Origin of the sequence: Pseudoalteromonas citrea (assembly GCF_000238375.3) — a bacterium.
Taxonomy (GTDB): Bacteria; Pseudomonadota; Gammaproteobacteria; order Enterobacterales; family Alteromonadaceae; genus Pseudoalteromonas; species Pseudoalteromonas citrea.
In genome coordinates this window covers 692,058-732,536 of sequence record NZ_AHBZ03000012.1, presented here as the reverse complement: position 1 = coordinate 732,536, position 40,479 = coordinate 692,058, and the positions used below count along the sequence as shown (strand labels likewise).

The window sequence follows — 40,479 nt, the reverse complement described above, 5'->3', positions numbered from 1 at the left end:
TGCATTTGGGGTTTAGGAAAGTGCAGTGAAAACCCTATGGACCCTGAAACCAGTTCAGGGAGACGAACACGAAGACAAAAGGGTCATACAGAAGGATGTATTGAACTTACACCGTTGTCTTCCTGACGAAGGTCAGGATCCAAAACAATCTTTAATAATTGTACCAACCTGTTTAATACCAATTGCATTAATTAAAAACTACACTATTGCTCAGTTTCTAGCACATAGACCTTTTGGATGTATCGATGTCTTGGATTAATGTGTACCAAGCTTTACTACAACTATCAATAAACTCGTAATAGGCTTTAAAACAAGGCTTTGCTAAAGGGGCTTCTTTATTTAGCCTGTAAGAATGACAATGATTTTTCGTAATATAGTGTAGATAAGGAAGAGTTGTTATTTTTGATATGCTGTTATTTATAATATCGTGCCGCCAATTTTAGTGAGAATTGGCCTTTTATAAGCTATTTTTAGGATGTGATTTGATATGACGGAGTTATTTCATTGGTTTGATTTGCTTGGTGTAATGGTATTTGCTATTTCAGGTACTTTAATTGCGCACAGTAAACACATGGATGGCTTTGGTGTGGTGGTTCTGGCTACAGTTACGGGTATAGGCGGTGGCACCTTACGCGATATTATTTTAGATGTTCCGGTATTTTGGCTACATGACACCAGCTATTTCGTTGCGATTGCTGTTGCTATCATTATTAGTGTCATTTTTTTAAATCGACATAAACAGATCCCCCGCCAAATGTTGCAAATAGCGGATGCGTTTGGACTGGCATTTTTTGCCGTAATGGGGGTGCAAAAAGCGCTTTCTATTGGGATGCCGGATACAACAGCCATCATAATGGGGGTGATGACCGGGTGCTTTGGTGGAGTTATTCGAGATGTGCTAGCGGGTGATATGCCACTTTTATTAAAGGGTGAGCTGTATGCGATCACGTGTATATTCGGTGGGATAGTATATACTCAGTTATCACACTGGGCGTTACCTGTTGAAGTCATTATGGTTTGTGCTATGTCAGCAACCCTTGGACTGCGCTTGTTGGCAATGTATTACAAGTGGGTGATCCATATATTTAAATACCCAGAATAGTTCAGTAATCAAAGGGACAAGGATATGTCACTTGCTAAAGTTTATACGCGAGCCCAAGTTGGGATCTCTGCTCCGGAAGTAACCGTTGAAGTCCATTTAAGCAATGGGTTACCAGCGTTTCATATTGTCGGACTACCTGAAACCTCGGTAAAAGAAGCCCGAGAGCGGGTACGCTCTGCGTTAACCAATTCAAAGTTTTTATTCCCTGAGCAACGGATCACCGTTAACTTAGCCCCTGCTGATTTACCGAAAGAGGGTGGGCGCTATGATCTGGCGATTGCGGTGGGTATTTTAGTGGCTTCCAAGCAACTACAGGCATTTCAGTCACACCATTACGAATTTTATGGCGAGTTGACATTAAGTGGTGAGGTGCATTCGGTCCATGCTATTTTGCCAGCAGTACTCGCCGCGGAGAAAGCGCAGAGGTGTTGCTACATTCCAAAAGGCAATGATCAGGTTGCCAGTTTAGCGCAACACTGTAATAGAAAGGCGGTAAACTCGCTACAAGCATTGTGGTTAGATTTACAAGGTCAAGACGCTCTACCATTAAATATGAAGTACCCTTCGGTAAACACACATTCAGTTGGCTCGCCTTTAGACATGAGCGAAGTGAAAGGCCAAAGTGGAGCAAAGCGTGTATTAGAAATTGCTGCAGCAGGAGGCCACAACACACTATTTTTAGGGCCGCCAGGCACAGGTAAGTCGATGCTGGCACAGCGTATGCCGTCGATTATGCCCACATTACTAAATAATGAAGCACTTGAGACTGCCGCAATATATTCATTAATTGGTAAAGCCATTGATATAGAGAATTGGCGGAATCGCCCATTTAGAAGCCCGCATCATACTTGCTCGGCGGTGGCTTTAGTGGGGGGGTCATCCAATCCTAAGCCGGGAGAGATTTCTCTGGCCCATAATGGTGTGTTATTTCTCGATGAATTGCCCGAGTTTGAGCGTAAGGTTCTCGACTCCCTACGTGAACCGATGGAAACCGGTTTGGTGACAATTTCTAGAGCCGCTCGCCAAGTTGATTTTCCTGCTCGGTTTCAGCTGATCGCAGCATTAAATCCTAGCCCGACTGGGTCTCTTTCAGATAAGCGAGCCACACCAGATCAAGTACTTCGGTATTTATCAAAAATATCAGGGCCATTTTTAGACCGAATTGATTTACAAATTGAACTACCAAGGTTAACCACACAAGAGCTACAAACTGAAACTTGTGCAGAATCAAGTGAAACCATCAGAAATAGAGTGAACACTGCGCACCGTATTGCCATTGAGCGGCAAGGGATGTGCAATGCATTGTTAGGCAACAAAGCGCTTAGTCAGTTTTGTAAATTAGGCCATGCAGAATCACAGTTTTTAGGTGCTGCGACCGAGAAGCTTAACTTATCACCGCGTTCATATCATCGTATATTAAAAGTTGCACGTACCATTGCAGACATGGCCGGAAGAGCGCAAATAGACCTAATAGATATTAAAGAGGCGTTAAGTTACCGAGCGTTTGAGCGGCTATTGTCTCAACTCACTCGGTATTAAGAATGGTTGTGTTAAGCAGAAAGCATATAGCCTTTACCGCGCACTGTGACAATTCTTTTTTGTTCTTTTTCGTCACCCAGCTTTTTTCTTAACCGACCAATCAACACATCAACGGTTCTGTCGCTGGGGCTCCAATCAGGTTGGCCGATATCTTCTGATATTTTCTCTCTTGAAGTGGCTTTACCGGCGTTGGCGATTAAGCAAATGAGTACTTTATGCTCAGCCTCTGTGAGTCGCGACTCTTCAGCTTGGCCGTTGATCAATGTGCGGTTGTCTGGATGAAGCTTAAAGTCGGCGTATTCAATAAATTCTTCAGATTCATCTTGATCATCGGCGATGGTCAAGCGTTTACATAACGCCCGCATTCTTAACTCAAGCTCTAATAAATCAACAGGTTTACAGATGTAGTCATCAGCACCTTGTGCTAAGCCTGCTATACGGTCTGCTTGAGAGTCTCTGCTTGAGAGCATGATCACCCCAATATCAGTCAATGTATTAAGCTCTTTGGCAAGCTCTAGTCCATCAGTTGCAGGTAATACAATATCGACAATGGCGAGGGTAATTTTATTCGGTTCTTGCTGGCTACTTTGTACCTTTTCTAACGCACTTGCGCCGGTATTATCGACGTCGATCGAAAACTCAGTATTAGCAAAGTGATTTAAAATACGCTTGGCTAAAAGTTCGTCGTCTTCTACTAATAATACGTGGATGCTCATAGTATCGCTATCTGATCAATAATTACCTCTATATTAGCACTGACAAAAGTCAGCTGAGAAGTACAATAAGACTATTTTGTGAGAAAAAATGCGTAATAAGTACAATACTGTCAGTACATCAGGTTTTTATTGTTAATAGAGGGCTCGTAAATAAAAAGTATGAGCGTCATATGCTTAAATATTGCTGCATATTTTATCCATACAAAAAATAGGGTGAAAGGGCATAGCCCTCTCACCCAATCAAGTTATTTGCTGTAAATATGGTTCCACCACTGAGGTTGATCTTTTAGGTGCATATCAAAATACGCAAGCATTGTGTCCCACCAGTGGAAACGGCGGTCGCGTACAATAATTTGATGATCAGCGCCTTTGTATTCAATCAGTTCAACATCTTGACCAAGTAGCTTGAGTGCGGTGTACATATTATGGCTCTCACCAGGAGGCACATTGGTATCAGCATCACCATGCACTAATAATAAAGGTGTTGTTACTTTATCGGCATGAAATACTGGACTATGTTGCGAGTAAAGAGATGGGTTATTCCATGGGAAGCTGTTTTTAGATGCTTCGCCTGAGTATAAGTAGCCCCACCAACCTTGGCCCCAGTATGAGGTAATATTAGAAATACCAGCATGTGCAATAGATGCACTAAATAAGTCGGTTTTGGTCGCCAGCAGCATCGTCATAAAACCACCATAAGATGCACCTAAGTTACCTAAACGGTTCTTATCGACAAATGGGTAGGCTTTTAAAAACTCGTTAGTACCTTGGATAATATCATCTGCAGTATGTTCGCCCCACGCATTGACATGTTTGGCTGAAAATTCTTGTCCAAACCCTGTCGCGCCTGTTGGTTGCACTACATAAACTACATAGCCTTGTGCTGCCCATAGATTAAATGGATAGCGGCCAGTAAAGCCTCTTGAAACTGGTGATGTACCGCCATAGTAGTAGATTAATGCCGGGTGCTTTTTCGAAGTATCTAGGTTATGTGGTAAGTAAACGCGGCCACTGATCTGCGTGCCAGACTCATTGGTAAAGTTAAACTCCTCCAAAGCGGCGATTTCGCTATTATCATAAGCAACAGGTTTCGAGTCCCATAGCACTTTTGTTTTGTTACGTTTTACGGTAACCAAGCTCAGTGCTTGTGGTGATGAAGCTTGACTGCCTGTGACAAGAACTTGCCCTTTCTGACTATCCGATACGCTATACCGTTCTACAACATCAAAGCCTGTGTTCAGCTTTTTGAAGCGACGCTTACTTTCGTCATATAAATAAAGCTGTTTTGTATCTTTGTCCGTAACATTCAGCACTGCATCGCCATTGCTGAGTACCTGTAGGCCTCCAATTGCAGGGTCGAATTTTTTACTGAGAGCTTGCGGTTTTTCGCCATCATTATTCAACAGGTAGAGCTGACCATCGTAATTGTTGGCTAGCATGTCTTTTGGCAGGTTTCTACCAAGGCCTTGGCTAAAGTCAGGGCCCGCTATAACGTAAATGCCTTTGTCTGTGTATTTAGCTCGGTTAAATGTTCTATATTCACCAAGCGTTTTTTCTGTGTGGTTCGATAAGTCAATTTCCACTAACTGAGTGAGCATATGTGGAGGCGCGGCGTAATCAACTGGGTTACGAGTGACAAGTACTGTATTACGTTCATTATCAAAATCAGCTATGCGAGTGCTCAGTTTACTCTCAGAAATGGTACTGACTAATCCAGACTTTACATCGAGTAAAAAAGGCTGGCTTATTGAGCGCGCATATGACCAGCGATCTTCAAGGCCTGAGTAATGCTTTACCAGTGTATGCTTGTCATCAGGTGTATTTGACCACGAGAAAATGAGCGTATCTTCGTCGAAAAATTGATAACCAGATGCGCCTTTAAAGTGTTCTGCAACGGTTTTTATACTGAAATCTTTAATATTGAGTATAGAGACACGTTTATCTTGCGTAAACACAATGGCCTTTGAGTCTGGTGACCATGATACTTGTGACGCTGACACACCAGAAAGGCGATATAGTACGTCTCCCTTGATGTTTTTCAGGCTGGTATTGCTAATTGCTGCATTTTTACGGTTTGCTTGGTAATGGCGCTCTGTCGCTACGTAAAATTTTCCATTTGGTGAAAGTGAGATAGCACTGATTGTTGGCGCATCATAAAGTTGCTTTGCCGATAGTGCAGTCGTCGTTTTTTGTGTCAAAACGATCTCATCATGCTCAGCTTTTGGTGTGTAATCAACGACTACTTTTTTCCAGTCATCTACTTGCTCAGTGATAATAATCACCTGATGGTCGCCTGTGACCGCATGAATGGAAAATTCATTTTTCCCTTTTAATGGCTCGCCATTGAGAAATACATGGGCTTTTTCGATACCCGTTAGGGCAAGAGTGCCTTCAACAAAACGTGTCGTGCTAAAATTGAAACGCAGAGCTTGCATACCATTAACGGTGAGCGCATTCACTTGTTCAAGACTTTGCCACGAACGATTTTGACCAAATACTTCAAGCTCTTGGTCTTGTTTTTGCAGGTGAGGTAGCAAATTATTAATTATGCTTTTTTGATGCGGTGTATTGTGTGGTTTTATGGTACTTTGGGTACCCAATGGACCGATAAACTGGATTTTACTCTCATCTAGCGGGGCTGCAGCCAGTTGTGTTGCTGCGGCAGAGAGCAATAATGTAACCGCGGTACGGAAAATCATAGTTGAGCCTATTGTAGGTAAAAATATTGCCCCAATATACCATATAAATAGTTATTAATAAGCGGTCCTGCGATTAACTGTTGCAGGCCATATTGTAAGGAGTTACCTGTTGTTTCTATTAGTTAGTTATATGCTAATTGCCATCACTATTTCGTTTTTATGCTCAGTGATGGAGGCGGTACTTTTAAGTATTACGCCAAGCCATATTGCTATTTTAAAAAAAACGCGTTTGACGTTAGCACTGCGGGTGCAGGCTTTAAAAAACAACATAGATAAACCGTTAGCAGCTATTTTAACACTCAATACCGTCGCGCATACTGCGGGTGCTGCAGGCGTAGGTGCACAGGCTGCTGTGGTATTTTCAGACGCTGCAGTGGGTATTGCCTCAGCCGTAATGACGTTGTTGGTATTAGTATTATCTGAAATTATTCCAAAGACATTAGGTGCTACATACTGGCGGACACTAACACCCGTCGTGTCCTTGTGTTTAGTGTGGCTTATCAGAATTTTAAAACCGTTTGTTTGGTTATCTGATCAGTTAACAAAACTGATGGGCAGTAAAGAAAGTGAAGCGCAGTATATTCGTCAAGAAATTGAAGCAATGGCTGAAATGGGATCTGAGGCCGGAGCATTAGATGAAGACGAAACCCAAACGATCCGCAGTTTATTAAGGTTTAAGCACGCGAAGTTAGAAAAGGTTATGACACCTCGAACGGTACTGTTTAAAGTTCATAAAGACATGACAGTACATGAGTATTTATCTGAACACGGTGCTATTTCATTTTCACGAGTCCTAATTTACGACAAAAATACTGACGACATTATTGGCTTTGTGCATAAAAACGATATTATGCTGGCGTATCATCGTTTGGGTGAGAATTATAAAATTGGTAAATTGGCGATTGATCTGTATACCGTTCCCGAAACGTTGGCTGCGCCTGAACTGTTTCAAACGTTATTGGAAAAACGCATTCATATTGCATTGGTCATTGACGAGTATGGTGATATTCAAGGCATTGTGACCTTAGAAGACATGTTAGAGTCTTTGATGGGCATGGACATTGTTGATGAACGAGACCAGTCTTCAAATATGCAACTTGCAGCAAAGCAAAAGTGGCGCGATAGGGTTGATAATCACTCGCACCTTATTGAAGCCGATGAAGAGCAGCTAGACAGTAAACCTAAGAATTAGAGTTCATCATTCTGAGCCAAGAGTGGATCCAACGAATAAACTCTTGTTTTGGTTTTGGTCGACAAATTAAGTAGCCTTGCATAAGTAAGTTATGTTTGTATCTATCAAGGTACTGCAGCTCTTCAATACGCTCGACGCCTTCAGCAACAATGCTTAGGCGTTCGTTTTGCGCAATGTCTACGAGGCTATCAATGATCACTTGTGAAAATCGGTCAGATTCTACATGGGTGATCAACGACCTATCTATTTTGATCTCAGTAAACGGTAACGATTTTAGCTGATGTAAATTGGTAAAACCGGTGCCAAAGTCATCTAGCGAAATCTCAAAGCCACGGATCCGTAGGCGATTCATGGTTTCTAATTGTATGTTACTTTCTAGCGGTAAATGTTCTGTTATTTCTAAAATAATATCCTGCGGCGTTAAACGATTAAGCTCTAAGATTAGCGCTAATTTATCAGGGCAACCAGGATCATTGAGTTGCGTTGGCGACAAGTTAAATGCCAACCTCGCGGGGTGACATAACTCAGTGCGTATGGCTTTAAACTCTTCTGTAGCCTTTTCAAATAACTGAAAGGTGATCAGGTTGATCAAATCAAGATCTTCGGCTGGGCCAATAAAGCGATGTGGCAAGAGTGTGGTACCTTCATCTTCAGAAACAATCCGTGCTAATACTTCAATACTGGTTACTTGTTTTGTCGCACGATTAACTTTCGGTTGGTAGAAAGGGGTAATTTGGTTATGGCTAATTGCATGCAGCAACTCACTTTCATTTAAGGGAGCCTCGGTATGATGTAACGGAGAAATAAACGATTCCAGTTTATGTAGTAGCCTATCTACTTCTGTTAATTGTACAGGCTTTGTAATGTTACCAATTAAATGCGCATTGCATTGCCTTGCTAAATTCGCAGCTAGATCAATGACTTTATTATCCATTTCGGAAATTATCGCAACGCCACCAGCATATTTAATTTCACCAAGTTGGCGGATCAGTTCCATGCCATCCATTTCAGGCATATTTAAATCTGTAAACACGGCATCGTATTGATTTGGCGCTTGTCGTATTTTTTTCAGAGCTTGCTTGGCATCATTACAGCAAGTAATTTGCGTAATACCTAGCTCTGTTAAAATGGCTGTCATAACCATTAAAATCGCCTGGGAATCGTCGACAACCATTATTTTATTGACTTTGACCGTCATGGCATTTCCTTTGTAAATATTGCTTCAATGAGTTTAGTACAGCATGAGAAAATTAAAATTAATTTAGGTGAAAAGTAGGTTTGTATGCATCTGGATTTGTTGGGATAATAGTGAAAAATCAGACTGTAATATTGATATGAGAAAAGTTGAATTTACCCTTGCTGACTTGCACTTTGCAATTCATGCCTCAGCAGAACAAATAGTCCAAGTATTTTGTGATCGACAAGCTTTGTCACTTGAAGATGGCGGTGACAATATTTACCACGCAGATGCTCACGGGCACCAGCTTCGGTTCAGCATTGAAAAGTTGTCAGAGGGTCAAGTCGCTATTTCTATTAATGATCAAGAGTGGCAGTGGGTTGAACTTCCTGCTCATGAAAACAAAAGTAGTTTTAGCTTCATGGGGCTAGCGGCACTTGCTTTTAAATTATTCAAAAGTGCCAAAGTAGTTAAAGCGGCTTTGGCAGGCGCATCAGTAGCTGGGTATGCATGGTTGTTTTCATGGCAGTTCGCCATTATGTTGATTGTGTGTTTGGTTATTCATGAATATGGTCATGTTCGAGCCATGCAATACTTTAAAATAAAAACCAAGGGCATTTATTTGATCCCATTTGTGGGTGGCTTAGCGGTGAGTGATGATAAAATTACCACCAGATGGCAAGACGTGGTGATTTCACTAATGGGCCCCGCGTTTGGCTTGATCACATCGGTATTAGGTGTGGTGCTATATTATGCCACTGAGATGGAGATCTTTGCTGGGGTCGCGGTACTCAGTGCTTTACTTAATTTATTTAACTTATTGCCGATGCTGCCGCTCGATGGTGGGCATGTTTTAAAAAGTATCAGTTTCTCAATGCGTTCGTGGGTTGGGTTATTAGTCTGTTTAGGTGGCGTACTGTTTGGCTTGTGGGTCAGTTATACCTTTGGGCTGATGTTACTGGTATTCTTTTTATTCATTGGCACACTTGAAATTATGTTTGAATGGCGCAGTCGTCATCAGTCTCATTTAGTGCCGCTAGATCGCTACGGTCAGGTATTTTCAGCGGTGATGTATGTGGTCGTGGTGGCTGGTCACGTTGCTGTTATGATGCATTTTGCAGACTCAGAAAGTGCCATTCTGAGCCTCCCAATGAAGATTTTATCAAGCTAATTAGGCTTCTTTGGTATACAAATATGTAGCCGTCATACCCATGTCAGTATGGCGGCAATGATCACACCAGAAACAAGCAGTTGTAGTAAGCAAAAGCCCATAATATCTCTCGCCTTTAATCCTGCGATTGCCAACACTGGCAATGCCCAAAATGGTTGAATCAAATTAGTCCATGCATCCCCCCAAGCGACGGCCATCGCAACGCGAGGGATCTCAGCTCCTAACATTTCTGCAGCAGGCAATACAATCGGAGCTTGAATAGCCCATTGACCGCCGCCTGATGGGATAAAAATATTTACCAGACCAGCACTAATAAAGCTCCAAAAAGGGAGTGTATCAGCTGTACTTATAGCGACGAAAGCGTTTGAAATTTGTTGAGCTAAACCAGATTCTACCATTACAGCCATAATCCCCGCATAAAACGGAAATTGAATGACGATCCCTGCTCCACCAGGAATTGCGCTATGCAGGCTATTGAGCAAATTAGCGGGGGTTTTGTGCAATAAAATAGCCAAGAATAAAAATAAACCAATCACGCTATTTAAGTTGAGGCCATGGCCCGCGATTAAAAAGTAATATGCTAAATAAAAGCAACCTAGTAATCCAACGGTGATACCGAGCCAAGGACTATGCTCTAGTTTTTGTGCTGGTGTTGCATTCTCTATAACGGTATTTACCTGATGAGCGGGTGTTAGTTTTTGTTTATCAACGATGACTTGTTGTTTAGATGGGGGGAGTAAGCAGGCATTTAAAACTGGCATAATAATTAGCATCGCCATTAGTAATACGATATTAAATGGCGCAAATAGTGTATAAGCGGTGTCAATCACTCCGATGTCAGCGGCAGAAAAGTGCCCAGCTGTTGCAATTGTCAATGGAACTGAGCCAGATAGCCCACCGTGCCACACAATAAAACCAGAATAGGCGCTGGCAACCAGTACTCTGTAATCAACATCAATGCGCCTTGCCAGTGCTTTGGCAAATAATGCGCCAATTACCAGACCAAATCCCCAGTTTATCCAACTTGCTAACATGGATATAACGGTGATCAAGACGATTGCTACCGCTGGCGTTTTGGCTTGTTGAGCAAGTTTATCGAGCGCTTTAATACATACAGGTGTACTGGCTAACATGTATCCAGAGACTAAAATTAACAACATTTGCATTGAGAATGTTAGGAGCTTCCAAAACCCTTGCCCCCACGTATTGATTGCATCTAATGGGGTAAAAGGCGTGACGGTGCTGGCTAAAGCCAGTACGATAAGCGTGAGGAGTAACACAAATACATACGGATCTGGTAAATAGCGCTCAACCAAACTGGTTAAGGGGCGAGTGAGTCGGTAAAACATGGCAGAACATCCTAGTTTTTTGTTTTATCTTAACTAACTTTTTAACCAAAAGTTAGTGTAATACACTAATTTACAAGATTGAATTAAGTGTTTTACTTTTTAAGCTTATGATTATTATATAAAATTATATTGGCACGAAAGCTGTATTATCAGAGATAGTTAATTATTTTTTATTTATAAGAGGTTGCCATGGCAGGACAAGGTTCAGGCGGCAATGTGATCGCCGCAATATGTAATATTTTCTTCCCAGGTTTAGGCCAATTAGTACAAGGGCGTATTTTATCAGCGTTAATTTTTGCCATTATTGTTGTTGGCGGGTACGCGTTATGGTTTTTGATTATACCTGGGGTGATTGCCGCAATTGCACATTTATGGTCAATCATTGATGCTGCTAAATACCGCAGTGATTCAAGGTATGAGCGCAGTTAACCATAGACTGAGTGTTAACACACTAAGCAGTGTTGAAAGCGCAACACTGCTTGCCATCACTGCTTGCTGTATGCCCAGTTGGCGAGCAACTAAATAAGCATTAACCCCCAAAGGTGATGCACTCATCAGCGTGACAACCGCTACCGTTTTTATATCTAATTCAAACCCCCACCTCGCTAATGCATATACACCAAAAGGTAAAACGACTAGCTTCGCCACACTCAGTATCAGAGCTTGTTGCCAAGCTTGTTTTATGGCGTAGTTAACTAGACTGCCACCTAGTACAAATAATGCCCCGGCTATAGCGGGTTGTGCAAGTAATGACAGTGCTGACTGTAATGGATCTGGTATTGGAATACTGAGCGAATTAGCCAATAAACCGCCACTGATACTGAGTACAATTGGATTCACAAATAACGGTTTAATTAAATCAATAAAGCCACGCTCTTGTTTAGCGGAACAGGCAAAGGTGAGTGCGAACAACAATGCGCTATGAAATGTGATAATGATAAACACTAACGCACCATACTGAGCGCCTAAACTTGTAATAATAATGGGTAAACCGACTAACACGGTGTTGGAGTATGTGCAGCCAAGTGCCAATACTGCTGAATCTGAGAGGGTCATATTTTTTAGTACTTTAAAGAACGCAGCACATAGAACATAAATGAGAAATACAGGGCCATAAAAACTGAGCATGACGTTAGCAGAAAGCACTTGGCTTAAATCAGCTTGATACATACTGATAAATAAATAAGTTGGAATAGCGATATTGAAAAAAAAGTGACGAAGCCCGTTAAAATGTTCAGTTGATAGCAGTTTTAACTTTGCACATATAAACCCGACAAAGGCAACAAAGACCAATGGAAACAAAATACTTAACGGTTGCATAAACAATCTAGGTGAAAATGAAAACACTATTATCCGCGCTCTAGTTGTACAGAACAAGCACTTGCACAGTATAATAATGGGGTTAATAGGTAAATAAGGTTGAATTTTGGAGTATCAATTTATCCGCGACCCCATTACGGGGTTTAAAGTCAAGATTAGCGATGAGCAAGCACTTATCGCGCGTTGGTTAAATGAAGAGCTTGATAAAAGTGAAGTCGCTGACTTAATAGTACGATGCAATGCGATGACTAGAGGACAGAAAGCTTGGGTTAGGTTAGGTAACGAAATACGCTTTACTTTGAGTACAGATGAAGCGCTATTCGAAGCGCATGCTTTGTTTCAAGAAGGTGATGATATAAGTCAGTACGCAGATGATGCGTTAGAGCTTGATGAACATGGTTTAGTCGCCGGTTGTGGTTTTGAAGATTTTGTTGAGTTATTGACTGCATGGCAGCAATTTATTACAGGCCGTTAGCCTGTAATAAATGAACCATTCATTACGATGTGGGTTGTCCGTAAATTTGTTCTGCGCGATTAAATAGCACCCAAGAGGTCAAAATATATTTATCGTTTGAAATAGGCTTATTGCCACGGTGTGTATGCGTGAAGTACCCAGGAGCGATAACCATGCTGCCCTTTTTTGGTGCGATTTTTTTGTTTTGATAGACAAACTCAGTTTCGCCACCTTCCTGCACATCATTTAAGTAAAACATAAACAATAACACTCTGTGCAGCGCTTCGTTATGGCCTAGTTGAGGATAAACCTCGCTATGCCAATACGGGTAACCGCCTTTGTTTATTTCATACTTTTGAGCTTGAATAGACCCGAGTCGAAAAATTTGTTGGGTAAGTAGGTGTATTTGAGGCTTACCCACTTCTTCAAAGTTATCAATGGTTAAGTCAACAGGTTGGCCGGTACTCGGATGGTACACTTTTAATCCAAACGCCCCAATTAGCATAAAGAAGTGCTCTTCAACATATTGGAACACGCGTTGCGCTGTGACTTGTTGAATATGTTGCAAAGGGTCTGCATATTCAGAGTGTGAATTTAAGTACAGATCTTGGCTTACTTTTTTGCTAAGGTCGACACCACCTGATGTGGTCCCTTGTTGTAAGTGTGGGCTTTGCTCAAACGTAGTAATAAATTGATCACAAAACTCAGTACTTAGCGCGTTTTCATAAACGCGAATAAAATCAGTCATGATTGTACCTACATGTTATTGGAATTATTATGTTGTCAGAAGTATTAATGCCTCGGTTTAGTGAAACCGACGTCTTAGGACATATCAACAATACCGTACTCCCCGTATGGTTTGAAGCCGCACGAGTACCAATTTTTAAAATATTTACCCCAGACTTGAACCCCCACGATTGGAAATTGATTGTTGCCAAGGTCGAAGTTACTTTTACTGGTGAGTTATTTTATGGCCAACCGGTTGAAATTAAAACGCATATTGAAAAGATTGGGAATAGCTCCTTTGTCATTTTACAACAAGCTTGGCAGCATGATGAATGCTGTGCGCAAGGTAAAACGGTTATGGTACGATATGACTTTGCAAGTAAGTCGACTCAGGCATTAAGTACAAATGAGCGTAATGCCTTAACCGCGCTTTTATAAACACCCTATTTAATGGGTCATCACTTTATAGAAGACATATTAAACTGATGGCCAATGGCTGCAGAAATACAAGCTTTGACAGTGAATGTATAACTCACTTTGTCTTTTTCATCGGTGTGTTTCATAATTTCGAGTATTTCATAGTCATTAAGCTCAACAACTCGACTGTTAGGTGTCAGCTGGCATCGAGATTTGCTGTCAGCTTCTTGATCATAAATAAAGTTAGCAAGTACTTGCTGTCGCCACTGAAAAAAGCGCTCTGAACGTGCGGTGTTATCTTTAATGGTTGAAAGGACTTCATCGACGGTTTCTTGTGAATTTAAGTCGTCTATATCGCTTGATATAGAACTGCTATTAGATGACACTTGTTCTTTTTTGACTGCGATGAACGTCTTTTCCGTTGGTTCATCAATATTAATTGAAATGTGCTTATCTGATACTGTATTGACCACATCGCTTATCACTAGATTTACACCGTGTGCGAGCCCTGAGCTACTCAAAAATAATGCCATATTGAGTGTTAGCATAAAGCTTAAAGCGAAGCGAGCAACCCCGGTAATGATAGGAAACCGATAGCATGGAGATTGCCATAACTTAGCTAAACCAAATGGTTTTATGAGCAGCAAGAACAGAATGTAAAAAGGCATGAGTAATTGCAGTAGTAATAACCCTCCAACGCTGGTGGTGATAAACCAAGTAGGTAATGAAAGCAGTACACTTAAATTATGTGTATACGGAAAATGGTCAGAACTCACACCGGTAATATCATTGACGTGTCCAGCCGCTTGCACAAGCGCAAAGTTGGCAATAAACGCATAAAATAAAAATATCAGTGACTTGCCAGGTAAGCTGTCCCAAAAGTATATAAATTTAGGCCAAAACTCATGGATCAAACCCGCTAACACTAATATTGATATAATAAATAATGCAAACCCATTGGTTGAGTCTATGTCGATTAAGGCAAAACTCAAGTAAGCCGCACAGGCTAAAAAGTAGCTACGTTGTGCAATAGTTAGGCTTTGCCAAAATGCTTGAAAGCGTTCTTTATGGGCGCTGAGAAAAGACGATACCGAGAATGTATTAAGAGAGGATATTTGGCGCATAACGACCTTGTTATTGTTATTATGCGCCAATAATAGGTGCTTATAGCAAAGGCTTCAAGTATTTACCTGTATGTGACTCTTCACATTGTGCGACTTCCTCAGGCGTACCTGCAATCAATATTTGACCGCCTCCAGCACCGCCTTCTGGACCAAGATCAACAATCCAATCCGCGGTTTTAATCACATCTAGGTTGTGCTCAATCACGACTACCGTGTTACCGTGGTCACGCAATCGATGTAATACAACCAAGAGCTGCTGAATATCATGGAAGTGTAAGCCGGTTGTTGGCTCATCTAAGATGTAAAGTGTCTTACCTGTATCTCGTTTTGATAATTCCCGCGCCAACTTCACTCGTTGTGCTTCACCACCAGAGAGGGTCGTTGCAGCTTGCCCTAATCGAATGTAAGACAAGCCGACATCCATTAATGTTTGTAGCTTACGGTTTATGGCTGGAATTTTCTCAAAAAAGCTATGTGCATCTTCAACCGTCATTTCTAACACTTCATGAATGTTTTTGTCTTTATAGAGCACTTCGAGCGTTTCACGGTTATAACGTTTGCCTGTACACACATCACACGGTACGTATACATCAGGTAAAAAGTGCATTTCTACTTTAATAACGCCATCGCCTTGACATGCTTCACAGCGTCCGCCCTTCACGTTAAAACTAAAGCGGCCAACTTTATAGCCACGAGCGCGGGCTTCTTGCGTACCAGCAAAAAGCTCTCGAATAGCGGTAAATATACCTGTGTAAGTTGCTGGGTTTGATCGTGGGGTACGGCCAATCGGACTTTGATCAATGTCGATAACTTTATCAAAATGATCAAGACCTTTAATGGCTTTGTGTGCTGCCGGTTCTGCGGTTGTTGCACCGTTTAGCTCAGTATGTGCCAGTTTAAACAAGGTGTCATTGATGAGGGTGGATTTGCCAGATCCCGAGACCCCTGTGATACACGTCATTAGGCCAAATGGGATCTGTAGATCGACGTCTTTTAGGTTGTTTCCTGATGCACCGAATAACTCCAGCCACTTCTCATTGGTTGGATGTCGGGTTTCTGGTACAGCTATGCACTTTTCGCCACTGAGATATTGGCCGGTAATAGAGTCGGGGTTGTTTAATATATCATCACGATTACCCTGGGCAATGACATAACCGCCGTGCACGCCAGCACCGGGGCCAATGTCAATAATATGGTCTGCAGCTCTTATCGCATCTTCGTCATGTTCTACCACGATGACCGTATTACCTAAATCACGTAAATGCGTGAGTGTGCTGAGTAGGCGGTCATTATCACGCTGGTGCAGTCCAATAGAAGGCTCGTCTAATACATACATAACACCGACTAAACCTGCACCGATTTGGCTCGCTAGACGGATCCGCTGTGCCTCGCCGCCCGACAAGGTATCGGCACTGCGATCAAGTGAGAGATAATTTAGACCAACATTAATTAAGAACGATAGGCGATCGCGGATCTCTTTTAAGATCTTTTCAGCAATTTTTGCGCGTTGACCTGTGAGCTCTACCGATTGAAAAAAGTCCATAGATTCACCAATACTCATATTAGTGATCATAGGTAGCGTTGTTTGGCCAATAAATACATTGCGAGCTTCTTCGCGAAGACGAGAGCCATTACAACTTGGACATGCTTGATTCGTTTGATATTTCGCTAGCTCTTCTCGTACTGAACTAGACTCAGTTTCACGGTAACGGCGGTTCATATTATTAAGAACGCCTTCAAACTCGTGATTCCTGGTTATGAGGTCACCACGGTCATTTCTGTAGTTGAACGCGATTTTGGTTTGCCCTGATCCCTCAAGCACAATTGTTTGCGCTTCTTGGCTGAGCTCGCCAAAGGGGACGTCTAAATCAAAATCATAATGCTCTGCAACAGACTGTAGCATTTGAAAGTAGTAAAAGCTGCGTTTGTCCCAACCTTTAATTGCGCCACCGCTCAAGCTTAGTTCTTTATTTTGTACCACACGTTGTGGATCGAAATATTGACGGACACCTAACCCATCACAGGTTTGACAAGCGCCAGCGGGGTTATTAAATGAGAATAGACGTGGCTCAAGTTCCATCATCGCATAACCACAAGTTGGACATGCGAAATTCGCGGAGAAAATAACCTCTTTAAAATCTGCATCATCCATACTGGCAATAACAGCAATTCCGCCAGACAGCTCAAGTGCTGTTTCGAAGGATTCTGCTAGACGCTGCTGGAGGCCCTCTTTAATCTTGAAGCGATCAACAACGACTTCTATGGTGTGCTTTTTTTGGAGTTCAAGAGTGGGAGGATCGGATAAATCACATACTTCACCGTCAATTCGTGCCCTGATATACCCTTGGCTTGCTAATTGTTCTAATAGTTTTACATGCTCGCCCTTTCTGTCTTTAACGACTGGAGCGAGTAACATCATTTTACTGCCTTCAGGGTATTCAAGCGCAGTATCAACCATTTGGCTTACCGTTTGTGCAGCGAGGGGTAAGTCATGTGTTGGGCATCGAGGCTCGCCCACTCGAGCAAATAGAAGTCTCAGATAATCATAAATCTCGGTAATGGTTCCTACCGTAGAGCGGGGGTTATGAGAAGTCGATTTTTGCTCAATAGAAATAGCTGGAGACAGCCCCTCTATATGGTCAACATCGGGTTTTTCCATCAATGATAAAAATTGTCTAGCATATGCTGATAGTGATTCAACGTAGCGACGTTGCCCTTCGGCATATAAAGTATCGAATGCTAATGAAGATTTACCTGAGCCCGATAGGCCTGTGATCACGATAAGTTTATCGCGAGGGATGGTAAGAGATATATCTTTTAAATTGTGCGTGCGAGCGCCTCTGACTTCTATTTTATCCATGCTGACCTAACTACAAAGTTTAATGGCGATGATGATAGCGAAACAGTATCGCATAATTTGCGTAAAATTAACGTATCTTTGCTAAACGAACTAAACTATTCAATAGGATCAATTTTCGAGTTGCTGTTTTGAATATTGCCCAGAGGTGTTGTGTTAGCGCGTTAGCGTTAGTTACGCTTTATGCAGATAGTAGCGAGACTAACTGTGAGTATGTCGTACGTTTTGAAGATTATGGTGCACAATCCAAATTAGACAAGGCGCTTAATTGGCATGGGTTAGATGTCGACTTTGCTAAAGCATTACTAGATGAGGTGGGATGTAACTACCGTTTTGTCAGTGTACCGTGGGGGCGGGCACTTAAAATGCTAGAAATTGGCGAAATTGACATGATGCTGAGTGTCTCGAAAACAGCACAGCGGATGCGTTATGCTTATTTCATTGGTCCACAACGTATGGAAACTATCGTATTTGCCATGAATGCAAAGCACATTTACGAAGTACCGAGCGTTGAAGCCCTGTTTACGTTATCTTCCCCTGTCGCTATTCAACGTGATGCTTACTACGGAGATACTTTTGAGAAACGCATGGTGCAAGAGCAAGATGTTGATAACCATTTTATTTATGTGCCTGATAACCAGCTCAAACTAAATTTGTTGCGGCATGGCCGTATTTCAGGTTTTTTAGAGGAAAAGTATAATATTTTATATCAAACTCAAAACAATCCAGACTTCATGGCGATAATACTCAGCCCCCTAATCGTGAATGAAGAGCCTGTTTACTACGCATTCAGTAAGCAAACAATTAGTAAGGTGCAGTACCATAAATTGAAAGATGCCTTTACGGTAATCAAAAACTCCGGAAAATTAAGCCAAATCCTAAAAAAGTATAAGTTAGACTGAATTTTTTTGTTAGACTGTCGCGCGTTAAAGCAGGCTAACAAAAACGAGAAATATACGAGAAATATGTCTAATCACTCTTTAAATCCTTTAGAAAAACGTGCAGCGATTTCACTAGCAAGCGTATTTGCATTTCGCATGTTAGGTTTGTTTATGCTCATGCCAGTATTGGCAATATATGGGCAATCATTGGCGCATGTGTCACCTATGTGGATTGGCTTAGCGATCGGGGCATATGGATTAACGCAAGCTTTGTTACAAATTCCAATGGGTTGGTTATCAGATAAATTTGGTCGAAAGCCGATTATTATTGGTGGACTCATTGTTTTTGCATTGGGCTCAGTGGTTGCAGCCACGGCAGAATCCATTTATTGGGTAACGGTTGGTCGAGCTCTACAAGGCATGGGGGCAATAGCCAGTGCTTTACTTGCACTGGCGTCAGATTTAAGCCGTGATGAACAGCGCCCTAAAGTGATGGCTGTGATTGGTATGTGCATAGGCCTGAGTTTTGCGATTGCGATGCTATTAGGGCCAATGGTTGCCGCTGCATTTGGTATTTCAGGTGTGTTTTGGTTAACAGCGCTTTTAGCCGTGTTTGGTATATTGATCATTTTGTTTGTGGTGCCAAATGCCGTACAACGTGCACCAAAAGGAGATACAGTAGCCACGTTCAGTGATATTCGTCGCTTGATTAAGCATCCGCAACTCGTTCGTTTGGATGTTGGTGTGATGTTGCTGCATCTCACATTAACGACATTATTTGTGGTGTTACCAGGGCAACTTATAAAAGGGGGGCTTGTTGCTGCTGAGCACTGGCAATTATATATTCCCGTGTTGTTACTGGCGTTTGTTTTGATGGCTCCATTGATGATGGTTGCGATAAAAAAGGGTAAAGAGAAGGCAGTATTTTTAGCAAGTATTATAGTATTAACCCTGAGCGCTTTAAGCTTAGTGTTCGCAGTAGACTCTGTTCTTGCCATTGCAATTTGTATGCTATTGTATTTCGTTGCGTTTAACTTTTTAGAAGCGACGATGCCTGCTTTGGTCACAAGGCTTGCACCTGCGAGCCAAAAAGGCTCTGCGATGGGGGTGTTTTCATCTGGTCAATTTTTTGGGGCATTTTTGGGCGGAGTGTTAGGCGGTTATATTGCAGAGTTTGGAGAACCGCAGGGAGTATTTGCCGCGGTTGCCTGTATTGGGTTAATATGGTTGATAGTTGCATGGAATATGCAGATCCCACCCAAGAGTAAAATAATTAGTTTATCGGTGCGTTCATCTGATGTTGGAAAAGCGTCAGAAATAGCGGACAAGTTAGTGATGTTACCGGGTGTTATTGAGGCTACGGTTGTGTGTGAAGAAAATCGCAGCTACCTCAAAATCGATGATAAGAATTTTGATTTAAATCAGGCTAAGCAAGTGCTTGGTTTGCAATAGAGTGAGGAGAAGGTGCCATGGCACGTGGTGTAAATAAAGTTATTTTGGTTGGTAATTTAGGCCAAGATCCTGAAGTACGTTATATGCCGAACGGCAATGGCGTCGCAAATATTACTTTAGCAACTTCTGATAGTTATAAAGATAAAAACACGGGCCAAATGATCGATAAGACAGAGTGGCATCGTGTGGTATTTTTTGGCAAGTTAGCTGAAATCGTGGGTGAATATTGTCGTAAAGGTTCACAAATTTACGTCGAAGGTAAATTGCAAACCCGCAAATGGACAGATCAAAGTGGTCAAGATAAATACACAACAGAAATTGTTGTTGATGGCTTTACTGGTCAAATGCAGATGTTAGGTGGTCGTGGCGATCAGCAAGGCGGCGGTCAATATCAAGGTGGACAGCAGCAAGGCGGTTATTCACAGCCACAAGCGCAATATAACCAAGCGCCTCAGCAGCAAGGTGGCGGTCAATATCAAGGTGGGCAGCAGCAAGGTGGATTTGCGCCTCAAAGCCAGAACGCATCACAGCCTGCAAGTGCTCAACAAGGTGGATTTGCACCTCAGCAAGCTGCACCAGCACAGCCTCAGCAAAGTGCTCCGCAGCAACAAGGTGGTTTTGCACCGAAGCCAGCACCAGCTGGTGGCGCATCAAACCCAATGGAGCCACCAATTGATTTTGATGACGATATTCCGTTCTGAGGAATACATAAATAAAAAATGTAGATTTAAAATGTTAAGGGCTTGTTTTTACAAGCCTTTTTTATTTTCTTTGAAAAATATGTTGACAACGATTGTTCTAGGTACTATACATAAGTAAAGTGTAGATAAAGAGGTGTTCAATGTCACAAATTCGAGATTTGATTTTTGGAAATGGTGAACGATATCCAATCTTAATGGGGGAAGATGGATTACCCAGTTATTGGGTAACGTTATACGTTACTGAAAAGCTAAGAACATCACACACTCAATCTGCAATATCCAATTCACTTGGTCATCTGATTCATCTAAAGCTATGGGAGAACATAAATGGTCGGGATCTTATTTCTGAGTTTGAACAAGGTGGCTTGTTGACTGACGAAGATGTTTATTCAATCCGTGATCATTGCACATTAGATACAAGAAGTTTGAAGAAATGGCTAAAAACATCAGAGAAGAATGTAGTTAAATTTGCCTCAGCATCGACAGCTAGCGTTGTACCGATACAAAAGGTGTCTAATGATCATGCTGCAAATCGGATGGCTCAGATCGCTTTCTACTTAGAATTTTTGGCAAGAACGATTCTTAAAGCAAAATTAATTGAAGAAGCGGTCTCAAATAATATTGAAGCCATGAAAAAGTTATTGTTAGCGAATAAACCCAAGGGTAGTAGTGGTAAAGGACTTACTGCTGATCCAAACACTAAAGCTCCACCGCCTAAAGCATTTGACCGAATTTTAAGTATTGTAAAAGAAACCTCTCCAGATAACCCATTTAAGGGGGAGGAAGTTAAATATCGAAACGCTGTGATATTTGAGGTTATGGACGCAACAGGGATGCGTGCAGGAGAGATACTGGCCTTACAGATCCAAGATATTGATTTTCAAAAAGGAACAGTGTCTGTTGTTCGCAGACATGATGCTATAGAAGATCCCCGTAAAAAGCAGCCTGTGGCGAAAACCAATGAACGTACAATTCCTGTTGATAAAGCCATTACAAACAGGCTGCGTGAATACATCATGGACAGAAGAGCCAAAATACCTGCTGCTAGAAAGCATCCATATGTTTTTGTAACGCATAAGCATGGTAAGTATCACGGTAAGCCAATATCGAATAGTACCTTTGTCAATCGGGTACTTAAGCCTGCGGTTGCAATCCATCCAGAAATGCTTGAAGAAATTACCCGTCACGGCTTCCGCCACAATTTCAACTATAAGCTTTCAAAGAAGATTGACGCAGTTAATAAAGCCGCCAAGGAAAATCCCAAAATTAAGCCTATTAATGAAAAGAAAGAGATTCAGATCCGTAAAGAGCTGAATGGCTGGAGTTCAGATAAAACTGCTGAAACATATAACTTGAGACACATCCGAGAAGAAGCTGATCGGGTTATGCGAGAGGATATGGATCACTGGACTAACCGAGCTAAGAAGGATAACTAGTATGCAATTAAAAAAGAGCAAGGCATTAGCCAGTCACCACACAACGAAAAGTGGTTATCCATTTTATTTCTCGGATATTGAATGGAGGCTAGATGGTTCAACAGTGATTAACTTCCAGCGCTTGACCGCTCTTGAACCAGAAACGGAAGAAGGGTTTAGGAAGGCTTTGTGTCGTTACGCTGAAGAACTCTCAGCTATGCATACTTTCAATATGTTTAATCGCTTCAATGCCTACATGAAGGCCACAAAAGAAGGCAATCTAACATTACAAGGCTTAACTGATTATCGAGCGTCATTTGATTCAGATACTGAGTACAAGTTAGGAGCGCTCAAAGGGTTTCTATTAGCTTGGCATGAATGGGGATTTAGCGGTATCAGCAAGGAAGTAGCTGATTATTTAGAAGAGCTAACATTAAAAGGAAACCCAAAAGGTAATGCTGTTAAAGGTGCTTGCCCGTATTCAGGGCCTCTAACGCATAATGAGCTTGGAGCTTTAATCGACTGGGCATCAAATACCTTTACTAAGGGAATTCTTAAATTAACAGAATATAGCTGTTTTATGGCGTTGGTCTTAACTGGTCGTAGATATGTTCAAATCCGATCTTTACGTTCAGTTGATTTAATTGTTAGAGAAGATTCAAGTGGTAACGACTATGTTATCAATTGTCCTAGAGCTAAACAGCGTGGTGTGGGCTTTAGGGAGCAATTTACACCGCTGCCAATTAATGAAGACTTATATCTTTTACTTCACAATCAACGTAACCAATCAATTCGATATGTTGAATCTAGCTTAGGAGAAAAACTATCGGCTTCCTTACGTGAGCAAATTCCTATTTTTATAGAAGAAGCAAGGATCAAAAGGTTATCAAGTGCTGAAGAGTTAAAAGTAAAGCTTGAAACCACGCCTGACTTTTGGCACATGGCGGCTGATTCTGCATATGAATTATTGCGAGGTGTGTCTGTGAAAAACACAGCATGCTCTGAGAGAACTGGTGATTACATTAACTTTACTGCCTCACGTTTTCGATATACCAAAGGAACAAATTTAACTCGAAGAGGAATTAGCGGTGTTGCATTAGCTGCTGCGTTAGATCATACAGATACACAGAACATTGGTGTGTATACAGAAAATACTGAAGAAACAGCAAAGCAAATTGATGAAGTAATGGCTCCTATGCTTGCGCCTTTAGCTCAAGCTTTTTCAGGGAAATTGATTGCATCAGAGCGTGATGCAGTTAGAGCAAATGACCCGAATAGCCGAGTTAAAAATGGTAAATCTGAAAACGTTGGTAGCTGCGGAACTTATGCTTTTTGTGCTTCTGGATATAGAGCTTGTTATACCTGCTCAAGTTTTGAACCTTGGATTGAAGCACCTCATGAAGAGGTTCTCAATGAAATCTTAGCTGAAAGAGAAAAACAAAAAGACCTTGGTATATCAAACAATGTCATCCAATCCACTGACAGGCTTTTATTGGCCGTTCAGCAAATAATAATAATGTGCAAACAAGATCTATCTGAAGAGGAGTGTGCAAATGGCTGATATTATTCATTTCCAACCAAGGCATGAGATAAGCGCCAAGCAAAACTTAGATAGCTTTATTGAGCAATGCAAAAACACATTAACACTCTATGCTGATCAAGGTGGCTGGCAAAGTAATAACTGGCAACATAAACAAAAAAATCGCTCAATAGCGATGACATTCTCTAAGTATAGAGAAAAATCAAACCCTACGAATTTTGAGCCGTTACATGAGCCTTTTTTATCTTTTGCTAAAGCCTACATTCGTTATAACCAAAGTATTAAAGCAGTATCGAGTGTAACAAATAAAATGGTTGCACTGCGTATGTTACATGATGCTTTACTTGAAGTGCATGGTATTGCAAACGTTTTGAAAACTGATGGTTTAGTGATTAGTGAGCTAGAAACAATTACTAAGCAGAGAGTTGCTAATAAAGATCGAAGAAATAAGGTCGGCTATCAAATAGAGATTTTGCTTGAGTTTATTCGGAAAAAGCGATTTGTACCTGCCCTTCAATCGTGGGAAAACCCTTGGCCTAAAGTGGGTGCTAAAGCGGAGCGAACTGATGACGAGTCACGTAAATGGCAAGACATTCGTTGCCCTAGTATGCATCAGATGCTTGCCTTAGCTGATTGTTTTGCTAATGCAGAAACCTTGGAGGATAAATATTGGTCAAGTGTTATTACACTATTGATGCTTGCTCCGGGTAGAGCTGGGGAGCTATCAGAGCTAACCATTGACTGTTTGCATCGTGGTGAAAATGGTGCGCTTGGTGTGAGATGGTATGCAGAAAAAGGATTTGGTCACACGATTAAATGGGTTCCAGAAGCATTAGAACAAACTGTAATAGAAGCGCATAGTAGACTAATGGAGATTGGGCAGTCTGCTAGGGAAGCTGCGAAATATGCACATGACCACCCTAATGTGTTTCTGCGCCATGCGGGTTGCTGTACATCAGATGACTTTGCAGAGGATAAGCCGTTAAATGCTTATCAATTTGCACATGCAATGAGCTTTACAGAGCAATCTATCGCTAGCATGAAAGCGAAAACGAGTCAGCTTAGTAGCGTAACAGCATGGAATATGGTTGGAGGAAAAAACACTAAGTGGGTTCAAAAATTAATAGCTTCAGGAGAGCCAACTTATAAAGAGTTAGCGAGTTTTGTTACTTCGGAATATCAAACTGAAGACTGGCCTAACCTACCTTCTATTCAACGTCCGATTTGGGAATCTTTAGTATTGATAAGAGACCGAGAGTTTCACAATGATTTTAAAGTCAGGGAATTTTCATGGCGCTTGCCAAGTGTTAATGAACTTAATGCTCAATTAGCGATCCGAGACAAGCTTAAAAATCCACCTAAAACGTTATTCCAGCGCATGGGTTATGTTGATGAAGATGGTTCTGATATTCGCTTAACTTCACATCAAATCAGAGTTTGGCTATCAACTAATGCTGAACGTGGGGGTATGGATGCATGGCAGCTAGCAAGATGGGCTGGTCGTTCTCGAATTAATGACAATCGCCATTATGATTTACGCACCCAAGATGAGCGTGAGCAGCAAGCCAGAAGCATTCTTGAATATAATGAAAGACCAACAGCGTTAGAAGCAATTAAACTGAATTTGCCTGTTAGCTATAAAGATTTAGGTGTAAATCGAATTGGTATAGCAGATGTTACCGAATATGGTATGTGTGTTCATGATTATGCAATGTCACCTTGTACAAAAGGTGGGGAATGCATGACATGTAAAGAGCATGTGTGCATTAAAGGTATGCCTGAAACACTAGAGCGTATAACTCGACTTGAGAAACAGGTTGAATCTCAATTCAATAAGGCAACAGAAGATGAAGCTGACAGTGTTTTTGGCGCTGATAGATGGGTTTCTCATCTAGGTTGGAAACTGGCTCATATTCGCACACAACGTGGGCGGCTCGAATCTGAAGATACACCAGAAGGTGCGATCTTATGGATTCCACCAGAACATGATCCTAGCCCTGTAAAAAGAGCACTTGAACAAAATGATTTAGATATAACCGCAAATAATCAGGATCTTGTTGAAGAGTCTGAAATCGCAATGTTATTGGGGATCGAAAATGCCTAAAAAAATAATTACTGAGAAAACACTTCCGCTAGCACTTTACGAGCTTGATAAATGGTCAGGGAAGTTAACATGGAATAGTTTTGCTGAGCAGCTTGCAAAGGTGCTTGGAGAAGAAAAGATTAGTAGGCATACACTACTTTCCTACCCTGCTTTAGTAGAAGCATTCAACGATAGAAAAGACAGCCTTAAAGAGTCAGTAAAAGATGAAGAAAAAGACATAACGCTTGATTTTGCTAAACAGCAAATAGCAACGCTTGAAGCTAAAGTTGAACGTTTAGAAAAGCAAAACGAAAAATTGCTAGAACAGTTTGTCCGTTGGCAACATAACGCTTATATGATGCCTAATGTTGATATGAAGCTTTTAAATAAACAGCTCGATAAGCCTTTACCTGAGGTTGATAGAAGATGAGCAAAGGAAAAAATGGGCAACAGATTGCCCAAGATAATATTAAGCTAGTACAAGCTTGGGTTGATGAGCGCAACGCAGCTAGGGATTGGCATGAGTACGAATATAGCGGCAAAATAAATCGTAGAGTATTAGCTGAAGAACTTGGCTTCGCTAAGTCAGTGTGTACACAAAACAAGGCTGTAAGATCGCTTATTGAAGAAGCAGATAGTTATTGGTTTCGTAAAATTGATGAGGATAAAAAATCTCATGAATCTGCAAGAGAAAGAGCTGAAAAGCAATCTGGTATGGTGTCAGTGAGCAACAATGCACTGTCACAACGGATTGCAGAATTAGAAGCTGAAAATAGGCAACTTCAACGTGAACTGACCAAGTTTAAAAAGCAGCAAATGTTAATTCAATCAGGTGCAGCAGGATTCAAGTTATGAATGAAGTTGTCCATCTACGCCAAATTATTCAAGTTAAAAAGCAACGAGCAAACTCTTACACAACAGTTGATCTTATCAATACTGATGGTTCTATCAAAAAGCGAGATAAAACAACAGTTGTTAAGTTTCCAGAACACGCCAAAGATACGGCTACAGCAGGTAGCTTATGGGAAGTCTCAGGTAAAGAACGTCTTAATCATTTTACTATAAATGACTTTCCTTTAAGTGAATACACCATTGATGCGGCAAACATTAAATTTTTAAGGCCATCAGGCAGAATTTTATCTCGCTGGATAAGCAACAACATCAAAGGTATCGGCAGTGTTATTGCAAACCGACTTGTTCGACTTAAGAAACTAGCGCACCTTATTGAAGCACAGGACACAGAAGCACTACTAAACATCGCTGGTATGACAGAAAGCCGTGTTAAAGACCTACTCGATAGTTGGCCTAGCGAGGCTCTTTTTAACACGATTAACTGGCTTGAAGAACAGAACTTACCACTAGGTTTTGGCGAAAAACTAGTAACAATATTCGGTGAAGAGGCCATAGATAAAGTTAAAGAGCACCCATTTCTGTTAGTGGCAATGGGAGCGTCATTCGAACAGGTATCACAATTGGCGTTAAAGCTAGGTTTTACCTTGCAAGATGAAGTCGTTGTTGCTGGTATAGCTCAATATGCAGCTATTAACCATGCAAACAAAACAGGCTCAACGGTAATCTCAAATGATGAACTTCACAGTGAATATGCCAAGCTCATGAAGTCTGCTACTCCTAAAAATGTTGGTGAAATAGCCTGTGAACAAGGACTTTTAGTAAAGGTTACTAGAGGTTATCAAGTTTATGGCAAAGCCTTGATGGAAGCTGCTATTGCTCAATTTATTGTCGATGCACATCAAAGAGAAGCTGGTGATTGTTGCTTACTCGCTGGTTGGGAAATTGGCTTATCAAGGGAATTAGTGCAAGAAGCATTAACTGATTATGAGAGAACATTGGACTTTAACCTAACTGATGACCAGCGAGACGCTATTATTGGTGCCGTGATATCCCCTGTGTGCGGTATATCAGGTGGTGCAGGTACTGGTAAAACAACCATACTTAAAGCCGTTTTAGGAGTTTATGACAGGGTTGCAGAGGGAGTAGAGTGTTATCAAGTGGCATTAGCAGGCCGTGCAGCGCAACGTATGGCGGAAAGCACCCAAAGACCAGCCAAGACCATTGCAAAGTTTATTGGTGAGCACCTAGGTGATAATAAGCCCAAATTACCGGAACAAATATTATTAGTCATTGATGAATCTTCAATGGTGGATCTTTTGTCGATGTATAGATTAATCGGCTTACTCCCTGATGCTTCAAGAGTGATCTTTGTAGGTGATACAGCTCAGTTACCACCTGTAGGTAATGGATTAGTATTCCACGCTTTAACAGATACACAAATACCATTTTTTAACTTAACTCAGGTTAAGCGGCAGAGTAAAGAAAGTGACATACACAGGTTTTCGACCGCTGTTAGAAACAGATTGTTGCAGCTCCCTCAGTCGACTAAAAACACTTTGAAAGAAAGTAGTGATTGCTCGCTTGAAGCAAGCCCAACCATCAGCAGGCTAATAGCACTCTGGCGTGAATCTGGAGGTATTGAACAAAGTATTATTTTATCACCTATTAGAAAGGGAGAGTTTGGTGTTGATAACCTAAACACAGAGCTTCAAGAATCCATTGGTAATGATAGACAAGCAATTTATTTCCAAGACTCACTACGAGGCTGGATTCCTTGGATTACGTCAACGGGTTCACGCTTATTAGAAGGTGATCCTGTGCTCGTAATTGCAAACAACTATGATGAAGATGCAGATCTTAGAAACGGTGATTTAGGAGTCATTGTTGAGGTTTCTGAGCATCCCGATGATGGCGTTGTTGCTATTATCGAAGTGAATAATGTTTTGATCAATGTAACTGCGGAACTATTGGAGAAGTTGCACCTTGGTTATGCTATTACAATACATAAATCACAAGGCTCACAGTGGCCGACATGCTTTGTTATGCTCCCTCAAGAATCTGAAGCCATGATCGACCAAACTTTACTTTATACAGCATCGACTAGACCCAGTGAAAGGTTAGTATTAATGGGATACCAGACATTAGTGGCACAAGCTATAAAGCGAGGTTCAATAGCCCTCAATAGGAAAACATTTTTGCGAGAGCGTATTGACTTAACAGTTAACAGAACAAATGAATAATAATTATTCATATAATGTAGCTCAAAGCATTTATTGATTATTTTTTCAGGCAGTCGTGAGAGTAAACCCAATCTAATTTATTTTTAAAAAAATATTCATAATAAGCGAAGTGTAATTCCCATTTCCATGAATTAAATTTACTGTGCATCAAAAATATAGCTTTTACATGGATATTATTACCCTCTATAGGCTTATTCATGATCGATTGATTAATCACTTGAACAATACTACGAGATTCACCCTCAATATAGCGTGTTCTCATTTCAAAAAATTTGGATATTCTAATCGGAGAAATTTTAAAGAAACCCACCCAGCTTTCGATATAAATGTTAACAGACACTCTTCCTTTTTTTTCCCCTTTTATTTTTCTTAAAATCGCCATAGGTATCATACAAGAGTGCATGTATTTATCGTTATACTTATCATAAATATGCACTACCAAGTAATTAGCAGTTTTGTACTGAACATTACTCATTGAAATGCTTCTTTCCACGGTGCTTTTAACTTCAATCAAACCTCCACCTATATTTAAATCAAACCCTCGGTTATTAGATTTTGTTTCAGGTATAGGCTTGAACAATAACTCTGTTAAAGCCTCACCTGTAGCACCAAGAACTAATTTAGAGTCGTGTCCTTGTTTAGATACAGGAGGTTGTATGTCATTTACATAGAGAACTTTGGATATTTCTTTAAAAGCCGTTGGTTTTGGTTGTATATTTAAACAAGGAACAGCATTCCTTATGAAGTTATACCTATTGTCAGTCTGGTAGTGAGATAAGATAGTGTCATCTATAGCTTTAGCTACCCGATTAAGCCTAAATAGTCTAGATGGAAGCTTTGCATTCAATGTAGATAACTCCAGTTTTTAATAAGATAGCGCAGTTATAAACGGCACAAAGTCGCAGGCTATAATTGGAATTGTAAGAGGCGCACACTGTCGATTTGATTCGTGAAAAACCTTGATGAGGCCTGTTAACTAAACTAAATCATTCATCTCTTCAATTCGGTCAGCTTGAATTACAATAAAGGTTTGAGGGGATGTAGTTAAATCACATTTAATAACTTGTAATGGTTTCTGCCCCTCTTCTAAACCAAAAATTTCTTCCCATGAGTCTTGTATCTCTCTCCAGACAACATTTGTGAGTCTTTCTTTATTAAACCAAGCGAGTAGTTCCCAACGTTCAAAAATTGTATATCCTTGATGATGTAGTTGATCTAACTTAGTTTCTAGTGCGATTCGATATCTTTTTTTAACAGTCATAAATTTAACCTCATTTGAATTTGAGTTCTATAGTACACGATATAACCAATTTTACAATTATAAAAATAGTTATATCTTTAATTATTTTTAAATTGGTAGTATTTGACTGATATTTAACTGCTGATAAATGACGGTTTGCATCTTATAGAATAAGAAATTTATGTTGTTTCTACTGTGTTTGTAAGTTATTGATTTAAAGCTTTATTAGTTTGCTTTGTTTTTAGGTGTCCCGTAATATTCATTATATATGTAATCATCCCTTTTGGTTCTAAATTTCAATGACAGATAGTTTCGATACTTAGACTCAACGTGATGATTACAGTTACAAATACTTGAATAAGGTTAATAGCTTAAAATAAGGACGATTGATGAGTAATAGTAAATACCCCAACGGGTCTGAATGGCGACAATGGGATCTGCATATCCATACACCTGCTTCATTTCATTGGAATGGTCAAAAATTTAATGGTGACCCTTGTTCACCTGAAAATGCACCGTTAATCGATGAAATGATCAATGCCCTTAATGCAGCTGAACCAACAGTATTTGCAATTATGGATTATTGGACGTTTGATGGTTGGTTTGCCCTAAAGCATCGTTTAACACAAGATGATGCTCCAAAATTAGAAAAAGTAGTTTTTCCAGGAATTGAGTTAAGACTAGTTGCCCCTATGGAAGGTCGTCTTAATGCTCATGTACTTTTTTCAAATGAAATAGATGATCAAGTTTTACGTGATTTTCGATCAGGGCTAAATATTGCGTTGATTGATCGGCCATTATCTGATTATTCATTACGGTCTTTAGCACGAGATGTTGGTTCGGATCTTTTGCGTACGAAAGGCTTTGATAAATCTGAAGTTGATGACTTTGATGACAAAGCACTTCAAGCTGGATCCATGATCGCTGAGATAACTTGCGAAAGCTATAAGAAAGCACTTATGAGCGTACCTAACAATATGGCCTTAGGTTTTATGCCTTTTAATACAAACGATGGTTTAGCTGAAGTTAAATGGCAAGAGCACTATGCATATGTCTTAGGCCTTTTTGATACATCTCCTATTTTTGAAACTAGAACTCCTGACCTTTGTGCTGCTTTCGCAGGAGTAGAAACAGAAACAAATAAAAAGTGGGTAAGTGACTTTCAGAGTGCTTTGGGAAATACTCCAAGGTTAGCTGTTTCTGGGAGTGATGCTCATCAGTTTACTGGTGTCCAAGGTAACAATGATCGTCGTGGCTACGGCGATTATCCGTCAGGGAAAATTACTTGGATAAAAGCTAATCCTACTTTTCAAGGATTACAACAGGCAATAAAAGAACCTGCAAAACGCTCTTTTGTTGGAGCTATTCCTCCAAAAGTACAGTTGGTCAGAGAAAATAAAAGCATATTTATAGATAAACTTGAAGTAATAAAAGATCCGCAGTCAGCATTTCATGAACGATGGCTAGAAAATACTGAATTAACTTTAAATGATGACTTAGTTGCTATTATTGGTAACAAAGGTAGTGGTAAAAGTGCTTTAGCAGATATTATTGCATTATTAGGAAACTCTAAGCAAAGTCACCATTTTTCATTTTTAAAGAAAAATCGTTTTAGAGGTAAAACTGGAGAGCCTGCGAAACATTTTATCGCAAAGGCAATTTGGGGTGATGGGCAAGTTTTAGAAAAAAACTTAAACGAGGATCCTGCAAGTGAAAATGTTGAGTATGTGAAGTATATACCACAAGGGCACTTTGAAGAGTTATGTAATGCTCACGTTTCTGGGCAGTCAGATTCTTTTGAACAAGAATTAAGATCTGTTATTTTTTCCCATGCAGATGATGCTACTAGGTTAGGTGCTCACAACTTCGACCAACTTATCGAGGAGCAAGAAAGCGCATTAAGAAGTCAATTTGATAGTCTAAGGGGGGCGCTACATAAGGTTAATCGACAGATATCATCTATTGAAGGACAAATGTCGGATGAAACTCGAAGAGCAATCGATGAACAATTAGTTCAAAAGAACAGGTTGCTCCAAGAACATATCAAAGTGAAGCCTGAAGAAGTGCCTGAGCCGACTAATGAGCTATCGGAAGAACAGCAAAAAGCCTCTGATGAATTGACTGAAATTGCACGTAAAATTGAAGCTATTGTAAGTCAACTGGAAGTTAATAAAGTTGAATTGACCCAACTTGCTGTAAAGAATAAAGCTTATTTAAATATTAATGAAGGTGTTGATGTTGTCAAACGCTCTATTACTCAATTTAAAACAGAGTATACAAATGATGCTGCAACTTTGGGCGTGGAAGTTGAAGCGTTAATTGCATTAGAAGTAAATGAGCAAAAGTTAATAGAAATAGCTGAGTTTATTGAAGCAAGAAGTCAAAGTATTAAGGGGACTAATCTAGAACTTGATGCCGAAATGGTCATTCTGAAAGATAGGAGAGGGCCATTAAATGCTAAATTAAATGGGCCACAGCAGACTTATCAGCAATATTTAGAATTGTTAAAAATTTGGAAAGAAAAAGAAGTAGGGATTGTCGGTTCAAAAGATTTACCTGATACTCTAGAGGGGTTAAAGCATAGACTTGAACAGTTGGATGAATTACCTGCCAATAGAGCTGAATTACAGACTCAACGCTTGAGTATTACTGAACAAATTTTTGATCGATTAGATGAACAACGAATAAGTAGAGAAACTCTTTTTAACCCTGTACAAGAACTGATTCAGAATAATGCACTTATACGCGATGAGTATAAACTACAGTTCAAAGCTGAGATAAAAACAACTCCAGATCTTGTCTACAGTAAGCTGTTTGCACTTGTAAAACAAACAACAGGTGAGTTTAGAGGAGATAGTGAAAGTTTATCTGTACTAAAAGATATGATGGATAAGTACGATATTAGTGATAAGACTACTCTTCTTGAGTTTGTTAAAGAATTGCATGATAAACTTGAAGCTACTTCAAAATTACCTGGTGTTGAGTCTTTATTGAAAAAAGACAGGACGGTTAATGAAGTTTATGATTTTATATTTGGATTAGAATACTTAGATCCTAGGTACACTTTGATGTTCCAAGGTGCACAAATAGGACAGCTTTCACCAGGGCAAAGAGGAGCTTTACTTCTTATTTTCTACCTATTAGTTGATAAGGGCAATAAACCAATCATTCTAGATCAACCAGAAGAGAATTTAGATAATGAAACGATTGTTAGTTTACTGGTTCCGGTGTTAACAGAAGCGAAGAAAAAAAGACAAATAATCATGGTTACTCATAACCCCAATTTAGCAGTTGTTTGTGATGCTGAGCAAATAATTCACTGTGAATTTGCTCGTTCTGATAGCCATAATATTAGTTATATATCAGGAGCGGTTGAGTGCAGTGTTATTAATAATAAAGTAGTTGATGTACTGGAAGGGACTATGCCGGCTTTTGATAACCGTAAAATAAAATATATGTAGATTATAGGGTGAAAACAGCTTATATATTGCTTTTAATCTACATAAAATAGTTTTTATGTAGATTAAGTGGGGAGGCTGTTTTGTTTCTTGCGTGCTTATTTGTTGGGTTTTATTTCTTTAGTCACTCACTCACCTTTGGGATTAAGTGTTTATTACCGTTCTAGATCATATAAGAATAGAGAGTGTCAATTTAGATACTGAATACTACATAAACCCAGCATAATTGCTGGGTTTTTATTTTTACATTTCAAAGTAATGAAATAAGGAACTATGGGAAGTCCAGTCTTCCTAAAAATGAAGCGGTTCAACAGTAGAGTTTGTCATTAACTAAACTAAGAAAGTCGTTAGAGGACTAAACAACTTGAGTAATCTAGTTATAATACTTTGAACTTCCTAGCATTCAGGTAAATCAATCTATCAATTAAATTGACTTTCTTGCTATAACAAACATATTTCCGCCGAGGTTAGCGTGAGTTATTGCATCAGATAACGCACTCTTAAAATTAGGATCTGTCAAATGTGCTTTTATGAAAGTACCTAACTTTAAGTCGTAATCGGAAGAACCATGTGCCAACTTTTCAACGTAGCCAACATCCATCGAGCCATTGGGAGTAGTTATCTCAATCAGTTCAAAACCAAACTTTTTTAGTAAAATTAGAATGTTATTTTTATTAAACAGATTTACATGGCCTGGAGGAACTAATTGTTCATGGTCACGCCCTGCAATGGACCACTCGAGGCTATTCAAATTTGGAGTTGAGAAGAACCAATACCCCCCTGGTTTAAGAAGTTCAAATATCTTTTCACAAAAAGGAGATAAATCAGTAATGTGTTCCAATGTATCCCATAATGTTATTCCATCAAACTTATTTTCTGCGGGCATCTCATGTAACCAGCAGTTATAAATATTGATTGATGGGTTATCACCAAAACGTTTATTTAAGCTAGAACAAGCATCTTTACTAGGATCACAGCAACTGATAGACAAGCTATTCTGATTGCGAACAAGAGACTCAACAAAGATCCCTACCGCGCTACCAACATCAAGCAGCTTCCCTTCTTCCATGTATTGCTTTATTTTTTCCACTCTGGCATTGAAAATAGGAATTCGCTTTTCAAAAGTATCCCTAAATATTTGATTCTCTAAAAGCTTCATCTCTCCATTATAATAAGATTCTAATTGCTCATCGGTAGGCATAGGGTTACAAAATACATGCCCACAATGCTCACACTTATCTAACTCAAAACCATTTTTAATCTCATAATGAGAAATCTCGTTGTTATGGCAAACAGGGCAATAACTCGACTTTTCCTGAGCAATACTCTTACTATGCACTTCTGCTAAAGAAGTCAGTAACATTCTTTTTAACAATAACTTATACTTATCAGGGTGAATGTCTAAATAATTAATTTTTCCCATACATCATTTATCCAAATAAATTAAACACACTGCGATAGAAGCACTTAGCTTGATTCAGTTGATCTTTACAATTCAACAGTGCCTAGTTAAAAGCTAAATGTAATTTATCAAAATACTCGTCAATACCAAGTTTTAACACTTCCCGAGTTTTTGTATCTGCTTCTACCAAGCCATTTTCCAGTAGCCTTTTACAAAAAACCTGTTGAGAGGCTATATCATGAAATACAGCATGGTTAAGTAAAAGGTTATCCCCAATTCCAGCTAATTTTTCAGAGTCTGAAAAGCTCGAGTAACTACTTTTATAAGCTGCTTTAGTTGTATAAAAATCAAAATTAAAAATTTTCACACTTTTAGCCTGCATAGTAAGTAAGTCAATCAGGATTCTTTGTAAAAAAGTTGGAAAACCATTAAATAACTTCATTTTTGCTTCAAACAACATTGTGCGAGACTTTCCGTTATGAATTGACTCAAATTCAGACTCTTCTTTCTGTAGTTCAAATACATAGAAAATATCTTTAAGCCTAAGCAACTCTTTGTCTTCTGCTTTCATCATTTCCAACCGATATGCAGAAAGGTAGACAATATTAGTCTTTGAACCAATTTCTTGACTATCAGAATTATCCTTCAGCGAGGGAAGCATACGAATAACTAAATCATGGCTATCAATCTCTTTGCCAAGCTTCTCATTGGAAATGCAAGGGCCAACAATGGCGATACTTTTGCCTTTTACCAGCTCAAAAAACTGTTCGTCTTTTATGTTTAAAAGTTCAGCAATATATTGCCTGTTATAAGAGCCTCCAATGTATAGTTGTAAAAGGCTTTTCATATAAATAGAATCAATATCTTTATCAGGAAAGAGGTGACGCATGGAATCTAGCTTTCTTTGGGCAGCCGCATAATCACCTTTATCTAGTAGACAAAGAAATTGTTGCATGTAAGTATCTCTATCGTTTACTGGTGAGGCCAAAAGACTTTTTTGTAATTTAACTCGGCTATTTGAACAATCTCGAAACATTCCATTAGCCACTAAATATGAATAAATGTTCTTCCATCGCTCATATGGAAATAACTCTGGTGGTTTTTGAGCCAAATGAACAGATTGTTTAATCAGATCAGTGTGTTCCCCATGAGCTGATAGCCATTTTTCTACTTGAAAGATAAAGTAATCAGCTAATATTTTAGGTGCCTGGTATACCGTAATAACGTCTTCATTGATGTCTTCATTTCTCAGAACAGCCATTATTTCGGTAACATAGATACTGGTAATAACAATACGACTAAATATATAGCGGGATAATTCGTGTGGGGGGATAATCGGCACCCCCATATATTCGCGCTTCTCGTCACTGAATGAATCACAAATCGCCACGATATCGATATTCTTATCCGTAGAAAGCATATCAAAAGCACACTTTCCTCCCGAGCCAAGACCATAAAGTATAATTTTTTCCAATTCTTACTCCGAAGCTTTCATCTAATATTTGCTATTTGAGTTAATAGTTATACGAATAAGGGGGCTCTATACGTAACTGGGTATTTTATTAGAACAGTCGTTTTATGTAACCTCTTTACTTTATTCTAAGCTTCGCGTTACAAAATCTCAGTTACAGACCCTTAGTCCATATTACCAAGAACTAAATTCACTATCTTTATAAATACAGAAAATAGTAGCTCCGCTATTACGATAAAAAACATGTATTGCCATAGTTACAGGCAGCGCGTGCTGGTTATGAGCTACCAGTCAACAAGAGGTAATATTTGCTACCAGGATTTAAATAACGGCATCAGTGATAGGTTTACTAACCACTAAGGTACTAGTTTAAAAATATTCTAACATCTTATTCCAATTGCTTCAGCACTGCCACTATTCTGAATAAACAGAGTAATCTATTTTATAAATGACAGTATCATTTGAGTTGAACCATTGATAGTAATTGCTCAGCTTGGTATGGAGTTTCTTTATTTATATAGCTTAAGCTACTTTTCCTTGTCTCTCGACTTGAGCTCCCCAGTTTTTGTAAAGCTTCAATTCAAGACGTTCGGTATGTTGTTCTTAATTTTGGTCAAACGGCTTTAAGGTATAAATAAGGTTTATCATGGTAGTGTGAAGATTTAATTTCTTGAGTTGAGTGGGCATCACTTCTTATCCATCGTACGTATGTGATTCAGGGCTTCTTCTTATTCATTTGGTTTCAGGAGTTGAGATGGGTAGCTAACGATCAAAACCTTATATTGGCGTGTTATAAGCTCAAGGCCATCTTTGTCGAAGGTTTAGCTGAGTTACTGTGGTGAAAACTGCGAATGAAAAGCGGTTTGATTGATATCATGAATGTGGATGATTGATCTAACATTACGAAAAAGACTAAAAGAATAGTTATTTCCTGTGCCTAAAATGTAGTGACTAAATTGAAACCGTAGGAAAGGCTTGGACATATTTTTAGGGCGGGTTTGCGACGTTGACTTGTAAAACTAAGATAGTATATGAAGATAAAATTAAAGAGTCAAAAAGCACTTTTAATGTAGTTGGATAGAGATCTAAAATTGGCGAGAGGAGCAATGAAAAAGTACGTTACGCCTCTTAGTTTGAGCTATTGGGGAATACAGAGCCAAGCTGTAAGGCATGGTAATTGATATATGGTAGAGTGAAGATTATTGTGTGCAGCGGCTTTATAGCGATTAACAACAGGATATTTTAGGCACTATTTTTTGTCATACTTAACCTTGAGTTTTGTGTACTTCTAGACAACACTTAGGCTATTAAAAAGTGGCATGAAGTGGTGTGATGAAGCAGTTTTTAGAGCAGTTAAATTCACGTGTTATGCAACTGTATGTTGTTGGTTTTTCTGTGGTCACGGTTGTTGTTTTGAATTTATTACTACTTCATTTATTGCATTTAAAAACGCATCAGCAAGGTATTGATATAGTTAAGCAAATACATGTATTACGTGAAGACACAAGAAGCACGGAGAAAGTAGAACAAATAGCCCAGCAGTATGGTTTCAGTTCAGCGTCGGAAACAACTTCAAGCGATGGGTTAGAAAATGAGGTTTTTTCTTACCAAGGTTTGAGTTTGACTCTCTCTCATCCTTCAGTCATAAAGCGTTACTCTGCTGTTTTGATCTTTTTCAATATATTGTTTTTTGGTTTTTTAATGTTTTGCTACCGGTGGTTACTAATTTATCGAGTTAGGCCAAAAGCGTCTTATTCTCGAAATACACAGATATGTGTTGAAAACAATGCCGCATTACCTACTTCGATAGAACCTCGTAAGCCAGATGAGTCGTTATTTAACGTGTTTGCTTTAGTTAAGTGGCGATACATTATTGACTCGACAATAGATCCTCAACAACACTTTTCCGTACTCTTAGCAAAACATTTCGCCGATTATACTAAGTGCTCGGTAAAATACTTAAGCTCGGGAGCTCTCGCAGTTACATTTGAGCAAGTGCCCTGGGGGGATGTTAGCCGAATAGAAAAAAGGCTTCATGAAGTTGTATTTCAAGCGCTAATTATCATGCGACCTGATTTGTCACGTAAGACAGTTAAAATCGGTGCGTGTTATTATCAAGCTAAGGCTGACCAAACTCACGTTTATCAACTCGCACGGTCTGCATTAGCCGTTGCTATGAATAACGTTTGGCAACATGTTCATATGGTACCGCTTAATAAAACTCACGCTACAACGATGCAAAGTAGTGAAGATGATTTTATTGCTTATATTCAAAAAGGCCAATTTGTACTGTTCTTCCAACCTTTATTTTGCTTTAAACAACAAGATATAAAGCAGAGCGAGGCGTTACTACGGGTACGGCATAATCAACTTGGGCTGATTTCAGCCAAGCAGTTTATTCCGCAAATACACAGTCAGAGCCACTTAAATACATTAGATAAAACAGTTGTGGCACATACGCTTAGAGTTTTAAAAAAAGAAGCAGATCACACGAAGGTGAGTATTAACCTACATCATGTAAATTGGTGTGATGATACGTTTGTTAGTTGGTTGGTCTGCGAAATTCAGGGATCAGGAGTGGCGAGCAGGGTGCAGTTTGAAGTTTCGGCGTACGACTATTACCATCATCATCGGTCATTACTGCAAGCATTTAGTGCGTTGGCTAAGTTAGGGTCGGGCGTTTTGCTTGACCAAGTCACCGATGTTTTACCTGCAAAGACTTTACGGGCTATCCCTGCTATGGAAGCTGTAAAGTTGGCATTTGAACTGGTGCATCATATAGATACCAACCAGTCTCAGCAAAAGAGTGTGCGTCAAATTGTACATCAAGCTGAGAGAATCGGTATTCCGGTTTACGCGGTGGGCGTTGAAACTCAAGCTGAGTTAAATTGCTTACAACAGCTTGGTGTGCAGGGTGCGCAAGGGTATTACTTTGCGGAGTTACTTCAACAAATAGAATTGGTTGGCTATTAGTTGCTGCACTCAATGTGATTATAAACAGGTGACTAATCAAGAAACGCAAGCTATTAAATCAACTTACGATATCGCAACCCATCAAGGCCTTGTAACCCACCGGTATGTACAAATATGATTTTGCTATAAGCTGGGAAGTAGCCTTGCTCGATGAGCTGCCAAAGCGCATAGAATGCTTTACCACTGTATATGGGTTCGAGTGGTAAGTTATAGGCCCTATGCATATTCTGACAAAATAACCACAATTCAGGGGAAAACTTACCATACCCACCGCCATGATATTGACAAAGCAACTGCCAATTTTTTTGCGTTGCTGCCTTAGCGCTCAGCCCGAGAATATCCTGGTTTAAATACTCTGCATTTTTTAGTACTGCAACGCCCATAATATGGCTTGTTTCAGCACTGCCATCAATGAGTCCGGCAAGTGTTCCTCCGCTGCCCGTTGGGCAGAGTATATAGTCGCTTTCAGGTAAGCTTCGGGCGAGCTCTCGAACCCCTTGCAAGGCTGATTGATTACTCCCTCCTTCGGGAATTAGATGGCTGTTGGGAAATTGTTCGCGGATTTCATCTTGATAGTCAGTGTTATTGCGCTTTCGATAGGTAATACGATTAACTACATGCAAGTTCATGTAGCACGCTCGCGCCATTTTTATGGTTGGGTTTTGCTCATCTATATGTGGGCCACGTAAAATAACATGGCCCTCAATATCATATAACTTCGAAGCCATGCTCGATGCGTAAAGGTGATTGGAAAAGGCACCTGAGAAAGTAATGAATGCGTTTTTATTATTATCGTGCATATCTTTAAGGTTATATTTTAATTTCCTCCATTTATTACCGCTGATGTTTGGATGCAATAGATCATCTCGTTTAACACATACGGTCAGTTTTTGTTTGTTGATAGAGGGGGATGTGATCCGTTGAATTG

At 39.9% G+C, this 40,479-nt stretch carries 31 protein-coding genes (1 of these 31 cut by a window edge); 18 read left to right on the top strand and 13 right to left on the bottom strand.

The features are described from left to right. Positions 1-487: 487 nt before the first annotated feature. A complete protein-coding gene (locus PCIT_RS03310) occupies positions 488-1,102 on the top strand; it encodes a trimeric intracellular cation channel family protein (protein WP_010361307.1) in 615 nt (204 codons plus the stop codon). A 24-nt stretch (positions 1,103-1,126) separates the two neighbouring features. Continuing rightward, positions 1,127-2,641 (top strand): YifB family Mg chelatase-like AAA ATPase, encoded by a 1,515-nt coding sequence (locus tag PCIT_RS03305; protein ID WP_010361308.1) that lies wholly within the window; start codon positions 1,127-1,129, stop codon positions 2,639-2,641. An 11-nt stretch (positions 2,642-2,652) separates the two neighbouring features. Here the strand turns inward: PCIT_RS03305 and PCIT_RS03300 are convergent, their stop codons facing one another. Together PCIT_RS03300 and PCIT_RS03295 are read right to left on the bottom strand one after the other, a co-directional pair. After that, entirely contained in the window at positions 2,653-3,357 is a 705-nt protein-coding gene (locus PCIT_RS03300) for a response regulator transcription factor (RefSeq protein ID WP_010361309.1), read from the bottom strand. 245 nt (positions 3,358-3,602) lie between these two features. Then, positions 3,603-6,056: a S9 family peptidase gene (locus PCIT_RS03295; protein WP_010361310.1), complete on the bottom strand. Its 2,454-nt coding sequence runs from the start codon at positions 6,054-6,056 to the stop codon at positions 3,603-3,605. Between the two features lie 109 nt (positions 6,057-6,165). Here PCIT_RS03295 and PCIT_RS03290 point away from each other — a divergent pair, with 109 nt between their 5' ends. Continuing rightward, complete coding sequence (locus tag PCIT_RS03290; protein ID WP_010361311.1) at positions 6,166-7,248, top strand: CNNM domain-containing protein; 1,083 nt, start codon at positions 6,166-6,168, stop codon at positions 7,246-7,248. Here PCIT_RS03290 and PCIT_RS03285 read toward each other — a convergent pair. After that, a complete protein-coding gene (locus tag PCIT_RS03285; RefSeq protein WP_010361313.1) occupies positions 7,238-8,446 on the bottom strand; it encodes an EAL domain-containing response regulator in 1,209 nt (402 codons plus the stop codon). The genes PCIT_RS03290 and PCIT_RS03285 overlap by 11 nt on opposite strands. Positions 8,447-8,582: 136 nt before the next feature. On the opposite strand from PCIT_RS03285, the gene PCIT_RS03280 reads away from it, so the two are divergent. Next, positions 8,583-9,596, top strand: coding sequence for a site-2 protease family protein (locus PCIT_RS03280; protein ID WP_010361315.1), 1,014 nt, complete (start codon positions 8,583-8,585; stop codon positions 9,594-9,596). A 32-nt stretch (positions 9,597-9,628) separates the two neighbouring features. Here PCIT_RS03280 and PCIT_RS03275 read toward each other — a convergent pair whose 3' ends face one another. After that, a complete protein-coding gene (locus tag PCIT_RS03275; protein ID WP_010361316.1) occupies positions 9,629-10,945 on the bottom strand; it encodes a short-chain fatty acid transporter in 1,317 nt (438 codons plus the stop codon). 189 nt (positions 10,946-11,134) lie between these two features. On the opposite strand from PCIT_RS03275, the gene PCIT_RS03270 reads away from it, so the two are divergent. Beyond that, complete coding sequence (locus PCIT_RS03270) at positions 11,135-11,374, top strand: hypothetical protein (protein ID WP_010361317.1); 240 nt, start codon at positions 11,135-11,137, stop codon at positions 11,372-11,374. Here the strand turns inward: PCIT_RS03270 and PCIT_RS03265 are convergent. Then, the gene (locus PCIT_RS03265; protein ID WP_010361318.1) at positions 11,354-12,265 is read right to left on the bottom strand and encodes an AEC family transporter; all 912 of its coding nucleotides are present in this window, start codon (positions 12,263-12,265) and stop codon (positions 11,354-11,356) included. The two genes, PCIT_RS03270 and PCIT_RS03265, sit on opposite strands and share 21 nt — an antisense overlap. Before the next feature lie 106 nt (positions 12,266-12,371). Here PCIT_RS03265 and PCIT_RS03260 point away from each other — a divergent pair, with 106 nt between their 5' ends. Beyond that, positions 12,372-12,740: a YacL family protein gene (locus tag PCIT_RS03260; protein ID WP_010361320.1), complete on the top strand. Its 369-nt coding sequence runs from the start codon at positions 12,372-12,374 to the stop codon at positions 12,738-12,740. Between the two features lie 22 nt (positions 12,741-12,762). Here the strand turns inward: PCIT_RS03260 and PCIT_RS03255 are convergent, their stop codons facing one another. After that, on the bottom strand, positions 12,763-13,467 hold the full coding sequence (locus PCIT_RS03255; protein WP_010361321.1) for a 2OG-Fe(II) oxygenase: 705 nt from the start codon (positions 13,465-13,467) through the stop codon (positions 12,763-12,765). 29 nt (positions 13,468-13,496) lie between these two features. Between PCIT_RS03255 and PCIT_RS03250 the strand changes: the two genes are divergently transcribed. Then, complete coding sequence (locus PCIT_RS03250; protein ID WP_010361322.1) at positions 13,497-13,883, top strand: acyl-CoA thioesterase; 387 nt, start codon at positions 13,497-13,499, stop codon at positions 13,881-13,883. 20 nt (positions 13,884-13,903) lie between these two features. On the opposite strand, the gene PCIT_RS03245 is transcribed toward PCIT_RS03250, so the two are convergent. Then, entirely contained in the window at positions 13,904-14,986 is a 1,083-nt protein-coding gene (locus tag PCIT_RS03245; RefSeq protein ID WP_010361323.1) for a hypothetical protein, read from the bottom strand. A gap of 40 nt (positions 14,987-15,026) precedes the next feature. Next, entirely contained in the window at positions 15,027-17,846 is a 2,820-nt protein-coding gene (gene uvrA, locus PCIT_RS03240; protein ID WP_010361324.1) for an excinuclease ABC subunit UvrA, read from the bottom strand. A gap of 128 nt (positions 17,847-17,974) precedes the next feature. Between uvrA and PCIT_RS03235 the strand changes: the two genes are divergently transcribed. From PCIT_RS03235 to PCIT_RS03195, 9 genes are all read left to right on the top strand, one after another. Beyond that, complete coding sequence (locus PCIT_RS03235; RefSeq protein WP_010361325.1) at positions 17,975-18,745, top strand: substrate-binding periplasmic protein; 771 nt, start codon at positions 17,975-17,977, stop codon at positions 18,743-18,745. Between the two features lie 63 nt (positions 18,746-18,808). Beyond that, the gene (locus PCIT_RS03230; protein ID WP_010361326.1) at positions 18,809-20,176 is read left to right on the top strand and encodes an MFS transporter; all 1,368 of its coding nucleotides are present in this window, start codon (positions 18,809-18,811) and stop codon (positions 20,174-20,176) included. Positions 20,177-20,193: 17 nt separating this feature from the next. Beyond that, complete coding sequence (ssb, locus tag PCIT_RS03225; RefSeq protein ID WP_010361327.1) at positions 20,194-20,877, top strand: single-stranded DNA-binding protein; 684 nt, start codon at positions 20,194-20,196, stop codon at positions 20,875-20,877. 140 nt (positions 20,878-21,017) lie between these two features. Further along, positions 21,018-22,313, top strand: a complete 1,296-nt coding sequence (locus PCIT_RS03220) for a site-specific integrase (RefSeq protein WP_010361329.1) — start codon at positions 21,018-21,020, stop codon at positions 22,311-22,313. Between the two features lies 1 nt (position 22,314). Next, positions 22,315-23,853, top strand: coding sequence for a site-specific integrase (locus PCIT_RS03215; RefSeq protein WP_010361330.1), 1,539 nt, complete (start codon positions 22,315-22,317; stop codon positions 23,851-23,853). Next, on the top strand, positions 23,846-25,936 hold the full coding sequence (locus tag PCIT_RS03210; RefSeq protein WP_010361331.1) for a hypothetical protein: 2,091 nt from the start codon (positions 23,846-23,848) through the stop codon (positions 25,934-25,936). Before PCIT_RS03215 ends, PCIT_RS03210 begins: the two co-directional genes overlap by 8 nt. Further along, positions 25,929-26,345 carry a hypothetical protein gene (locus tag PCIT_RS03205; RefSeq protein ID WP_010361332.1) on the top strand — a complete coding sequence of 139 codons (417 nt, stop codon included), beginning with the start codon at positions 25,929-25,931 and terminating at the stop codon, positions 26,343-26,345. The genes PCIT_RS03210 and PCIT_RS03205 overlap by 8 nt, the downstream gene beginning before the upstream one ends. Beyond that, entirely contained in the window at positions 26,342-26,770 is a 429-nt protein-coding gene (locus PCIT_RS03200) for a hypothetical protein (protein ID WP_010361333.1), read from the top strand. The genes PCIT_RS03205 and PCIT_RS03200 overlap by 4 nt, the downstream gene beginning before the upstream one ends. Beyond that, on the top strand, positions 26,767-29,007 hold the full coding sequence (locus PCIT_RS03195) for an AAA family ATPase (protein ID WP_010361334.1): 2,241 nt from the start codon (positions 26,767-26,769) through the stop codon (positions 29,005-29,007). Before PCIT_RS03200 ends, PCIT_RS03195 begins: the two co-directional genes overlap by 4 nt. Positions 29,008-29,044: 37 nt before the next feature. Here the strand turns inward: PCIT_RS03195 and PCIT_RS03190 are convergent, their stop codons facing one another. Continuing rightward, complete coding sequence (locus PCIT_RS03190) at positions 29,045-29,854, bottom strand: hypothetical protein (protein ID WP_010361335.1); 810 nt, start codon at positions 29,852-29,854, stop codon at positions 29,045-29,047. A gap of 129 nt (positions 29,855-29,983) precedes the next feature. Next, complete coding sequence (locus PCIT_RS03185) at positions 29,984-30,268, bottom strand: hypothetical protein (protein WP_010361336.1); 285 nt, start codon at positions 30,266-30,268, stop codon at positions 29,984-29,986. Between the two features lie 368 nt (positions 30,269-30,636). Here PCIT_RS03185 and PCIT_RS03180 point away from each other — a divergent pair, with 368 nt between their 5' ends. Then, positions 30,637-33,708 (top strand): TrlF family AAA-like ATPase, encoded by a 3,072-nt coding sequence (locus PCIT_RS03180; RefSeq protein ID WP_010361337.1) that lies wholly within the window; start codon positions 30,637-30,639, stop codon positions 33,706-33,708. A 421-nt stretch (positions 33,709-34,129) separates the two neighbouring features. On the opposite strand, the gene PCIT_RS03175 is transcribed toward PCIT_RS03180, so the two are convergent. Then, the gene (locus PCIT_RS03175) at positions 34,130-35,128 is read right to left on the bottom strand and encodes a class I SAM-dependent methyltransferase (protein ID WP_010361338.1); all 999 of its coding nucleotides are present in this window, start codon (positions 35,126-35,128) and stop codon (positions 34,130-34,132) included. A gap of 82 nt (positions 35,129-35,210) precedes the next feature. Then, positions 35,211-36,581: a glycosyltransferase family 29 protein gene (locus tag PCIT_RS03170; protein WP_040697989.1), complete on the bottom strand. Its 1,371-nt coding sequence runs from the start codon at positions 36,579-36,581 to the stop codon at positions 35,211-35,213. A gap of 1,329 nt (positions 36,582-37,910) precedes the next feature. Between PCIT_RS03170 and PCIT_RS03165 the strand changes: the two genes are divergently transcribed. Then, a complete protein-coding gene (locus PCIT_RS03165) occupies positions 37,911-39,551 on the top strand; it encodes an EAL domain-containing protein (RefSeq protein WP_010361341.1) in 1,641 nt (546 codons plus the stop codon). A 53-nt stretch (positions 39,552-39,604) separates the two neighbouring features. Here PCIT_RS03165 and PCIT_RS03160 read toward each other — a convergent pair whose 3' ends face one another. Then, on the bottom strand, positions 39,605-40,479 hold the 3' portion of the coding sequence (locus PCIT_RS03160; protein ID WP_010361342.1) for a 1-aminocyclopropane-1-carboxylate deaminase/D-cysteine desulfhydrase. The gene runs 34 nt beyond the window's last position; 875 of the gene's 909 nt are visible here — the last part of the coding sequence; its start codon lies beyond the right edge, outside the window — the gene reads right to left on this strand; its stop codon occupies positions 39,605-39,607.

Bases quoted from the DNA above. Each gene is read 5' to 3' on its own strand.
- PCIT_RS03230 (WP_010361326.1), top strand. From the start codon at position 18,809: ATGTCTAATCACTCTTTAAATCCTTTAGAAAAACGTGCAGCGATTTCA.
- PCIT_RS03305 (WP_010361308.1), top strand. From the start codon at position 1,127: ATGTCACTTGCTAAAGTTTATACGCGAGCCCAAGTTGGGATCTCTGCT.
- PCIT_RS03180 (WP_010361337.1), top strand. From the start codon at position 30,637: ATGAGTAATAGTAAATACCCCAACGGGTCTGAATGGCGACAATGGGAT.
- PCIT_RS03265 (WP_010361318.1), bottom strand. From the start codon at position 12,265: ATGCAACCGTTAAGTATTTTGTTTCCATTGGTCTTTGTTGCCTTTGTC.
- PCIT_RS03245 (WP_010361323.1), bottom strand. From the start codon at position 14,986: ATGCGCCAAATATCCTCTCTTAATACATTCTCGGTATCGTCTTTTCTC.
- ssb (WP_010361327.1), top strand. From the start codon at position 20,194: ATGGCACGTGGTGTAAATAAAGTTATTTTGGTTGGTAATTTAGGCCAA.
- PCIT_RS03255 (WP_010361321.1), bottom strand. From the start codon at position 13,467: ATGACTGATTTTATTCGCGTTTATGAAAACGCGCTAAGTACTGAGTTT.
- PCIT_RS03210 (WP_010361331.1), top strand. From the start codon at position 23,846: ATGGCTGATATTATTCATTTCCAACCAAGGCATGAGATAAGCGCCAAG.
- PCIT_RS03175 (WP_010361338.1), bottom strand. From the start codon at position 35,128: ATGGGAAAAATTAATTATTTAGACATTCACCCTGATAAGTATAAGTTA.
- PCIT_RS03275 (WP_010361316.1), bottom strand. From the start codon at position 10,945: ATGTTTTACCGACTCACTCGCCCCTTAACCAGTTTGGTTGAGCGCTAT.
- PCIT_RS03220 (WP_010361329.1), top strand. From the start codon at position 21,018: ATGTCACAAATTCGAGATTTGATTTTTGGAAATGGTGAACGATATCCA.
- PCIT_RS03300 (WP_010361309.1), bottom strand. From the start codon at position 3,357: ATGAGCATCCACGTATTATTAGTAGAAGACGACGAACTTTTAGCCAAG.
- PCIT_RS03280 (WP_010361315.1), top strand. From the start codon at position 8,583: ATGAGAAAAGTTGAATTTACCCTTGCTGACTTGCACTTTGCAATTCAT.
- PCIT_RS03185 (WP_010361336.1), bottom strand. From the start codon at position 30,268: ATGACTGTTAAAAAAAGATATCGAATCGCACTAGAAACTAAGTTAGAT.
- PCIT_RS03285 (WP_010361313.1), bottom strand. From the start codon at position 8,446: ATGACGGTCAAAGTCAATAAAATAATGGTTGTCGACGATTCCCAGGCG.
- PCIT_RS03205 (WP_010361332.1), top strand. From the start codon at position 25,929: ATGCCTAAAAAAATAATTACTGAGAAAACACTTCCGCTAGCACTTTAC.
- PCIT_RS03295 (WP_010361310.1), bottom strand. From the start codon at position 6,056: ATGATTTTCCGTACCGCGGTTACATTATTGCTCTCTGCCGCAGCAACA.
- PCIT_RS03270 (WP_010361317.1), top strand. From the start codon at position 11,135: ATGGCAGGACAAGGTTCAGGCGGCAATGTGATCGCCGCAATATGTAAT.
- PCIT_RS03165 (WP_010361341.1), top strand. From the start codon at position 37,911: ATGAAGCAGTTTTTAGAGCAGTTAAATTCACGTGTTATGCAACTGTAT.
- PCIT_RS03200 (WP_010361333.1), top strand. From the start codon at position 26,342: ATGAGCAAAGGAAAAAATGGGCAACAGATTGCCCAAGATAATATTAAG.
- PCIT_RS03310 (WP_010361307.1), top strand. From the start codon at position 488: ATGACGGAGTTATTTCATTGGTTTGATTTGCTTGGTGTAATGGTATTT.
- PCIT_RS03195 (WP_010361334.1), top strand. From the start codon at position 26,767: ATGAATGAAGTTGTCCATCTACGCCAAATTATTCAAGTTAAAAAGCAA.
- PCIT_RS03250 (WP_010361322.1), top strand. From the start codon at position 13,497: ATGTTGTCAGAAGTATTAATGCCTCGGTTTAGTGAAACCGACGTCTTA.
- uvrA (WP_010361324.1), bottom strand. From the start codon at position 17,846: ATGGATAAAATAGAAGTCAGAGGCGCTCGCACGCACAATTTAAAAGAT.
- PCIT_RS03215 (WP_010361330.1), top strand. From the start codon at position 22,315: ATGCAATTAAAAAAGAGCAAGGCATTAGCCAGTCACCACACAACGAAA.